The 57,671-nt window shown below is 61.9% G+C and carries 48 protein-coding genes (1 of these 48 cut by a window edge); 22 read left to right on the top strand and 26 right to left on the bottom strand.

From position 1 onward, the window contains the following. Window positions 1-473: the 5' portion of a CPBP family intramembrane glutamic endopeptidase gene (locus EC919_RS18220; protein WP_133775811.1), read on the bottom strand. The gene continues 319 nt to the left of window position 1, outside the view; 473 of the gene's 792 nt are visible here — the first part of the coding sequence; its start codon is at window positions 471-473; its stop codon lies off the left edge, out of view. A gap of 293 nt (window positions 474-766) precedes the next feature. Beyond that, on the bottom strand, window positions 767-3,508 hold the full coding sequence (gene acnA, locus EC919_RS18215) for an aconitate hydratase AcnA (RefSeq protein ID WP_133775810.1): 2,742 nt from the start codon (window positions 3,506-3,508) through the stop codon (window positions 767-769). Window positions 3,509-3,742: 234 nt separating this feature from the next. Here acnA and rlmM point away from each other — a divergent pair, with 234 nt between their 5' ends. The 3 genes from rlmM to EC919_RS18200 all read left to right on the top strand — a co-directional run bounded on the left by rlmM (window position 3,743) and on the right by EC919_RS18200 (window position 7,696). Then, window positions 3,743-4,810: a 23S rRNA (cytidine(2498)-2'-O)-methyltransferase RlmM gene (gene rlmM / locus EC919_RS18210; RefSeq protein WP_133775809.1), complete on the top strand. Its 1,068-nt coding sequence runs from the start codon at window positions 3,743-3,745 to the stop codon at window positions 4,808-4,810. An 805-nt stretch (window positions 4,811-5,615) separates the two neighbouring features. Further along, window positions 5,616-7,043, top strand: a complete 1,428-nt coding sequence (locus tag EC919_RS18205) for an FAD/NAD(P)-binding protein (RefSeq protein ID WP_133775808.1) — start codon at window positions 5,616-5,618, stop codon at window positions 7,041-7,043. 164 nt (window positions 7,044-7,207) lie between these two features. Next, window positions 7,208-7,696, top strand: a complete 489-nt coding sequence (locus EC919_RS18200) for a hypothetical protein (protein ID WP_133775807.1) — start codon at window positions 7,208-7,210, stop codon at window positions 7,694-7,696. Here EC919_RS18200 and soxR read toward each other — a convergent pair. Further along, the gene (gene soxR / locus EC919_RS18195; RefSeq protein WP_133775806.1) at window positions 7,687-8,148 is read right to left on the bottom strand and encodes a redox-sensitive transcriptional activator SoxR; all 462 of its coding nucleotides are present in this window, start codon (window positions 8,146-8,148) and stop codon (window positions 7,687-7,689) included. The genes EC919_RS18200 and soxR overlap by 10 nt on opposite strands. Before the next feature lie 179 nt (window positions 8,149-8,327). Here soxR and EC919_RS18190 point away from each other — a divergent pair, with 179 nt between their 5' ends. Then, window positions 8,328-8,669 (top strand): antibiotic biosynthesis monooxygenase, encoded by a 342-nt coding sequence (locus EC919_RS18190; RefSeq protein ID WP_166650581.1) that lies wholly within the window; start codon window positions 8,328-8,330, stop codon window positions 8,667-8,669. A gap of 31 nt (window positions 8,670-8,700) precedes the next feature. Here EC919_RS18190 and EC919_RS18185 read toward each other — a convergent pair whose 3' ends face one another. From EC919_RS18185 to EC919_RS18175, 3 genes are all read right to left on the bottom strand, one after another. Next, window positions 8,701-9,804: a sigma-54 interaction domain-containing protein gene (locus tag EC919_RS18185; protein WP_133775970.1), complete on the bottom strand. Its 1,104-nt coding sequence runs from the start codon at window positions 9,802-9,804 to the stop codon at window positions 8,701-8,703. A gap of 145 nt (window positions 9,805-9,949) precedes the next feature. Then, on the bottom strand, window positions 9,950-11,086 hold the full coding sequence (gene ssuD, locus EC919_RS18180; RefSeq protein WP_133775804.1) for an FMNH2-dependent alkanesulfonate monooxygenase: 1,137 nt from the start codon (window positions 11,084-11,086) through the stop codon (window positions 9,950-9,952). 345 nt (window positions 11,087-11,431) lie between these two features. After that, window positions 11,432-13,048: an inorganic phosphate transporter gene (locus EC919_RS18175; RefSeq protein WP_133775803.1), complete on the bottom strand. Its 1,617-nt coding sequence runs from the start codon at window positions 13,046-13,048 to the stop codon at window positions 11,432-11,434. A gap of 646 nt (window positions 13,049-13,694) precedes the next feature. Here EC919_RS18175 and EC919_RS18170 point away from each other — a divergent pair. The 3 genes from EC919_RS18170 (at window position 13,695) to EC919_RS18160 (ending at window position 15,878) form a co-directional block, all read left to right on the top strand. Then, window positions 13,695-14,042 carry a hypothetical protein gene (locus EC919_RS18170; protein WP_133775802.1) on the top strand — a complete coding sequence of 116 codons (348 nt, stop codon included), beginning with the start codon at window positions 13,695-13,697 and terminating at the stop codon, window positions 14,040-14,042. A gap of 333 nt (window positions 14,043-14,375) precedes the next feature. Continuing rightward, the gene (locus tag EC919_RS18165) at window positions 14,376-14,819 is read left to right on the top strand and encodes a hypothetical protein (protein ID WP_133775801.1); all 444 of its coding nucleotides are present in this window, start codon (window positions 14,376-14,378) and stop codon (window positions 14,817-14,819) included. Between the two features lie 660 nt (window positions 14,820-15,479). Further along, window positions 15,480-15,878, top strand: coding sequence for a hypothetical protein (locus EC919_RS18160; protein WP_133775800.1), 399 nt, complete (start codon window positions 15,480-15,482; stop codon window positions 15,876-15,878). An 80-nt stretch (window positions 15,879-15,958) separates the two neighbouring features. On the opposite strand, the gene EC919_RS18155 is transcribed toward EC919_RS18160, so the two are convergent. From EC919_RS18155 to EC919_RS18125, 7 genes are all read right to left on the bottom strand, one after another. Then, window positions 15,959-16,975, bottom strand: a complete 1,017-nt coding sequence (locus EC919_RS18155; RefSeq protein WP_133775799.1) for a transporter — start codon at window positions 16,973-16,975, stop codon at window positions 15,959-15,961. Window positions 16,976-17,230: 255 nt separating this feature from the next. After that, window positions 17,231-18,064 carry an aldo/keto reductase gene (locus EC919_RS18150; RefSeq protein WP_133775798.1) on the bottom strand — a complete coding sequence of 278 codons (834 nt, stop codon included), beginning with the start codon at window positions 18,062-18,064 and terminating at the stop codon, window positions 17,231-17,233. A 233-nt stretch (window positions 18,065-18,297) separates the two neighbouring features. Beyond that, complete coding sequence (locus tag EC919_RS18145; RefSeq protein WP_133775797.1) at window positions 18,298-19,722, bottom strand: efflux transporter outer membrane subunit; 1,425 nt, start codon at window positions 19,720-19,722, stop codon at window positions 18,298-18,300. After that, a complete protein-coding gene (locus tag EC919_RS18140) occupies window positions 19,719-20,639 on the bottom strand; it encodes an efflux RND transporter periplasmic adaptor subunit (protein ID WP_133775796.1) in 921 nt (306 codons plus the stop codon). The genes EC919_RS18145 and EC919_RS18140 overlap by 4 nt, the downstream gene beginning before the upstream one ends. Further along, on the bottom strand, window positions 20,636-20,845 hold the full coding sequence (locus tag EC919_RS18135; protein WP_065988670.1) for a DUF1656 domain-containing protein: 210 nt from the start codon (window positions 20,843-20,845) through the stop codon (window positions 20,636-20,638). Before EC919_RS18135 ends, EC919_RS18140 begins: the two co-directional genes overlap by 4 nt. Next, entirely contained in the window at window positions 20,842-22,932 is a 2,091-nt protein-coding gene (locus EC919_RS18130) for an FUSC family protein (RefSeq protein WP_133775969.1), read from the bottom strand. The genes EC919_RS18135 and EC919_RS18130 overlap by 4 nt, the downstream gene beginning before the upstream one ends. Before the next feature lie 5 nt (window positions 22,933-22,937). Beyond that, window positions 22,938-23,390: a MarR family winged helix-turn-helix transcriptional regulator gene (locus EC919_RS18125; protein ID WP_133775795.1), complete on the bottom strand. Its 453-nt coding sequence runs from the start codon at window positions 23,388-23,390 to the stop codon at window positions 22,938-22,940. Window positions 23,391-23,958: 568 nt separating this feature from the next. Here EC919_RS18125 and EC919_RS18120 point away from each other — a divergent pair. Then, the gene (locus EC919_RS18120) at window positions 23,959-24,627 is read left to right on the top strand and encodes a polysaccharide lyase family 7 protein (RefSeq protein WP_133775794.1); all 669 of its coding nucleotides are present in this window, start codon (window positions 23,959-23,961) and stop codon (window positions 24,625-24,627) included. A 193-nt stretch (window positions 24,628-24,820) separates the two neighbouring features. Here the strand turns inward: EC919_RS18120 and EC919_RS18115 are convergent, their stop codons facing one another. Then, on the bottom strand, window positions 24,821-26,230 hold the full coding sequence (locus EC919_RS18115) for a heavy metal sensor histidine kinase (RefSeq protein WP_133775793.1): 1,410 nt from the start codon (window positions 26,228-26,230) through the stop codon (window positions 24,821-24,823). Further along, entirely contained in the window at window positions 26,203-26,898 is a 696-nt protein-coding gene (locus EC919_RS18110) for a heavy metal response regulator transcription factor (protein WP_133775792.1), read from the bottom strand. Before EC919_RS18110 ends, EC919_RS18115 begins: the two co-directional genes overlap by 28 nt. Window positions 26,899-27,224: 326 nt before the next feature. On the opposite strand from EC919_RS18110, the gene EC919_RS18105 reads away from it, so the two are divergent. The 3 genes from EC919_RS18105 to EC919_RS18095 all read left to right on the top strand — a co-directional run bounded on the left by EC919_RS18105 (window position 27,225) and on the right by EC919_RS18095 (window position 29,401). After that, window positions 27,225-27,848 (top strand): hypothetical protein, encoded by a 624-nt coding sequence (locus EC919_RS18105; protein ID WP_133775968.1) that lies wholly within the window; start codon window positions 27,225-27,227, stop codon window positions 27,846-27,848. A gap of 166 nt (window positions 27,849-28,014) precedes the next feature. Further along, window positions 28,015-28,638: a cytochrome b/b6 domain-containing protein gene (locus EC919_RS18100; protein WP_133775791.1), complete on the top strand. Its 624-nt coding sequence runs from the start codon at window positions 28,015-28,017 to the stop codon at window positions 28,636-28,638. Then, window positions 28,631-29,401: a molybdopterin-dependent oxidoreductase gene (locus EC919_RS18095; RefSeq protein WP_133775790.1), complete on the top strand. Its 771-nt coding sequence runs from the start codon at window positions 28,631-28,633 to the stop codon at window positions 29,399-29,401. Before EC919_RS18100 ends, EC919_RS18095 begins: the two co-directional genes overlap by 8 nt. 590 nt (window positions 29,402-29,991) lie before the next feature. Here the strand turns inward: EC919_RS18095 and EC919_RS18090 are convergent. The 6 genes from EC919_RS18090 to EC919_RS18065 form a co-directional block, all read right to left on the bottom strand. Beyond that, window positions 29,992-30,339 (bottom strand): hypothetical protein, encoded by a 348-nt coding sequence (locus tag EC919_RS18090; RefSeq protein WP_133775789.1) that lies wholly within the window; start codon window positions 30,337-30,339, stop codon window positions 29,992-29,994. 526 nt (window positions 30,340-30,865) lie between these two features. Continuing rightward, entirely contained in the window at window positions 30,866-31,690 is an 825-nt protein-coding gene (gene efeO, locus EC919_RS18085; RefSeq protein ID WP_133775788.1) for an iron uptake system protein EfeO, read from the bottom strand. Between the two features lie 26 nt (window positions 31,691-31,716). After that, entirely contained in the window at window positions 31,717-33,033 is a 1,317-nt protein-coding gene (gene efeB, locus EC919_RS18080; RefSeq protein WP_133775787.1) for an iron uptake transporter deferrochelatase/peroxidase subunit, read from the bottom strand. 65 nt (window positions 33,034-33,098) lie between these two features. After that, window positions 33,099-34,310: an iron uptake system protein EfeO gene (gene efeO, locus EC919_RS18075; RefSeq protein WP_133775786.1), complete on the bottom strand. Its 1,212-nt coding sequence runs from the start codon at window positions 34,308-34,310 to the stop codon at window positions 33,099-33,101. Window positions 34,311-34,318: 8 nt separating this feature from the next. Continuing rightward, entirely contained in the window at window positions 34,319-35,200 is an 882-nt protein-coding gene (gene efeU / locus EC919_RS18070) for an iron uptake transporter permease EfeU (protein WP_133775785.1), read from the bottom strand. Window positions 35,201-35,461: 261 nt separating this feature from the next. After that, entirely contained in the window at window positions 35,462-36,355 is an 894-nt protein-coding gene (locus EC919_RS18065; RefSeq protein ID WP_133775784.1) for a LysR family transcriptional regulator, read from the bottom strand. 105 nt (window positions 36,356-36,460) lie between these two features. On the opposite strand from EC919_RS18065, the gene EC919_RS18060 reads away from it, so the two are divergent. From EC919_RS18060 to EC919_RS18050, 3 genes are read left to right on the top strand one after another with little or no spacing between them, the layout of a single operon-like run. Beyond that, window positions 36,461-37,825, top strand: a complete 1,365-nt coding sequence (locus EC919_RS18060; protein WP_347876987.1) for a CitMHS family transporter — start codon at window positions 36,461-36,463, stop codon at window positions 37,823-37,825. Next, window positions 37,826-39,190: an acyclic terpene utilization AtuA family protein gene (locus tag EC919_RS18055; protein ID WP_133775782.1), complete on the top strand. Its 1,365-nt coding sequence runs from the start codon at window positions 37,826-37,828 to the stop codon at window positions 39,188-39,190. Continuing rightward, window positions 39,187-39,504 (top strand): AtuA-related protein, encoded by a 318-nt coding sequence (locus EC919_RS18050; RefSeq protein ID WP_133775781.1) that lies wholly within the window; start codon window positions 39,187-39,189, stop codon window positions 39,502-39,504. Before EC919_RS18055 ends, EC919_RS18050 begins: the two co-directional genes overlap by 4 nt. A gap of 845 nt (window positions 39,505-40,349) precedes the next feature. Here EC919_RS18050 and EC919_RS18045 read toward each other — a convergent pair. Together EC919_RS18045 and EC919_RS18040 are read right to left on the bottom strand one after the other, a co-directional pair. Beyond that, a complete protein-coding gene (locus tag EC919_RS18045) occupies window positions 40,350-41,066 on the bottom strand; it encodes a DUF3142 domain-containing protein (protein WP_243842295.1) in 717 nt (238 codons plus the stop codon). Window positions 41,067-41,089: 23 nt separating this feature from the next. Continuing rightward, window positions 41,090-43,255 (bottom strand): outer membrane assembly lipoprotein YfiO, encoded by a 2,166-nt coding sequence (locus EC919_RS18040; RefSeq protein ID WP_133775779.1) that lies wholly within the window; start codon window positions 43,253-43,255, stop codon window positions 41,090-41,092. Window positions 43,256-43,521: 266 nt separating this feature from the next. Here EC919_RS18040 and EC919_RS18035 point away from each other — a divergent pair, with 266 nt between their 5' ends. After that, window positions 43,522-45,648 (top strand): TonB-dependent siderophore receptor, encoded by a 2,127-nt coding sequence (locus EC919_RS18035; RefSeq protein WP_133775967.1) that lies wholly within the window; start codon window positions 43,522-43,524, stop codon window positions 45,646-45,648. Between the two features lie 568 nt (window positions 45,649-46,216). On the opposite strand, the gene EC919_RS18030 is transcribed toward EC919_RS18035, so the two are convergent. Both EC919_RS18030 and EC919_RS18025 read right to left on the bottom strand, forming a co-directional pair. Continuing rightward, window positions 46,217-47,557: an ATP-binding protein gene (locus tag EC919_RS18030; protein WP_133775778.1), complete on the bottom strand. Its 1,341-nt coding sequence runs from the start codon at window positions 47,555-47,557 to the stop codon at window positions 46,217-46,219. Then, window positions 47,554-48,294: a response regulator gene (locus EC919_RS18025; RefSeq protein WP_133775777.1), complete on the bottom strand. Its 741-nt coding sequence runs from the start codon at window positions 48,292-48,294 to the stop codon at window positions 47,554-47,556. Before EC919_RS18025 ends, EC919_RS18030 begins: the two co-directional genes overlap by 4 nt. A gap of 304 nt (window positions 48,295-48,598) precedes the next feature. Between EC919_RS18025 and EC919_RS18020 the strand changes: the two genes are divergently transcribed. The 4 genes from EC919_RS18020 to EC919_RS18005 all read left to right on the top strand — a co-directional run bounded on the left by EC919_RS18020 (window position 48,599) and on the right by EC919_RS18005 (window position 52,166). After that, on the top strand, window positions 48,599-48,862 hold the full coding sequence (locus EC919_RS18020) for a DUF2790 domain-containing protein (RefSeq protein ID WP_133775776.1): 264 nt from the start codon (window positions 48,599-48,601) through the stop codon (window positions 48,860-48,862). 110 nt (window positions 48,863-48,972) lie between these two features. Continuing rightward, window positions 48,973-50,922: an AAA family ATPase gene (locus EC919_RS18015; protein ID WP_133775775.1), complete on the top strand. Its 1,950-nt coding sequence runs from the start codon at window positions 48,973-48,975 to the stop codon at window positions 50,920-50,922. A gap of 157 nt (window positions 50,923-51,079) precedes the next feature. Further along, window positions 51,080-51,727, top strand: coding sequence for a DUF6036 family nucleotidyltransferase (locus EC919_RS18010; protein WP_243842283.1), 648 nt, complete (start codon window positions 51,080-51,082; stop codon window positions 51,725-51,727). Next, window positions 51,711-52,166 carry a hypothetical protein gene (locus EC919_RS18005; protein WP_133775774.1) on the top strand — a complete coding sequence of 152 codons (456 nt, stop codon included), beginning with the start codon at window positions 51,711-51,713 and terminating at the stop codon, window positions 52,164-52,166. Before EC919_RS18010 ends, EC919_RS18005 begins: the two co-directional genes overlap by 17 nt. A gap of 63 nt (window positions 52,167-52,229) precedes the next feature. Here the strand turns inward: EC919_RS18005 and qhpR are convergent, their stop codons facing one another. Further along, window positions 52,230-53,306: an AraC-like transcriptional regulator QhpR gene (gene qhpR, locus EC919_RS18000; protein ID WP_133775773.1), complete on the bottom strand. Its 1,077-nt coding sequence runs from the start codon at window positions 53,304-53,306 to the stop codon at window positions 52,230-52,232. 430 nt (window positions 53,307-53,736) lie between these two features. Between qhpR and eat the strand changes: the two genes are divergently transcribed. From eat to eutC, 3 genes are read left to right on the top strand one after another with little or no spacing between them, the layout of a single operon-like run. After that, window positions 53,737-55,089, top strand: coding sequence for an ethanolamine permease (eat, locus tag EC919_RS17995; RefSeq protein WP_133775772.1), 1,353 nt, complete (start codon window positions 53,737-53,739; stop codon window positions 55,087-55,089). A gap of 27 nt (window positions 55,090-55,116) precedes the next feature. Continuing rightward, window positions 55,117-56,508: an ethanolamine ammonia-lyase subunit EutB gene (locus EC919_RS17990; protein ID WP_133775771.1), complete on the top strand. Its 1,392-nt coding sequence runs from the start codon at window positions 55,117-55,119 to the stop codon at window positions 56,506-56,508. A 34-nt stretch (window positions 56,509-56,542) separates the two neighbouring features. Continuing rightward, on the top strand, window positions 56,543-57,361 hold the full coding sequence (gene eutC / locus EC919_RS17985; protein WP_133775770.1) for an ethanolamine ammonia-lyase subunit EutC: 819 nt from the start codon (window positions 56,543-56,545) through the stop codon (window positions 57,359-57,361). Window positions 57,362-57,671 lie beyond the last annotated feature (310 nt).

Below are 57,671 nucleotides of genomic sequence, written 5' to 3'. Positions count from 1 at the left end.
GTTTGCTCGGGCCACTTGGGCGACCAGCCGACGACGCCCAGCAACATCGCTGTTGATAAACACGCCGCGGCGGTGACAGGCAGGGCGATGCTGGTGACGCCCAGCCAGCGTCGTGGACCCAACGCGATAAACACCCAGGGGCAAGCGATTGCGATCCAGAAGCCGATGAGGGGCTTGTCGAGATTCAGGTACATCGAATAGGGCGCGGCCTCGGGGCTCAAGCGCACGCCGGCAATCGCCCTTGTGCTGAGGAAACCCGGCCACCAGTGACTGGCCAGCCCCGCTGCGATGGCGATAAACAGGGCGTGGCCGAAGAGGCGGACGGCGCGGTGCTGGAAATGGCTGACGCAGATGGCGGCCATGATCAGCAGTCCGAACGTGACAACCACGGGCACGCTGAGCTGGCCGTAGCGCAGCGCCAGGCAGTAGCCGAGAGAGAGCAGAAAGAGGGTCGTCCAGCGTTGCACCGACATGAAGTCGTCCTTGGGTGTCGGAATAGGCTGGCGATTTTAACGTTGATTAAACGCGTGTGTATGTCGGATCAACGGGGGAGTCGGTCCGAATGTTTTGTTGATGAAGGGCGGAGGTTGTGTAGGGCGTTTCCGATAACGACGGATTGGGTGTGACACGGGTGATTTGCGGTGAGGCAGATGACGCCTTCCCGGCTAAAACCATTCCCACTGAATGAGCACGTGCTTTTAGTAGGACCGGCTTCAGCCGGGAAGGGGCCCAGACAAGCGCCATCGTCTTCTAGCCAGACATCGCCTCAGGACGCAATCAACTGCCGCAGCACATAGTGCAGAATCCCTCCCGCTTTGAAGTATTCCACCTCGTTCAGGGTATCGATCCGGCACAGCACGTCGATGTTTTCCTGCTGGCCATCCTCACGGGTGATCTGCACCGCCAGGCTCATGCCCGGTTTCAGGGTGGCGCCGGTGAGCCCGGTGATGTTCAGCACTTCCTTGCCGGTCAGGCCCAAGGTTTTGCGGCTTTCGCCAGCCTTGAACTGCAGGGGCAGGACGCCCATGCCAACCAGGTTGGAACGGTGGATACGCTCGAAGCTCTCGGCAATCACCGCTTTGACCCCCAACAGATTCGTGCCTTTCGCCGCCCAGTCGCGACTGGACCCCGTGCCGTATTCCTGGCCGGCAATGACCACCAGCGGCGTGCCTTCTTCCTGATAACGCATCGCTGCGTCATAGATCGGCAACTTCTCGTCAGTGGGCACGTGGAGGGTGTAGCCGCCTTCTTCGCCGCCGAGCATTTCGTTGCGGATGCGGATGTTGGCGAAGGTGCCGCGCATCATCACTTCATGATTGCCGCGCCGCGAGCCATACGAGTTGAAGTCTTTGTACTCCACGCCCTTGCTGCGCAGATAACGCCCGGCCGGGCTGTCGAGTTTGATGTTGCCGGCGGGGGAGATGTGGTCTGTGGTCACCGAGTCGCCCAGCACCGCCAGCACGCGAGCCTGCTGCACGTCGGCGATGACCGGCAATGGCCCGGCGACGTCCTCGAAGAACGGCGGGTGCTGGATGTACGTCGAATCCGGCTGCCAGACGTAGGTCGCCGCCTCGGGCACCTCAATCGCCTGCCACTGCGCGTCACCGGCGAAGACTTCGGCGTATTCCTTGTGGAACATGCCGGTGCTGACGTTCATGACCGCGTCGGCAATCTCCTGTTGGCTCGGCCAGATGTCACGCAGGTACACCGGCTGGCCGTCGCTGCCTTCACCCAGGGGTTCGCTGCTCAGGTCGGTGCGCACGGTGCCGGCCAACGCGTAAGCGACCACCAGCGGCGGTGAGGCCAGCCAGTTGGTTTTCACCAGCGGGTGCACGCGGCCTTCGAAATTGCGGTTGCCCGACAGCACCGACGCGACGGTCAGGTCCGATTGCTGAATGGCTTTTTCAATGGGGTCAGGAAGCGGTCCGGAGTTGCCGATGCAGGTGGTGCAGCCATAACCCACCAGGTCGAAGCCCAACTGATCGAGATACTGGGTGAGACCGGCCGCGTTGTAGTAATCGGTCACGACCTTTGAGCCGGGTGCGAGCGAACTCTTCACCCACGGTTTGCGCTGCAGGCCTTTCTCGACGGCCTTTTTCGCCAGCAGACCGGCCGCCATCATCACGCTCGGGTTGGACGTGTTGGTGCAGGAAGTAATGGCAGCGATGACCACCGCGCCGTTTTTCAGGCGATAGGTCTGGCCGTTGTATTCATACTCAGCCTCGCCGATCTGAGCGGCGTTGCCTACCGCGACACCGCCGCCGCCTTCGCTTTCCAGTCGGCCTTCTTCGTGCTTGCTCGGGCTGACCGCGAGCCCCAGGAAGTCGCTGAAGGCCTTGGACACATCGGGAAGGGCGACGCGGTCTTGTGGACGTTTCGGGCCGGCGAGGCTGGCGACCACCGAGCCCATGTCCAGCTCCAGCGCATCGGTGAACGCCGGCTCCTGACCGGGCAGGCGCCAGAGGCCCTGGGCCTTGCAGTAGGCCTCGACCAATTGCACCGTTTCGTCCGGACGCCCCGACAGGCGCAGGTAATCCAGGGTGACGTCGTCGACCGGGAAGAACCCGCACGTCGCGCCGTATTCCGGGGCCATGTTGGCGATGGTGGCGCGATCCGCCAGTGGCAGGTCCGCCAGGCCGTCGCCGTAGAATTCAACGAACTTACCGACCACGCCTTTCTTGCGCAGCATTTGGGTCACGGTCAGCACCAGGTCGGTGGCGGTGATGCCTTCGCGCAGTTTGCCGCTGAGCTTAAAGCCGATGACTTCCGGAATCAGCATCGACACCGGTTGGCCGAGCATGGCCGCTTCCGCTTCGATACCGCCGACGCCCCAGCCGAGTACGCCAAGGCCGTTGATCATTGTGGTGTGCGAATCGGTACCGACCAGCGTGTCGGGGAAGGCGTAGGTGCGGCCGTCCTCTTCCTTGGTCCACACGGTGCGGCCGAGGTATTCCAGGTTGACCTGATGGCAGATCCCGGTGCCCGGTGGCACCACGCTGAAATTATCGAATGCATTCTGGCCCCAGCGCAGGAACGCGTAACGCTCGCCGTTGCGCTGCATTTCGATGTCGACGTTCTCGCCGAAGGCCTTGTCGTCGCCGAAACGGTCGACCATGACCGAGTGATCGATGACCAGATCCACCGGCGACAGCGGGTTGATGCGCTGGGGATCGCCACCGGCCTTGGCCACGGCGGCGCGCATGGCGGCGAGGTCAACCACGGCCGGCACGCCGGTGAAATCCTGCATCAGCACGCGCGCGGGGCGGTACTGGATTTCCCGATCGGATTTGCGCTCGATCAGCCAGTCGGCGAGGGCCTTGAGGTCGTCGCCGGTCACCGTGTGGTTGTCTTCCCAGCGCAGCAGGTTTTCCAGGAGCACCTTGAGCGACATCGGCAGTTTGTCGAGATCGCCCAGCGTGCGCGCGGCATCCGGGAGGCTGAAGTAGTGGTAGGTCTTGTTGCTGACTTCGAGGGTTTTGAGGCTTTTCAGGCTATCGAGGGAGGGCATGACTGACTCCTTGACGGTCCGTGCAGTACGCGCGGACGGGCGATCGACGGTAAGACGGGCTTGCAGCAGCGCTCTGGTCGGCGCCTTTAAGTGATCGTTGAGTAGTACTGGACCCACCGGCTGAGCCAGTGGTTCCTGATTCGGCTATCATGCGCCGCTTTCAAGTCATTGAGGTTAATCCTCATGTACAGCTTGCGCCGCGACCCGATTCGTGGCGCGCGAGGAGACCGTCCCGTGAACACCCTTTTCATGCATTGCCGCCCCGGCTTCGAAAGCGAGGTCTGCTCGGAACTCAGCGAACACGCCGCCCGCCTTGAGGTGTCCGGCTACGCCAAGGCCAAGACCGACACCGCCTGTGCCGAATTCATCTGCACCGAGGCCGATGGCGCCGAGCGGCTGATGAACAGCCTGAAGTTCCGCGAGCTGATTTTCCCCCGGCAGTGGGCCCGTGGTGTGTTTGTCCAGCTGCCCGAAACCGACCGCATCAGCGTGATCCTCGAGCACATGGCCGGGTTTGCGCCGTGCGGCAGCCTGTGGCTGGAAGTGGTCGACACCAACGACGGCAAGGAGCTCTCGACCTTCTGCCGCAAGTTCGAGGCGCCGTTGCGCAAGGCGCTGGAGAAGGCCGGCAAACTGGTCGACAACCCGAGCCTGCCGCGCCTGCTGCTGACGTTTAAAAGCGGGCGCGAGGTGTTTCTCGGTCTGGCCGACGCGAGTAACTCGGCGATGTGGCCCATGGGGATTCCGCGTCTGAAGTTTCCCCGGGAAGCGCCCAGCCGCTCCACCCTCAAGCTCGAAGAGGCCTGGCACCACTTCATCCCCCGGGATCAGTGGGACGAGCGTCTGTCGGGCGACATGACCGGTGTCGACCTCGGTGCAGCGCCCGGTGGCTGGACATACCAACTGGTGCGGCGCGGCATGCTGGTCACCGCCATCGACAACGGACCGATGGCCGAAAGCCTTATGGACACCGGGCTGGTGCAGCACTTGATGGCGGACGGCTTCACCTTCAAGCCGCGTCAGCCGGTGGACTGGATGGTCTGCGACATCGTCGAAAAGCCCGCACGTAACGCCGCGCTGCTGGAAACCTGGCTGGGCGAAGGTCTGTGCCGCGAGGCGGTGGTCAATCTCAAGTTGCCGATGAAGCAGCGTTATGCCGAAGTGCGACGCCTGCTGGAGCGCATCGAAGACGGCTTCAAGGCGCGCGGCGTCAAGGTCGCCATCGGTTGCAAACAGCTGTACCACGACCGCGAAGAAGTGACCTGCCATCTGCGGCGGCTGGACATGAAACGCAAGGGCTGATCCGCCCATTACGCGTCCGAAACGTCGCGCCAGACGCCGATCATTGCAGGCGCGCGCTTACCCGCGAATGCGGTGTGTCAGGCGCTGCGTGAGTGACAGATTAATGGGTTCGCCAGCAAGCCGGCTCCTACGGATGGGGGGTATGGCGACGATCCCACGTGTTGCTACGGTCCCGTATACGCCTGTGGATTTCGACAGTGCGACGATCTCGCTCAGGCTGACGATTCTCGACAGTGCGCCGGTCCCCGTAGGAGCCGGCTTGCTGGCGAACGCGGTTGATGAGACGACATCTTCACACCTGACCCATCGCATTCGCGGGCAAGCGCGCTCCTACAATTGTTTGTGGGGTGTCAGGTCACTATTCGTGGTTGATCCATCGCGTTCGCCAGCAAGCCGGCTCCTACGGATGGGGGGTATGGCGACGATCCCACGTGTTGCTACGGTCCCGTAGACGCCTGCGGATTTCGAGAGTGCAACGACCTCGCTCAGGCTGACGATTCCCGACAGTGCGCCGGTCCCCGTAGGAGCCGGCTTGCTGGCGAATGAGGTTGATGAGACGACATCTTCACACCTGACCCATCGCATTCGCGGGCAAGCGCGCTCCTACAATTGTTTGTGGGGTGTCAGGTCAAAATGCGTGGTTGATCCATGGGGTTCGCCAGCAAGCCGGCTTCTGCGGATTCACATCGTTGGCGTGGCGTTTTTCGCGCCAGGCGTTATCTCGAATCGTCTCTGATCGACGCGCACGGGCACGCTGTCCATAATCAGCGTGCGCGCCCGCGGGGCGAAGAGAAGGGGAGACGCAATGAGCGCTGAACACAATGGACCTGACGCCGACATCCTCATCGTCGGCGGTGGTCTCAGCGGCACGATGCTGGCGGTGCAGCTACTGCGCCTGCCGGGACAACGGCGCATCGTCATCGTCGAGTTACGCAGCGAGTTGGGCCGGGGCGAAGCCTACAGCGCCACCGAACCGGGCCATACGTTGAATGGCAACGCCGCACGCATGAGCGTCGACCCCGACGACGGCGATGATCTCACCCGCTGGCTGACCGACTACATCGCCGCCGGCAGCTGGCCGGAATCTGATCAGCAGCACGTGCCGGTGGCCGAGCTGTTTCCGCCGCGGGGGATTTTCGGTCTGTACGTCCAGCAGCGCCTGGCCGAGGCTCGGGCGGCCGGCGAGCGTCACGGCTCGACCGTCGAACACGTGCGTGGCGAGGTAACCGACCTGCAGACTGACGTAACCGGCGTGCGCCTGACCCTCGCCAGCGGCTTTCACCTGACCGGCCGCTTCGGTGTGCTGGCAACGGGCATGTTTGCCGCCGCACGCACGCCTCAGCGCGATTCAAATGCCCTCAACGCTGCCGCTGTCGATCCGTGGGACGTAAGCGCCATGCGCCAGCTCGACCCCCAGGGCCGAGTGCTGATCATCGGCTCGGGCCTGACCATGGTCGACGCCGTGGTGTCCCTGGAGCAAGCCGGTCACCGGGGGCCTATCGACGTGTTTTCCCGTCACGGTCTGCTGCCCCACGTGCGCCGTCAGCCGCCGATGTGGCCGGACTTCCTCGCTGCTGATCCAGGCATTTGCAGTACCCGGCAACTGGTCCGGGCCTTGCGCGAGCAGTGCGCGCAAGCGATGGAGCAGGGCATCGACTGGCAGGCGCCCCTCGACACCGTGCGTGTGCATATTCCTCGGCTGTGGAGTCAGGCGTCCGACCTGCAAAGGCGCCAATTTGTACGCCACGTCCGGCCGTGGTGGGAAAGCCATCACCACCGCTCGCCGCCGCCCAGTGCGCAGTTGCTGGAGCGGCTGATCGATGAAGGGCGCTTGCATATCCACGCGGCCTCGTTGCTCAGCGTTGAGGGCTTTGAGGGCGGACAGATCTGCATCACCGTTCGCTATCGCGGGCAAGCCATGGCCACCACGGAGCGTGGCACAGCGCTCATCAACTCGACCGGCATTCAATACGACTGGCGCCGGGTTGATCGTGCCTTGCCGCGCAATCTGCTGGCGCGCGGCCTGATTCAGCCGGGGCCGCTGGCGCTGGGCATTGCTGCCGATGCCGGAGGTGCTGTCACGGACGCCGAAGGGCGACACTCCTCGCGGTTGTTCGCCATGGGCCCGCCCTTGCGCGGCCTGTGGTGGGAAAGCACCGCCGTGACCGACGTGGCGTTGCAAGCCAAAGCGCTGGCGGCACGATTGGCGGCGTTGAGCACCGTACCGTCATGAAGCCGCAGGAGATTGTGTCGACCACGACACAATTTCCGCGCCCCCTCCTAAAGCACGCTCCGAACGAGCCGAAAGCCCATTATCGACCCGGTAAGACCGCCCGCTTCTCATCGCGAGGCGACAGGGACGTCAGCGACCGGACAGGGCTATGGAGGCCATCTTTCATGTTGAGCTTGAGTTTCAGAAATCCCGCCGAAGCGGCGATGCTCATGCCGCAAACGGCTACGTCAAACCCCCTCGGCACTGACGACCCGCAGCAGACCCTCAGTGCCGCCGATCAGGTGCGTGAGGGCATCGAAGTGCTGCTGTCCCCGGATGCGCAGAAGGCGGCGAAGAAGGGTGACAAGAACGCCGACATCGACGCCACGAACCTCCCTGACCGGATCAAGGAGCAGCTCAAGCTGATCCGCTCGATTCAGGAGCGCATCGCCAAACGCATGCAGGACATGCAGGCGTTCATGAGCGACCGGTCGCTCTCGCCCCGCGCCCGGGAAGGCAAACTGCGCCAGTTGCAAATGGAAATCATGGCCATGACCCACTCGCTCATGCAGGCCACCAACCAGCTCAATCAAGCGATGCAGCAGATGCATCTGTCACTGGCCGACCAGACCCTCGCCGGCACCCTGGTCAGCCCGCAAAACCTTCAATCCTGATCCAGCAGGCGCGGCCCGGCGCCTTGCTCGCTCAGGCTGTCGCCGAAGTTGCGCAGCGGGCAGGCCTCCATCGACAGGCAGCCGCAGCCGATGCAGCCATTGAGCTGGTCGCGCAGGGCGGTGAGGCGGTTGATGCGTTCATCCAGATCGGTTTTCCAGCGCTCGGACAGGCGCGTCCAGTCGTCAAGACTGGGCGGGCGGTCCTGGGGCAGGGTTTGCAACGCCGTCTGGATCGTCCCCAACGGGATGCCCAGGCGCTGGGCGGTTTTGATCAATGCCACCCGACGCAGCACGTCCCGGGGGTAGCGACGTTGATTGCCGGCGTTGCGCTGGCTGCTGATCAGGCCCTTGGCTTCGTAAAAGCGCAGCGCAGTGATGGCCACGCCGCTGCGCGCGGACAGTTGGCCGACGGTGAGTTCGCGGGCGATGGGTGGGTTGTCCTGGGTGAGCATGCCGTCTTCCTGTGTGCCGAACGATGCTTGACCTCCAGTTAACTGGAGGTTTTATCCTGCGCAGCATCCCTTGCCGGGATCGACCTGGCAAGTGGCGCACCGGCGCAAGAAACGTATGGGGCAATGCCGGTTCGCGCCGCATCCTGTTCAGCATCAACCGTCATCCGTGGAGAACGTTCATGACACCCGCAGCCGCTAATCTTCCATTCAGTCAATTCGTTGAGTTCGCCGTCGACCCGCACCATCAGGCCGGGCTGGTCGGGGCGCTCCACGAGCGTTTCGATCAATTCACCCGCACCTACCCAGGCTTTGTCCGCGCCAGCGTGCAGGTCAGCGAAGACCGTCAGCGAGTGCTGAGCCACGTGCAATGGCGGTCGAAGACCGACTGCGAGCGCGCGTTCGAAAACGCCGAGCAGGGCGAAGGGGACCTGTGGGAGTTGATTCGTCGACACCGGGCGACGTCGATGATCTTCAACGCGTACGAAGTGGCAGGGGAAATCGTAGGACCGCGTCAGGTGTGAACGCAGTCCCACAGGTAGCATGGCTGTGGGCTCACACCGATAAGTGCAGCATCCGCTCACCTTGGGTCTGCTCACCGGGACGGCGCTTGTTGACGGCCAGTTCGCCGATCTTGATCAGCCGCGCGCGCACGACATTGCGGCTCAATCCCAGCAACTGCGCGGTGTGCACCTGGTTGTAGTGGCTGAAGCGATAGGCCGCGCGCAGCAAGGCGTCTTCGACCTTCTCGTGCAGCGCGCCGGCCTGCTCCTCGAACAGACGCTGGAACGCCCGGGCCAGCAGCGCTTCGGTTGAATCGTCGACGGCGGGAGCTGCATCTTCCTGGCGCTCAAGGCGCAGGTTGGACAGTCGCAGATCGCTGGACTGAATCACGCCATTGCGGCAGATCAGCAGGGTGTGGTGAATGACGTTTTCCAGCTCGCGAATATTCCCCGGCCAGCCGTAGGTGCGCAGCTTGTGCTCGGCGTCGGCGCTGATCTGGATCGGCCCGCAACCCAGACGCTGGCTGTAGACGTCGATGAAGTGCCGGCTCAGCGGCATGATGTCGCCGGGCCGTTCGCGCAGCGTGCTCAGCTCCAGATTGACGACGTTGAGGCGATAGAACAGGTCTTCGCGAAAGTGCCCGGCGTTGATGGCGCGTTCCAGTTGCACATTGGTCGCCGCTAGCACACGCACGTTGATCGGCGTGCTCTTGCGCGAGCCCAGCCGCACCACTTCGCGCTCCTGCAGGACGCGCAGCAGCTTGACCTGGATCGCCAGCGGCAGGTCGCCGATTTCGTCGAGAAACAGCGTGCCGCCGTTGGCTTCTTCAAACCAGCCGGCCTTGGCGGTGAGGGCGCCGGTGAACGCGCCTTTTTCCTGGCCGAACAGCTCGGCTTCCACCAGCGACTCAGAAAACGCGCCGCAGTTGACCGCCACAAACGGCTGGTGACGGCGGCTGCTCAGGTTGTGAATGTGACGCGCCACCAGCTCTTTGCCGGTGCCGGTTTCGCCGATGATCAGCACGCTGGCATCGCTGGGCGCGACTTGTTCGATGTGGGCCAGCAGCGCCTGGGATCTCGGGTCTTCGAACACCTGCGCTGTGGCGCGGATCGACGTGGCCAGGGCCGGCGAGGGCGGTAGGGTCAATAGCTGCATGGGGGTCACTTGTGGTTGGAACGGTAAGCTGGCTGTCATGGAGGACTCCTTGTCGCGGTCGCAGCTGTCGCGCTGGCAAATCAACCGCTTCCCGCGTGCTACGCGGGCGCGCAGCGCGCGGTTGTTTCCAGGGCGGCGGTGAAACTTACCTCTGCGGCGGCAAGTCGTTGGCGATCATCTCGCCGAACGGGCCGGTGAGGTTAGTGATGCCGCGGCCTGCCAGGCTGCGATACGGCTCGGGCAGTAGCGGGAACACCAGTTCGGCGAAGCGGTAGGCCTCTTCCAGATGCGGATAGCCGGAGAAGATGAAGCTTTCGATACCCAGGTCGGCGTACTCCTTGATTCGCTCGGCAACTTCCTGGGGATTACCGACCAGCGCCGTGCCCGCACCGCCCCGTACCAGGCCGACGCCGGCCCACAGGTTGGGGGCGATTTCCAGGTTGTCGCGACGCCCGTCGTGCAATGCGGCCATGCGGCGCTGGCCTTCGGAGTCGAAACGCGAAAAGGATTTTTGCGCGGCAGCGATGGTTTCGTCGCTGATGTGCTCGATCAGGGTGTCGGCGGCTTTCCAGGCTTCTTCGCTGGTTTCACGGACGATCACGTGCAGACGGATGCCGAACTTGACGGTGCGGCCGTTGCGTGCGGCTCGCTCACGCACGTCCGCCAGCTTCTCGGCCACGGCGGCAGGGGGCTCGCCCCAGGTGAGATAAACGTCGACCTGCTCGGCGGCCAGCTCGTGGGCGGCCTCGGATGAGCCACCAAAATACAGCGGCGGATAGGGCTTCTGGATCGGCGGATACAGGGCTTTGGCGTTCTGCACTCTCAGGTGCTTGCCTTCGAAGTCCACGGCTTCGCCCTGCAATACGCGGCGCCAGATCTTCAGGAATTCGTCGGTGACTTCGTAGCGTTCGCTGTGATCGAGGAAGCTGCCATCGCCACGGTTTTCATCCGGGTCGCCACCGGTCACAACGTTGATCAGCAGGCGTCCGCCGGACAGACGATCCAGCGTCGCGGCCATGCGCGCGGAGACGGTCGGAGAGATGATCCCCGGACGAATCGCCACCAGATAACGCAGGCGCTCGGTCAGCGGCACGAGGGCTGACGCGATTACCCAGGAGTCTTCGCAGGAGCGGCCGGTCGGAATCAGCACGCCGTGGTAACCCAGATCGTCGGCGGCCTGGGCGACCTGCTTCAGGTAATTGAGCGTGACCGGGCGCGCGCCCTTGGTCGTGCCCAGGTAATGGCCGTCGCCGTGTGTCGGTAGAAACCAGAAAACATCCATGAGAAATCCTTCGAGCGGAATCGGTGGGCTTGTGACAAGTGCACCCGTTATAAAGGCTCCGATTTATTCCGTAAAAGAACTGAATCCCATATTTTTATAACCGTTAGCGATATGTCCGGTTTGTACGGATCCGAGGACTGGATGCGAATGCTTGGGTGGTGAAGAACCCTGTAGGAGCGCGCTTTGTGGGACCGGCTTTAGCCGGGAAGGCGTTGGGCGTCACGCCGGAGGATTGAGGGTCTTTACACAGGCCTCTTCCCGGCTGAAGCCGGTCCCACTAAAAAGCACCGGGCAAAAAAACAGGCGCCGAAGCGCCTGAAAGAGAGTACGGGAGACTCTTCGAAATCAGAAAATCTGGGTGAACAGCCAGTACAGGCTGCCCGACAACAGGATCGCGGCAGGCAGGGTCAGCACCCATGCCATCGCCAGATTGCGCAGGGTGCGCATCTGCAGGCCGGAGCCGTTGGCGACCATGGCGCCGGCCACCCCCGAGGACAGCACGTGGGTGGTCGACACCGGCAATCCATACATGTCCGCTGCGCCAATGGTCAGCATCGCGACGACTTCGGCCGATGCGCCCTGGGCGTAGGTCAGGTGGGTCTTGCCAATTTTTTCACCGACGGTGATCACGATCCGCTTCCAGCCCACCATGGTGCCCAGGCCCAGCGCGATGGCGACTGCCACCTTGACCCACAGCGGAATGAAGCGTGTGGCGGTATCAATCTGCTGCTTGAACGTGTCGACCTTGGCCTGGGTGTCGGCGTCGAAGTTGCCGACCTTGTTCTTGTCCATCACGCGGATGGCTTCGGAGGTCAGGTACATGTCGTTCCGCACGTTGGCGGTGGCCTCGGCCGGTACCTTCGCCAGCGACCCGTAACTGGCAACCTGATCGCCGATCTTGCCGGCCATTACCGCCAGCGCCGGCACCAGCTCAGGGGTGGCCTGCTTGTCGCGGATGTAAACGGACAGTGTCTGGCGGGAATCGGCCGGCGCGGGCAGCGGCGCCGCTTTGGTCAGGGCCTGCTGGGTGACCTGGGCGACTGCGGCGAACTGCACCGACTGATCGGCCGGCATGGCGCGGTTCAACGCATAGGCCATCGGCAGCGTACCCACCAGAATCAGCATGATCAGGCCCATGCCTTTCTGGCCATCGTTCGAGCCGTGGGCGAAAGACACGCCGGTGCAGGTCAGGATCAACAGGCCGCGAATCCAGATCGGCGGTGGCTTATTGCCTTCCGGGGCTTTGTACAGCGCGCGGTTCTTCACGAACATGCGCAGCGCCATCAGCAACAACGCGGCGCAGGTGAAACCCACCAGCGGCGAGAGCAGCAGCGAATAACCGACTTTGGTCGCCTGGGACCAGTCGACACCGCTGGTGCCGTCGCGGCCGTGCATCAATGCGTTGGCGATACCGACGCCGATGATCGAGCCGATCAGCGTATGGGAAGACGACGCCGGCAGACCCAGCCACCAGGTGCCGAGGTTCCACAGGATTGCCGCGATCAGCAGGGCGAAGATCATCGCGTAGCCCGCCGACGAGCCAACCTGCAGGATCAGCTCGACCGGCAGCAGGGCAATGATGCCGAACGCCACCGCACCGCTGGAAAACAGCACACCCAGGAAGTTGAACGCTCCCGACCAGACCACGGCAAAGTTCGGCGGCAGTGAGTGGGTGTAGATAACGGTGGCGACAGCGTTGGCGGTGTCATGAAAACCGTTGACGAACTCAAAGCCCAGCGCGATGACCAGCGCCACGCCCAGCAGAATGAACGGCGTCCAGGTCAGCACGACGGTGCCCAGGTCGTCCATGTCCTGCTTCAGGCTGTAGCCGGTGTAAAACAGGCCCAGTACCAGCACGACGCAGAAGACCACCATCGTCATCACGCCAGGCTTGCGGCCGAATTGAGCACTCAGTCCGGGTCCCTGGTTCAGAGGGCGTTGAGCCAGTGTGGGGGTTGCCATGGGTCGCGATCCTGTTGAGGGGGGATGGCAGACATGATCATTTCAAAATGTGACAAAAATGCGACATGGATCACGAAATGCCCGGCGGCTGCAGCGGTCTGTCCGATTTTTGTTGGACGTGTTTGTGTGGGCTCGCGCTGCGAGTTGAGACATCGATATCAATTAAATCGCTATTGCATCAATCGCAAAAGAATATAACCGTTTGTCGACCCTGTCCCATTATCGGAGGCGGTTAATTAACGTTGCCACTGCTGTAGAAGATATGGGGTTATCTGATTTTTATCTGCAATGGACTGATGACATGGACGTTATAAACGCTACAAGGCTGGAGAGTTCTGAGTTTCATTACTTGGCTGCAATCGGTCTGGATGCTGAGTTGTCCAAGGTGTCGCCCGTGAAATGACGATAATACCGAACCACCGTTCAGTTAAAAATAAAACAGCCTGCAGCGCGACGCCTGCGCCGGTGTACTGCAATCCTTGCGCAGTTATTAATGATCATGGTCTTCGCTCTAACCGTTATCGAGAAGTGAGTTGCCGATCATCCATGGAATACAAAGGAGGTGCATATGATAACCGATACGACTGGATAAACCTAAGGCTTGACATTAACCTCTGAAGATCAATATATATTAAGGAATACAATTATGAGCGCAGATGATAAACGGCCGCGTATGAATTGGCCGCACTTAACCAGTACGGCCACTCATGGGAAGATTTCGCTGAAGCAACCGATCGAGATGATTATGTACGGGCGCTATGACGATGTTCATCACTATATCTTTTGGCTTGTCAATGAAGCTGGCGAGACCTGTTCAGACCCCGTGCTGCGAATAGCCTTTAAAGTCGAGGACAAACTTTGGCAAACCTTCCTCTCTAATAAGCAAGTATTTAACGGCAAAGCCTCTTCAGGTGACACGGTGACCGTAATGTTTAACGGTTCGGCCTCAGGGGATCAATACTCTCATGAGGGTCAGAAGTACGTAATTGAGTAAGGATCACCTCAACAAACCACCCACGTGGCTATTCGGCCTCATGTGTTGCTCAGGAACGACCTGACTTCCCGGCTCTTGCATAACTGAGCCGAGTCGTCAGTGTGATCTCGCCTCGCGCCACTCAATCATTCCAGCTCCTGGAAACGACCAGCACCGGCAGTTAGGGTGTATTCACGGAGGATCGGCTTTTCTAATTGGCTATTGAGGACATCGCGAATCGTTATAACCATTCGTCCATGATGAAGGTGAATTGCAGTCTGAGTAGGCTAACGTGTCATTGAGGCACGGTCCTCACTCAACTATCAATGATGTCACTCGCTAAGGAATGCAATCATGGCCGATACTGATAAAACCCAAATCCTTTATGATCATCCCTCCGTGAAAGGTAAAACCCCGGGGGCTACTATCAAAAAGACTGATCATTTTTTTGTTCAGGTATTTACGAAGCAGATTCAAATACACAGGTATCTTCTTTGTCTGCTTCGAGCGAATGGGGGGGCTGCCACAACCTCCCCAGCACTCATTGAGGGACCGCCCTCGCACGATCCGTTGGAACCGCTGCTGTCCGATGAAGTCCAGTTGGAAGCTGATCTCAGATCTGGCGAAGAAGTCACCGCGTATTTCCTTTATATTTTGAATGGCAAAGAGGCTATGGACGCCTCAGAGGTAAACGCGCTTCAGACTGAATTCAAGAAACATGTCCAAGAGGGTGGAAGCGTGAAGGACTTTGCAAAGGGGTCAGTGCACGAGGGGGATAAATATCGCGTAGGGGAATAATTATCCTCAGGTCTGGCCGACGTTCATACTGATTGAGGCGTCATGCTCATCACTACTCTGTATCTGGTATGCGCCGCTAACTTGACTCTGGCCTCCTAATCGTCCGGCTTGGTAGACACCTCTCTCAAGCCGGGTGATCAGGTTCTTCAACGATATCCTTTCAATAATCACGGCTCTTACGAAACGCCCAACGGTCGGCGATAAACGTAAAGGTCGCTACCCGCCGCATCGGAACGCTTGGGGGCATTGGGTAGTTGTTTTTACTCGATATCGGTCGCAAACAAGGGGAGGGCCATGGCGCTGTTCAGTCTGGGTAGAGCGTTTCGCTATAAATGCCATTGCGAGAGAGTCTAACCGTTCACGAATACTCGAATAGGTTAAGTTTAACGGGCAGTGAACTTCCAATGGGGTTGCAAGCCGACGCTCATTTGGGCTAATTCACTCAGAAAAGTTTAATTGCTCTTTGAGGGCGTCCTGAAGGGGATGAACTCATGATGGAACCTGGTGCGCTGTTCAATCCAGGGAAGCGGCCCGCTGGTGCATCTGGCTGAGCGCGCAGCTCACGGATGTTGGTCGCCTGATAGGTGTAACGAAAACGAGAATCGCTGTTTAGTTCCCACATCGCTTACTTGTTCTGATGGCTATAAAGGAATATTAATCATGATTGATCGCAAAGCAATTAAAGTCTCTAATCCTTATGTCGAGGGTTTTCAAAGTGCGACTGAGATAGGTCTGAATCAAGAGTTTACTATCGTCATTGACGGAGACGAGCTGACGGCGCGTAAGTGCTACCTCTCTGTCCTGCAGTACATCGGCTCCGGTACTTGGCAAGTCGTTAGCGAGAACGCTCATGAGCTACCGATAACCATTGAACCTGATGAAAAGGGTCGTGATGGAAAAGCACTATGGACGGTAACGCACAAGACCCGTTTCATTTCTGAGTTGAATTTGCAAGTTGGGGAGACAGTACAGGTCTATGCAGAAGTATTCCTAGCTGGTGGTATTGGCTATCGATTTTCTGGAAGAGAGTACACGCTGATTTCTGGCCCTAACCGCTAGTTTGCCTCCGGTCTGATAACTGCCCGGCTTGGCGGATACATCGTCAAGCCGGGTCAATTGGGTTCTTCAACGATATCCCCTCAATACTCCCGACTTTTCCGAAATGCCCAGCGGCCGGCGATAAAGGTAAAGGTCGCTACCAGCGCCACTAGCACCCAGAACCCATGGGGATCACTGGCCAGTGGAATGCCCCCGACATTCATCCCGAAAAAACCAGCCACGATATTAATGGGCAGCGCCAGCACCGTGACCACCGTCAGGGTGAACAGTGTGCGGCTGCTTTGTTCGTTGAGGTTGGCGGCGATTTCTTCCTGCAGCAGTTTGATCCGTTCGCCGAGGGCGGTGAGGTCGCTGATCACCAGCGCGGACTCTTCGGTGGATTGCCGCAGCTCTTGCAAGTCGTCTTCCAGCAGCCATTGCGGCGGTCGGTGCAGCAGGCGCATCAGCGAGCCGGGCTCCAGGGCCAGTAGCCGTTGCAGGCGTACCAGCACCCGACGCATGGCGCCCAGTTCCGAGCGGTTGTTGCTCAGGCGTTGCGAGAGGAGTTGGTCTTCGATTTTATCGACGCTGAGGCTGGTCTTGCGCATGAACTGGCTCAGCACGTCGCTTTGGTCGCGCAGCAGGTGGGCAAGCAATTCGAGCGGGGAGCGGAAGGTTTCGCCCTGTTTGACCGAGGAGCGCAACCGGTCCACCGAGCGCAACGGTTGATGACGCGCGGAGATCATCAGGTTACTGCGCACACAGACCCACAAGGTGGCGATGTCGGTGGAGACGCGGTTGAAGTCAAATACCACGTCGTTGACCACCGCGAGCAGGGCAGAGTCGACGTGTTCAATGCGCGTGGAGCGCGACCCTTCGTGCAGGGCTTCGAGAAACTCGTCGGGCAAGTCGAGGTTGGTCTTCAGCCAGCGTTCGCAACCGGCGTGGGCCAGGTTCAGGTGCAGCCAGACGAACTCGTCGGGCGCGGTTGGCTGGCGCAGGCATTCCAGCGCGGCCGTCGAATCCAGCTCGCGACCAGGATCGCCGGGACGAAAACGGTAGCCGTAAAGCAAGCCAAACAGATCGGAATCCAGATGATGGGCGATGCGTTGATTCATGAAGGCTCGCAGACGGAAAGTGCCCCGCAGGGCACGAGATCGAAAGCGGCATCATCGCAAGGGGTTTTGACAGTTTTGTGACGGTTTGTGAAGGAGGCGATGGCGCCGATGATGTAGGAGCGTGGCTTGTCCCGCGATCGGCGACGAAGTCGTCGTCAACCCAGAAGCCGCACTGTGTGAAGCAGGCACAGTTACAGCCATTTACGACGGGTTCCCCGCCGATCGCGGGACAAGCCACGCTCCTACAGGTGACAGCTAGACCATGGACAACCGCGTCTTGCGCAGCGGCGCCGGCCATGAGGAGTCAATCAACAATTCATCCTCGATCGACAGTTCGATATCCACCGCGGCGGCGTTCAATTCCAGGTGATGGGGCGTGACGGCCTTGGGAATGGCGATTACGCCGTCCTGCCGCAGCACCCACGCCAGGCTGATCTGCGCCGGGGTGGCGTCGTGGCGTTCGGCGACTTCAAGGATGGCAGGGTTCATCAACAGATTGCCCGCCTGGCCAATCGGGCAGTACGCCATCAACGGCATCCGCGCGGTTTGCATCCAGGGCAGCAAGTCGTACTCGATGCCCCGTTCTTCCGGGTTGTACAGGACCTGGTTGGTGGCACACCCGCCGCCAAGGCCCAGCGCGTCAAGCTCAAGCAGGTCAGACACGTCGAAATTCGACACGCCCCAGCGGCCGATCTTGCCCGCCTCACGCAGACGCTCGAAGGCTTCGACGGTTTCTTCCAGCGGGTACTGACCGGGCCAGTGGAGCAGATACAGATCGATATAGTCGGTCTTCATGCGTTTCAGACTGCGCTCGCACGCCGCCGGAATGCCCGCGCGGCTGGCGTTGTGCGGGTAGACCTTGCTCACCAGCATGACCTCGTCGCGACGCCCGGCGATTGCCTCGCCGACCACTTGCTCGGCGCCGCCCTCGCCGTACATTTCGGCGGTATCGATCAGCATCAGGCCCAGGTCGATACCCAGTTGCAACGCCGAGACTTCCGCCTCGAACTGATGGCGATCCTCACCCATGTGCCAGGTGCCCTGACCGATGACGGGGACGGTTTTGTCTGCCAGTTCAAGCGTGCGCATCGGGGGTGCCTCCGGGCGTATAGGACTCAGTGATTAAGAGTCAGGCAGTACGGGGCGGCAGGGGTTCAATCTCAAGCGAGTGCGTGGTGGGTGAGCGGGATCGCATGCCCATTGCAGGACCGGCTTCAGCCGGGAAGAGGCCAGTAGGAGCACCATCAATTTTGCAGCGTGACGACTGCGCATTCTCGGCTGAAGCCGGTCCCCACAAAGAGTGCGCGCCAATCAGCGAGAACTTACTTATGCCCGTTGTCCCAACCCCCGCCCAGCGCCAGGAACAGGTCGATCTGTCCCATCGCCACCTGGGTGTTGGCCGCCGCCAGTTGCGCGGTGATGTCGGTGTAGGTGCGGGTGGCTTGCAGGTCGGCGAGGAAGGATTCGCGGCCGGCCAGGAAGAACCGGTGGGTCTGGTCCGCCGCCTGGCGCGCGGACTCTTCGGTCTCAACCAGCGCATCGCGGCGTTCCAGCAACGCGGTGTACTGCGACAGCCCGGTCTGGGCTTCGCGGATGGCGTTGAGCACCACGCCATCGAACCGCGCCAGCGCTACTTGATTCGACGCTTCGGCGATATGAATCCGCGCCCGGGCGCCATTGGACGGGATGGTCCAATTGATCACCCCGCCAAAGCCCCAGCGATTGGTCGACGGATCGCCCAGTTCGTCCAGAATCCCCACCGTGCCCACCGTCGCGCCGATGCTGATGTCCGGATACAACTCGCCCGTCGCCACACCAATGGCCGCTGTCGACATGGCCAGGCGGCGTTCGGCCTGGCGCACATCGGGGCGACGTTTGAGCAGCGCGGCGCCATCGCCCACCGGCATGACCTGCGCGATATGGGGCAGCTCCGCGCATTCCGCCACGCCCCGAGGCAGCTGATTGAGCGGACGGGCGAGGAGCATCGACAGGCGATACAGCGCCGACTTCTGCGCCGCTTCGTAGCGCGGCAAATCGGCACGCAACGACCGGAACTGGGTTTGCGAGCGCGTCACCTGGGTTTCGTCGCCACGGCCTGCGTCGCGCAGGCGTTGGGTCAGGCTCAGGCTCTGTTTTTGCAGGTCCAGGGAGTGCAGGGCGATGTTGCGTTCTTCGTTGGCGGCACACACCTGGGTGTACGCGCGAACCACGTCGGCCACCAAGGTGATGCGCGCCGTGTCGGCCGCAGCCTGGGTCGCGTCGGCGTTGGCCTGGGCCGCTTCAATGCCGCGCTGCAGCACACCGAACAGATCGAACTGGTAGGAGGTGGTCAGGCCGACATCACCGACATTGGACACCGGCACTTTTTCCGGCAGCAAATAGGCCTGCCCGGCTTCCTGCAAGCGTTGCGCCCCGGCCTTGGCGGTGCCGCTCCAGCCACCGGCTGCGTCTGCCTCGCTCATCTGAAAGCGCGCCCGTTGCAGGTTCGCCGCAGCGACGCGCAGGTCGGTGCTCGACACCAGCGCCTGACCCACGAGTTCGTCGAGTTTCGGGTCGTGATACAGGCGCCACCAGTCAGCCGGCACGGGCGCCGACACCACATTGGTCGACGAACCCGCCAGCTCGCCTTGCAGATCGGGGCGATTGACGGCGGCTTCATCGGGCAGCTTGTAGTCCGGGCCAACCACGGTGCAAGCCGACAGCAGCAAGCCCATGCCCACGGTCAGCAGGCGTGCGCGGTGTTTCATTTCGGCGCTCCTGGCTGGACGGGCTGCTCATTTCCCTGAGCATCTGTGCGCGCGTCATCAATGATCGACACCGTCGCCGTCCGCCCGGCAATCATGCGGAAGTCCGCCGGCACATCATCAAACGCGATGCGCACCGGAATCCGCTGGGCCAGTCGCACCCAGCTGAAGGCCGGGTTCACGTTGGGCAGCAGGTTCGAGCCGCTGCTGCGATCGCGGTCTTCGATGGCTGCGACGATGCTCACCACATGGCCGCGCAGGCGGGCGTTGTCGCCGATCACGCGGATGTCGACGCCGGAGCCGATGTGAATCCCGTCCAGTTTGGTTTCTTCAAAATAGCCGTCGATGTGGAACGAGTTGCTGTCCACTACCGACAGCACCGGATGTCCGGCGCTGACGAATTCGCGGTCGCGGGGCGCGCGGTCGTTGAGGTAGCCGTCCACCGGGCTGCGGATCACCGAGCGGTCCAGGTTCAGTTGCGCCGAATCGACCGCCACTTGAGCTTCGTTCAGTGCCGACAGCGCGCGGGCTTCTTTGGACTGGCTTTCTTCCAGTTGCTCGCGCGCCACGAGGTTGCCGAGGCTGCGGTTACGGCGGTTCTCGCGCTGGGCCTGTTCCCAGGTTTCCTTGCGCTCGGCGACTGTGGCTTGGGCCTGGCGCAAGGCGAGGCGGAAACGGTCCTGGTCGATGGTGAACAGCAGCTGGCCTTTTTTGACCGGTTGGTTGTCGCTCACCGCAACCTTCTCGATCAGCCCCGAAACGTCCGGCGCGATCTGGATCACGTCGGCGCGGATGTGCCCGTCACGGGTCCACGGCGCGTACATGTAATACATCACCATGCGCCAGACGACGATCGCGGCGAGGGTGACAACCAGCAGGGTCAGGACCACGCGGCCCAGCGTCAGTAGAGGTTTTTTCATTTCATCAGGTATCGACTTAGGGTATCCACGACGCCGAGCAGCAGAGCGTATAGACCGACGTTGAACAAAGCCCGGTGCCAGACCAGGCGGTAGAAGCGGGCGCGCGTCAGCACGGCGTGCACCACCAGAAAAATCAGGTAAGCGATGCCCATCAGCACCAGAAAGGTCGGCAGGAAAATCCCGCTGATGTCCACATCACCGATCATAACGGCGCTCCATCGATGCCATAGGGCGGTTGTTCTTCCTGCTCGGCGAGCACATCGACGATCTCCACGCCCGGCAGCAGCGCGAGGCGCAAGCCACTGAGGGCGTGCAGCAGATTCATCCGCGCGTCGTCGTCGCCCACGCCGTTGAAGGTCAGGGCGCGGCGGGCGCGGTCCATGGTCATCAACAGACCTTTAGGGGCGGGCAAACGCTCCCGGGCTTTCAGGCAGTCGTGGAAATGCGCGCCAACCTCGCTCGCGACCTGGCGCACCAACTGCCGGGGCGCCGTGTCGACCCGCGGCATGTACGCCAGCAAATCCAGCATGTTCAAGGCGACGCGCACTTCGCGCAGTGCACTGGTGGAATCCTGCGCGGTGATCGCCAGGCGCGGCAGGTGCTGCATCAAGCGATCGAGCATGCGCACGGCCATGTGCCGGTGCTCGGCCAGGCTGGCTTCTTCGCTGAGGGAGACAATGTCGCGCCAGCTGAAACGGGTCAGGCGCTTGGCTGCCACCTCGGTGCCGAACGGCCTGACGATCAGCGTCCAGACGAAGGCGAATGCCAGACCCGCCGGCCCAGCCAGGTTGGAATTGACGAAGTTGACGAAGTCGGCGTCGTAGGCGCTCTGGATGCTGATGAAGGACGACGTGTTGACGATGGTCAGCAGCGTGCCGAGGTAGAACTTCGGCTGCACGGTCAGGGTGCCGACGCAGATAAACGGCACCGAAAACGCCAGCACCAGCATCGGGAAGTCGTGCAGGTTGGGCAGCACCACGAACAGATAGAGGCTGGCGAAGATCACCGACATCATGGTCCAGAAAAAGAAGCGGTAGATCTGCGGCGCCGGGTCGTCCATCGCCGCAAAGAAGCTGCACGACACCGCCGCCAGCGCTACCGCACTGGCGCCGTCCTGCCAGCCCAGCAAGATCCACAGCACCGAGGCGACGATGATGGCGCTGACCGAGGTCGCCACGGAATACAGCATCATGCCCCGATCGAGGAAGGGCGACAGTCGCCCCAGCCGCCAGTGGCGATATACCGCGCGCCATGACGAGTGATCGTCGGTTTCGATGGCGTGTTGCAGGCTGCGGCAGTCCTGCCACAGGTCGATCCATTCGCGCAGCCGATAGAGCGCGTTCGACAGCAACAGTTGCCGGCGATCGTCGATCTGCGCAGGCGTAGGTTGCAGGCGGTCGAGCTCGGCGTGCAGCGCCTTCCAGTACTTGATCGGCGCGCCTTCGGCGGTCTGCTCGACCCAGTCGCGGCACTCGATCAACAGCGGGGCGAGGTCGGCGACGTGCTCGGGCGAACGTCGCTCCAGCGCCCAAAGCGCGTCGTCCAGGGCATCGATGACCGGCAACAGATGAATCATCCGCCCGCGCAGTTCCTTGGCGTTGCGCACGGTCTGGCGATGGGCGCCTTCGTGGGGCAACTGGCCGATCATCAGCTCCAGGCTGTTAAAGGTGCCGACCATGGCCGTGCGCAGGCCGCCGACCGCGTCCGGCGTGGCGCTGCGGGAGAGGAACAGGTCGCTGTAGGCCGAGGCGTCCTTGAACCACTTGCCCATGGCATCGACCAGCACCGGCGCCAGCCGACGTGGCCAGAACATTGCGCCGACCACGGCGGCGCAGACGATGCCGAGGAAAATCTCTTCGGTACGCGAGACGGCGATGTCGAACACCGCCTGGGGGTTGTCGACCACGGGGAAGGAAATCAGCGGCATGGTGTAACCCGCCAGCATCAGCGCGTAGCTGTTGGCGGTGCGCAGGTGCAGGGACAGGAAGAGCAGGGTGCCGGTCCACAGCGCGATGACCACCGCCAGCAAAAACGGCGTCTGCACGAACATCGGCACCAGCACCACCGAGGCGGCGGCGCCGAGCAAGGTGCCGGCCGCGCGGTACAGCGCCTTTGAGCTGGTCGGCGCCACGAACGGGCTGGAGACGATGTAGACCGTCGCCATCGCCCAGTAGGGGCGTGGCAGTTCCATCATCAGCGCGATGTACAGCGCCAGCATTGAGGCCGCGAACGTGCGCACGCCGTAGAACCAGTCGCGTCCCGGCGGTACACCGTCGAAAAAGCCTTTGAACAGGCCGCTCAAGAGGACGACTCCGGCGCCATCGGCGTGGCCTGGGCAATGGCGTTGAACACTCGCAGGGTCGCTTCCAGATCTGCCGGGTCGACGTGACTGAAAATGTCGCGGCGCAGGCGGATCAGCTCCTCCTCGATGGAATTGGCCAACGCCCGACCCTCGTCGGTCAGGCTCAAGGCCTTGGCGCGGCGGTCGGTGGGGTCTTCGGTGCGCTGCACCAGCCCGGCTTTGCACAGCTGATCGAGCAGGCGCACCAGTGACGGGCTTTCCAGCCCGCAGGCCTGGGCCACCGTTACCTGACGCACGCCTTCACCCAGGCGCGCGATCATCAGCAACGGGCCGGCGCAGGCTTCGCTTACGCCGACGTTGATCAGCGTGGTCTGGCAGACGCGACGCCACTGCCGGGAGGCCGCGACGACGCCGCCTGTAACGCGCATTTGCAGGGTGTCAGGGTTCATGAAAAGGCCATTGAAACGGTACGTGGGTTTGGTTAGGAGCTGAATGATTAGGCGCTGCATTATTAGGTTGCTAACTAATAATATCTTGTAACACTGTGGTGCCGTCAAATGGAATCTGATTTGGCAGGTCCGGCAGATTGTCGCAGGCGGGCTTGTCTGAATCCGGCCTGAAGGCGAGGGGCGTGCCAAACGCGTCAGCCCCCCAATTAGGACGTTAAACAGTATCGTGCAGGAATTTTCCCATACCGTTTGTCGGGTGCTGCCTCGCTGGCTGAACTAATTTTTTCAGTGCCGTCTAAGCGGTCTCCAAAAAAATGGCGCCAAATTATTAGCCCCCACTCCCCGGTTTACGCTGGCTGGGCAAATCGTGAGGGCAATGGGCCACTTTTATTCGGTAGTGGCATTGTAATGGCGTTGCGCGCGTCTTCCGGCGCCTCGGCGGTTTCTTGACTCCCGGGACGACTAAAGATCAAAGGGTTCAGCCGATAGCAAAGATGACGGGAACGGCAGTGACAGGCCTGTTCCAGACACCTTCTTTGCTGTGCGCATCGCGCACCATGAGTGCACCATGATTGATCTCGCCATCTGGAATCTTTCTGTACCGGTCGGTATCCCCGCCGCCACCATCGATACGCCAAAACTGGTGGCCGGCTACAAGGATGGTTACTTCCGTTCAGGGGACACTCTGTTCTTCTGGGCACCGGTCACCGGGTCAAGGACTGACAACGCGATCTATCCCCGTACCGAATTGCGCGAAACCTACGCCAACGGTGCGGTGCACAACTGGGTCTATTCCCAGGCGGACAATTTCCTGCGCGCGGCGCTGACCGTGGATCAGGTGCCGTCGACGGGCAAGATCGTCATCGGCCAGATCCACTGCTATGGCAGCACCGAGCCACTGATCAAGCTTGAATATCAGTACAAGGAAAAACTCAAGAGCGGCAACATCGTCGTCAAGTTTCGCCTGACGCCGACCTCCGAGCCTGAAGTGATTCAGGTCGCGACCGGCGTGCTGATGAAGGAGCGCTTCACCTACACCATCCACCTCACCGCCGCCGGCAACCTCACGGTCAACGCCCACGAAATGCAATGGGGCACCAAGCTCGACCCGTCGTGGAGCGGCAAACCGCTGTACTTCAAGGCCGGTGTGTACACCCAGGACAACACCGGGTATGCCACCGAAGGCGGGGCGGCGACGTTTTACAAACTGGTGGCGACCCACGACAAGAAGGCGTGAGGTTTTGGGACGTAGCTCTGTAGGAATGTCGGATTGGATCGCTCAGCGTGGCGTGCGCACTCTGTAGGCGCCGGCTTGCTGGCGAACGCGATGTTTCATCAGAAATGTGCGTGACTGATCCACTGCATTCGCTGCCGTCGTAACCTCCGACGTCTCCTACAGGTTATGCGGAGTTCTTGAGAGCCGCTGCCGCTCAACTTATCGGAAACACCAGCCCGAAACAGATCCGCCCCGGCGCAGGCTGGTTGACCGCCACTTCGCCGCCATGCAGCTGCATGATCGCGGCGACGATCGCCAGGCCCAGTCCGTTGGAGTCGGAGCTCTGGTGACGTGAGGCGTCGCCGCGATAGAAGCGGTCGAACAGTTTGCCCAGGGTGGCGTCGTCCAGCGTCGGGCCCTGGTTCTCCACTTCGATGCGGCAGTGCCTGCTGCCCACAACCACTCGAATGTCGATCGCGCTGCCTTCATCGGCGTAGCGAATCGCGTTCGCCACCAGATTGCTCAGCGCCCTGCGCAGCAACAGGGGATCGGCCTCGATCCGCGCGTCGCCTTTGGTGTGCAGGGCGATGTCACGCTCTTCCGCCAGCCCTTCGAAATAGCCCGCGACCCGCTGCAACTCGTCCGCCAGATTCAGGGTCTGGCGGTTCAGGGCGGATTGCGCCTCGTCGGCCCGCGCCAGGAACAGAATGCTTTCGACCATTCGCGAGATGCGCTCCAGCTCCTCCAGATTCGACGCCAGCAACGCCTGGTATTCATCCTCGGTACGCGGTTGCCGCAATGCCACCTGACAATGCCCCATCAACGAACCCACCGGCGTGCGGATTTCATGGGCCAGGTCGGCGGAGAACTGCGTGAGTCGCTGATAGCCATCGGCGAGACGGTCGAGCATCGCGTTGTAGGCCTCACCCAGCTGTTGAAGCTCCACCGGTGTGTCGCGGTTGTCCATGCGGCTGTCCAGCTGCGCCGGGGTGATGGCCGCAGCATGGCTGGCCATCCTGCGCAACGGCCGCAGCCCCCGGCCCAGCAACACATAGCCGAGCAGCGCAGTGACCACAAATGCCAGTGAAACGGCGAGCAGGATGCGATTACGGAAGCCCGCCAGGGTGGCCATCTCCTTGACCGCAATGTGCGCCGCCGTCAGGTGCACAACCTTGCCGCCAGACACCGCCTCGACCGTCGCCGCGCGCATCGGCACTTCGGAATCAAACACCCCTGAATCCAGCATGCCGCTGCGCATGTCGGCCACGCTCAGTGGCATGTTGGCCGGTACCACCGGCATCGACGGCAGCGGCGCGTGCAGCGGGTTGACCATGATCACCGCCGGCTTGCCCGGCTCGGCAATGATGAAAATGTCGTCCTCGCTGTCGAGCATGTTCTCGAACAGCTGCGGGCTGCTTTGCAGCGTGGTCAGGGTCAGGTCGTATTGCAGCAGTTTGCGAAAGTGATCCAGCCGCGCCAGCACCGCATGGTCGCTGCGGGTCATCACCGCGCCCTTCATGGTCTCGTAGAGGTACATGCCGGCACTGGCGACGGCGAGCATGGCCACCACCGAAAACGCCAGGGTCGCGCGCAGGGTCAGGGATGGCTGGCGTCGGGCTCGCATGGCCGCACCTCGCAGACGTAACCGATGCCGCGCACGGTGTGGATGAGTTTGATCGGGTAGGGCGTGTCGACCTTGCTGCGCAGGCGCTTGATGGCCACGTCGACAACGTTGGTGTCGCTGTCGAAATTCATGTCCCAGACCTCCGAAGCGATCTGCGCCCTCGACAACACGTCGCCCTCGCGACGCAGAAACAGATGCAGCAGCGCGAATTCCTTGTTGGTCAGGGTGATGACCTGTTGCTGGCGCGTGACCCGACGGCGCAGCAGGTCCAGGTCCAGATCGGCCAGATGGAAATGATCGGCCTCGCGCACCACCCCGCGACGCAGGATGGTGCGGATGCGCAGGAGCAATTCGGTGAAGGAAAACGGCTTGACCAGGTAATCGTCCGCGCCCAGTTCGAGGCCCCGAATGCGGTCTTGCAACTGATCGCGGGCGGTGAGAAACAGCACCGGCACATCCTGTTTCGCCCGCAGGATTTCGATGATCTGCCAGCCGTCGATGCCCGGCAGCATGACGTCGAGCACCAGCAAATCGTAGCTGTGCTCAAGGGCCATGTGCAGGCCGTCGGTGCCGTGCTGGGTCCAGTCGACTTTGTAACCGGACTCGGTGAGGCCCTTCTTCAGGTACTCGCCGGTCTTGGTGTCGTCTTCGATAAGCAGAATGTGCATCGTCTGTCAGGCTCGCTTCACGTCGTTGGCAGCGTCGCCGGCGTGGGGTGTCGGATGATTCATCAGTGTGGGTCAGTACAGGCGCGCAGGGCTGCAGGCCACGCCGGATGTGGAGTGTAACCAACGGATGGCGCGGGGTCGGTTACATTTTTGTCATTGATTGCCGCCTTGGCCGACACGGTCAGCGACGATGTGCTTGAATGACAAAAATGTAATCGGGCGGTCATTGTCGGGTGCCGGTGGCGGGTACAGGATGGCCGTCATGCAACACACATGACCCTCAGCTTCAACTTTCCCTAACTGCCTGAAGGAATTCACCGATGAAGATGAAGACAGCCCTGACCACCACGTTCGGCATGCTGATGCTCAGCGCCGCCGTCATGGCTTCCGCCGCCGGCATGGCCGCCGGTGACATGCCGGTCGTCAAACCACTGCGCGGGACGGTCGACAGCGTCGACAGCAACACCCTGAATTTCACCACCCGCTCCGGCGCCCATCAAAGCATCGGGCTGACCGACAAGACCGGCATCCGCCTGGTCTCCAAGACTGACATCGCGTCGATCAAGGCGGACAGCTTCATCGGTTCTGCCGCGACTCCACAGGCCGACGGCACGCTGAAAGCCCTGGAAGTGACCGTGTTTGAACCGAGCCTGAAAGGCAGCGGTGAAGGCCATTACGGTTGGGAAAATGCTGACGGCAGCACCGGCACCATGACCAACGGCACCGTCGGCAAGCTGAGCGGCAAGGCCAACGGCCGTACCCTGAGCGTCGGCTACAAAGGCGGCGAGAAGCAGCTGGTCGTGCCGGAAGACGTGCCGATTGCCTACGTGCAGCCGGGCAAGGTCGATGAGCTGGTCAAGGGCGCGAAAATCGTCGTGTTCCCGGGCGAAGACGGCAAGACCGCACGCGGTGTCGCGGTCGGCAAAGACGGCTTCCAGCCGCCGATGTAAGCGGGTTGCGGCGTCTCACGGCGCCGCAGCGCAGTACGTAGGAGCGCGCTTGCCCGCGATGACGGTGGGTCAGGCAATTGATCGGGTGCTGGCAGACCGACTTCGCGAGCAATCGCGCTCCTACAGTTGCTGATGTACCGAATTCATCCGTGATGAGTCTCGCCCCATGAAAAAAACCAGAATTCATCCATGGCCCATCCGCCTGACGCACTGGATCAATGCCTTCGGCATGGTCTGCATGTTCATGAGCGGGTGGGGCATTTACAACGCGTCGCCGCTGTTCAGCTTCTCCTTCCCCCGGGATTTCACCCTGGGCGGCTGGCTGGGCGGCGCGCTGGCGTGGCACTTCGCAGTAATGTGGCTGTTGGTGATCAACGGCCTGATCTACGTGCTGTATGGCCTGCTCAGTCGGCATTTCAAGCGCGACTTTCTGCCGGTCACCCCCACAGCGGTCAAGCGCGACATGCTCGACGCCCTGCGCTTCCGCCTCAAGCACGAGAAGGGCGTCTACAACGCCGTGCAGCGGTTGATGTACTGGCTGGTGCTGGCCGCCGGCGTGTTGATCGTGCTGACGGGGCTGGCGATCTGGAAGCCCATTCAGTTGCAGGAATTGACCGCCGTGTTTGGCGGCTACGACTTCGCCCGGTACGTGCATTTTGCGGCGATGGCGTTCATTGGCGCGTTCGTGGTGGTGCATCTGGTGCTGGTGCTGATGGTGCCGAAAACCTTGATGCCGATGATCACCGGCGGTACGCGTGGCATTGAAAGCGGGAAGGTTGAGCATGATTGAGCCTAAAAAACGCGCCATTGCGCGCATCAAACTGGAGCCGGCCCAGCAGATCCAGCTGGAGAGCCTGCAGCGTCGGCATTTCCTGAAAGGCGGGCTGACCGTGGGCGCGATGGCGATGCTCACCGGTTGCAACCTGCAGGACGGCGATCAGGTGGACAAGGTGCTGTGGAGCATGTCGCGCTGGAACGACCGGGTTCAGGCCTGGCTGTTCAGCGGGCAGAAGCTGGCGCCGACGTTCAGCAAGGATCAGGTCCGTAACCCGTTTCCGTTCAACGCGTTTTACAGCGAGGATGATATTCCGGAGCTGGACACGGCGGACTGGAAGCTGGGCGTTTCGGGGCTGGTGCGGGACAAGGCGCCGTGGACGCTGGAAGGGCTGCGCAAGCTGCCGCAGCGCAGCGATATCACGCGGTTGGTCTGTGTGGAGGGCTGGAGCGCGATCGGGCAGTGGGGCGGTGTGCCGTTGCGGACGTTCCTGGAGCATGTGGGCGCGGACACGACGGCGAAGTTTGTCGGCTTCAAGTGCGCGGATCGGTATTACTCCAGTCTGGACATGCCGACGGCGTTGCATCCGCAGACGTTGCTGGCGCTGGACTTTGCCGAGGTGGCGCTGCCGCCGGAGTATGGTTATCCGTTGCGGGTGAGGGTGCCGACGAAGCTGGGGTTCAAGAATCCGAAGCATATCGTTGAGATTGTGGTGAGCAATGATAATCCCGGGGGGTATTGGGAGGATCAGGGGTACAACTGGTTCAGCGGGATTTGATTCTTTCAAGATCAAGATCTAAAGCGTCGGCCTAACGGCCTCGGGTTTCGCCTTCGGCGAGTTACTTGGAAAAGCACCCCAAGTAACCAAGGGTGCTTGCTCCTGGTTGGGTTCCTCCTTCGTCGGAATACCCTCACTTCGACGACGCTCCGTGGGCCCGCGCCGAACGGACATCCATGTCCTGACGGCGCTCTCGCGGCATCCATGCCGCTCGGCCCACTCCGCGTCGTCTGCGTTCGGCCTGCACCCAAGTCGCGTTCTGCGGTGTCTGGGCTTTTTGCGTATGAAGATCAAGATCAAGATCAAGATCAAGAGCTTCCAGGCTGAAGCCGGTCCTACGTGGGGCGGGTTGTCGCAACGATCGTTGAGCGGTCATCGTCGTACCTGACAGAACGCATTTTTTTCTGTAGGAGCCGGCTTGCTGGCGAACGCGGTGGGTCAGATATCAAGACGCAGCCTGACAACCTGCATTCGCCAGCAAGCCGGCTCCTACGGTGAAATCGCGTTCACTCACTGGGACCGGCTTTAGCCGGGAAGGCGTCGATGGTTACACCGCAAAAGCGATGGTTTCCAGCTACCTTGAAGTCTTATTAGCTGTTTTCGATTATTTGCGACTCACCTGGCCCACGCCACACTATTCTGCGGTACGGCCCGCTCAGCATCTTATTCTCTCTCAGGAATTCAAATACGTCGGCAGGACACCAACCTGGACCCGCGGAAAAGCAAACTCCCGCATCTCGCAACTTTTCAAAAACAGTTATTTTTGAGCTTTGATTAGGTGCGACCAAAGACATCAATTTCTTTGCTTTATCTGGCGCCGGTACGAAACCTAACGCTACGAGTAGGTCAATCACACCATCATCTATGACTTTCACTGCTATTTCTGATGGAGAGGCTTCCACAACATAGGCCGTCGTAGTGTTCTTTATAGTCTTCATTTCACAACCACCGTTGTAATAGTCGGATCGTCACGCCGCAAAACTGATATCGAACAATCCGGCCTCTTCCCGGCTGAAGCCGGTCCCACTGAATGCACGCGGTGTCCTGTAGGACCGGCTTCAGCCGGGAAGCTTTTGATCTGCTTCAGATCTGCTTCAGATCTGCTTTTGATCTTAATACGCAAAAAGCTCAAACACCGCCAAACGCGACTTGGGTGCAGGCTGAACGCAGGTTTCGCGCAGTGGGCCGAGCCGCATGGATGCGGCGAGAGCGCTGTCAGGACATGGATGTCCGTTCGGCGCGGGCCCACGGAGCGAGACCGGAGTGAAGGAACCCGACGAAGTCGGGCCCAACCAGGAGCACGGCCTTTTTGGTTACTTTTTCGGCTGTTGGAAAAAGTGACCCGCCGTAAGGGCGGAACCATAACTTCAGCAAACACAAATAACGGATATACCCCCAATCCTCAACAACAAAAAAGCCCGCCTGCCGATCTCTCGGCAAGCGGGCTCTTGAGTACCTGACGAATCAGTTCAGACCCAATTTCCCGCGCATCTGCGACAGATCTTCAGCCAATGTATTCACCGGACCCGCCAACGCCTTGCGATCCTGCTCCTTCACCTTATCGTAGGTCTCATAGCCACCGTCCTTGGTCTTGTACTTCGCCAGGATCTTGTCCACGGTCGCAAAGTTCTTCTCCACCTTCGCCACGAACGCCTTGTCCGACTGCTCCAACTGCGGCTTGAACAGATCGACGATCTTCTTCGAACCGTCAACGTTGCCCTGGAAATCATACAGATCGGTATGGCTGTAACGATCCTCCTCGCCCGACAGCTTCGTCGCCGCCACTTCTTCCATCAGCGCAGCAGCACCGCCCACGACTTTCTCCGGCGGGAAGGTGATGCCGGCGATGCGCGACTGCAGCTCTTTCACGTCAGCCAACAGCTTGTCCGCGAACACACCCTGATCCTTGGTGGAGTTCTGCGAGAACAACGCATATTCCAGACGGTGGAAGCCGGTGAAATCGTCGGCCTTCACGCCGTTCTCGTGATCGTCCTCACGGGAGTCGATCGACGCGTCCAGGTCGCTGAACAGCTCGGCAATCGGCTCGATCGACTCATAAGACAGACGCGTGGTCGGGAACAGTTTTTTCGCCGTCGCCAGGTCGCCTTTCTTGATCGCGTCGGTGAACTTCTGTGTGTCGGCCGCCAGGGTGTCGACGTTTTCGGTCACGTAGATCTTGTAATCCGAAACCGGCGTGACCAAGTCCAGCGGCGCGGTGGCGGCGAACGCGGACATCGATGTCTGCAACACGCCAAAGGTCAGCAACAAAGCGAGGGGCGACTTTTTCATAGAGCTCTTCCTGTGAGGTAAGGGTGTCAGGCAGTTTTTGTTGTCTGGGCAGAGGCGGCCAGCAGCGACCGGCCAATGAAATCGTTGTTGTCGACCACGCCCGGCAGGGTGAAGAAATACCCGCCACCGATGGGCTTGAGGTACTCCTCCAGCGGCTCGCCGTTGAGGCGTGTCTGCACGGTAATGAAGCCTTTCTCAAGGTCTGCCTGATAGCAGATGAACAGCAGGCCCATGTCCAGCTGACCGTTTTTGTTCACGCCGTTCGAGTAGTTGAACGGGCGACGCAGGATCAGGTTGCGCTGGGTTTCGGCCGTACGCGGGTTGGCCAGGCGGATGTGTGAATCCAGCTTGGTGATCTTGCCTGCCGGGTCATTGTGGTAATTCGGGACGTCGGCTTCGGTCTTGCCGTCCATCGGTGCGCCGGTGGTTTTGACCCGGCCGAAGATGGCTTCCTGTTCCTGCAGCGGGGTGCGGTCCCAGCGCTCGACGAAGTTGCGGATGATGCGCACTGCCTGATAGCTGCCATTGGCGGCCCAGGCCGGTTCGTCGCTACCGGGTTGCACCCAGACCAGCTCGTTCATGGTCTTCTGGTTGTTCGAATCGGGGTTGGCCGAGCCGTCGCGGAAACCCAGGAAGTTGCGCGCGCTTTCCGGCGGCTGACCGGGTTTCAACGGGGCTTGGGCCGGCACGGTGCCTTCCTGTTTCCAGCGCACCAGCAGCAGGTCGGGCAGGTTCTTCACGATGTCGCGCAGGGCGTGAATGTTGCTGTCCGGGGCGTTCGAACAGAACTGAATGCTCAAGTCGCCGTGGCAGCAATCGGCTTCCAGGGCGTCGTTGGGAAAACCGACCATGCGCTGCAGACGCTTGGGCTTGACGTGTTCCAGACCGAAGCGTTCGTCGAACAGCGAGTCACCCACTGACACGGTAATGGTCAGGTTGTCCGGCGTGACCACCGGGCCAAGGATGCCGGAATCCAGCGGTGGCAGTTTCGGATCGACCTGGGGCACGGGGCCGCCGGTCATCAGAAACGCAATGCGCTCGTTCAATGTGCGGAACATGCGCTCGAGGTCTTCGCGGTCCTGGGCCAGCACGTCGAAGGAGACCATCATCCCGGCGGTTGGGCGCGGGGTGACGATGCCGCTCTGATGCGGGCCGTGGAATGCGTTGTGGTCCTGGGTCTTTTCGCTTTTCGGTGCTTCGGTGACCTGTGCCGGCGCGGTCGCGGCGAACGCATTGCCGGTCAGGCTGGCACCGGCCACTGCCGCACCTGCAGCGCCAAGGCCCAGCAGGACGCGGCGACGGTCAGTGGAGATCGGCGCGTTTTTTGAATCGGAGTCTTTCATGTGAATGCTGTCTTCGCTCTGGTTTCAAGGCCAGGCGGGCGCATGGGGCGCCCGCCCGGGCACGCTCACAGGCCTGAGAGGCCGAGGGCCGGATCGATTCCATCGAGTGCGTCGGCCAGTGCCTTGGCCTTGTCTGCTATTTGTTTTCGTTGTTCGGTGCTGACCTGGTCGTACGGCTTGAAGCCGTCGGCGGTCTTGAGCATCAGCAACTGGTCGTCCAGTGCGGTGCTCGCGGTGTCGATCTTTTTCAGCACGTCGCCTGAGGACTTGGCCAGCAGCGGACGCAGCAGCTCGATGACCTTGCGCGTGCCTTCCAGGTTGGCGGCAAAACCGTTCACGTCGAGGTGGCTGTAGCGTTCTTCTTCGCCGTTGTTGCGGACCTCGGCGATGCTGCGCATGTTGCGCACGACCATGCTCGCCAGCTGTTCCGGGGCGATGCTCTGGGCCAGCAATTGCTGTTTCAGGCTGGCGATGTCGGTTTGCAGCTTCTGCACGACCGGCGCCAGGCCGTCGACGGATTTCTGCGAGAACAGGCCGAACTCGATGCGGTGGAAGCCGCCGAAGCCCGGGTCCTGCTCGCGTTTTTCGTAGTAATCGGCGCGGGCGTTAATCGCGTTGTCCAGCTCGGACAGGCGCTGGGCCGCTGGAGCAATGCGCTGATAAGCAGCACGGGCCGGGCCGTAGGTTGTTTGTGCCTGGGCCAGGTCGCCGCTGTCGATGGCTTGCTGCAAATCGTTTGTGGCACGGATCAGCGCGCTGCTCTGGGTGCTCAGGTAGACGCGATATTCGGACAGCGGACCGATGAAAGCGACCATCGACGGACGCGCCTTGGCGGCGGCGTCGGATTCTGCGGTCCGCGTCACGTGCAGGGTGCCGCGCGGGTTGCTCAGCAGGCCGCAGGTGATGGCGTAATCGCCCGGCTGCAGGTTGGCGTTGATGACCTGGCTCAGGCCCGGAACGATGTTTTCGCGTTCTTCCACCACGAGCACGCCGTCGAGGATTTCCCATTCCACGGCGCGATCGGAGGCGTTGACGATACGGAAGGCGTTCTTGCCGGCCGGCACAGTGATCGAATTCGGCTCGCAGCTTTTCGCGTTGATGGTCACGACGGTTTCATTGCCGCTGTTGGCGATGCGCTTCTTCTGCGCAGCCTGGGAGGCGAAATAGAACATGGCGCCGGCGGCGATCATCAGAATCACCGAGCCCGCAACGGCGAACTGCAAGGCGCGAGATGGCTTGGCTTTCTTGGGAGGAAGGCCGTTGGCAGTGGAGTTCATGAGAGCCCTTATTTGTTCGTAACTGAATTCGTAACGGAAGCAGTGTGACCGTGTTCATGGGCCGGGCGGGTGGGCAGACTCACCACCCGCGCCTGGGGCTTGAAGAACAGGAACAGCGCAAAGACCAGGTAAGCGAGGTACGCCACCAGCACGCTGACGGTCGGCGCATCCTGATAACCGAACATGCCGGCCAGCACCGAACCGGTCGGGCCATCCATCGGCAGGCTTGCGCTGATGTCGAAGACCACGTCCTGGAAGTGGTTCCAGACCCCGGCTTCGTGCAGCGAACGGACCGAGTTGGCGAGAATGCCCGCCGCGACGACGAGGATGAACAGGCCGGTGTAGCGGAAGAACTTGCTCAGGTTCAGGCGCATGCTGCCTTTGTAGATGGCGACACCGATGCACACCGCAATGATCAGGCCGAACAGCGCACCCAGCGGGCCGGACATGCCTTCGCTCTGCTGGAACACGGCGAGCAGGAAGAACACGGTTTCGAGGCTTTCACGGGCGACGGCGAAGAACACCATGCCTATCAGCGCGTAAGTCTGGTTTCTCGACCCGGCCAATGCGGCGTCCAGGGACTGGTGCAGGTCATGTTTGACCGAGCGGGCGACCTTGCGCATCCACACGACCATGGAACTCAGGATCACCACGGCGACGAGGCCGACGATGCCTTCAAACAGTTCCTGCTGCTTTTGCGGGAACTCAGCACTGACCATTTCCAGGCCACCACCGACGAACAGCGCCAGGGCGACAGCCAGAAACACGCCGATCCATACCGCGGGCATCCACTCGCCACGGCCGGTCTGTCTCAGGTAACTGGCAATGATGCCAACGATAAGCGCGGCTTCAATCCCTTCGCGCAGCATGATCAAAAAAGGAACGAGCATTTATCACCGGTGCAGATCTGATAGGGTGTGCGGCGTGAATGCGTCAGGTAGCCATTCGCATTCAGCCATTGTGTAACATAATGATACTCATTATTGAATGGGCGTACTGGTTTTTTTGCGAAATCCTGCTTGCTGTGCAGGTGTTCAGCCGGGGTTCAGGCTCGGGTCATCGCGGACTTTAGGAGCCGGCTTGCTGGCGAACCCGGCACGTCGGAAGAGGGCGATGGCTGAGCACGGCCGCTTTCGCCAGCAAGCCGGCTCCTACGGGAGTGGCGGTGACAGGGCGCCCTTCATGGTCTCGACGAATCTCTGGGCGGCAGGGCTCAGGCTCACACCCGTCCGGGTAATCAGGCCAATCTCCCGACACACCCCAGGGTGCTCGACCCTTACCTGCGTCAAATCGCCGCGACCTTCGTCGGCAGATTCCGGCAGCAATGTCATCCCCAGTCCCTGCCGCACCAGCGCCATGACCGTCGACATGTAGTTCGCTTCCAGCCCCGGCGTCAGCACAAGCCCTTCTTCGGCAAACAATTGCTCCACCCGCTCGCGCACGCTGCTGTCGCGACCGGTGAGGATGATTGGCTGTCCGGCCAGCGCCTGCAGGGTGACCGAGCGTTCCTGTGCCAGCGGATGATCAGCAGGGACGAACAGGCTCAGCCGGTCCACCATCACCACCTCGAACGCCAGCCCGTGACCCATGCGCGCCCGCACCCCCAGCCCGAAATCCACTTCGCCCTCGCGCACCAGCGCGTCGATCCGCTGCGCCACGACGTCACGCAAACGCACTTCGACGCCGGGAAATTGTACGCGGAAGGCTTTCAGCAGCGGCGGCAGCGTGCCGGAACACATTGAGGGCAGGGCAGCGATGGTCACTACGCCCCGGCGAAGCGCCGCGAGATCCCGCGAGCCGCTGACGATGTTGTCCAGGTCCAGCAGCAGTTTCTCCATGGGCCCGCGATTGTTCTGGCCCGCGGCGGTCAGGCTGACCTGACGCGGAATGCGCTCCAGCAGCGCGACGCCGAGCCACTCTTCCAGCTGCTGGATCTGCACCGTCAGGGCGGACGGCGACAGGTTCAGTTCGAGCGCGGCCTTGGCAAAGCTGCCGGTGTTGGCGACCGTGAGAAAGGCGCGGATGTGCTGAATCGAGTTCTTCATGGCTGAGTTTTCCGAAGAAGTTGCCGCACGCTTGTCATTCGGTTTTTCAGAACGCAGAGCGCCGAACATTTCAATTTACAAAGCTTACCCCCGTTTCGATACTCGTTGAAAACAACAACAGCTCGTCCCACCGCCTGCCGGTCAGGGATGACGAAGGATCAAACCATGCTCGCCACCCTCGGTGTCATTACCATCCTCTGCCTGCTCGCCGCCGTCATGAGCAAGCGCCTCTCGCCACTGGTCGCCCTGATCGCCTTGCCCATCATCGCCGCGCTGATCGGCGGATTCGGCCTGCAAACCAGCGCCTTCATCATCACCGGCATCAAGAACGTCGCCCCGGTGGTCGGCATGTTTGTGTTTGCCATCCTGTTCTTCGGGGTGATGACCGACGCCGGCATGCTCGACCCGATCATCGACCGCATCCTGCGAACGGTAGGTACGCGTCCTACACGGATTGTCGTCGGCACCGCGCTGCTGGCGTTGCTGGTGCACCTCGACGGTTCCGGCGCGGTGACCTTCCTGGTGACAATCCCGGCGATGCTGCCGCTGTACACGCGGCTGGGCATCGACCGGCGGATTCTGGCCTGCGTCGCGGCGATGGCGGCGGGGGTGAATTTCCTGCCGTGGACCGGCCCGGTGCTGCGCTCGTCGGCGGCGCTGCATGTGCCGGTGTCCGAGCTGTTCCAGCCGCTGATTCCGGTGCAGATCGTCGGCCTGGCGTTTGTCTTCTTCTGCGCCTGGATGCTTGGGCGGCGTGAGGAAAAGCGCCTGGGGCTGGGCCGCTTTCAAACCACGGCCGAGCACATCGATGTCGTGCCGCAGCGGGTGTTGACCGAGCAGGAACCGGTGCTGCGCCGACCGCGTCTGTTCTGGCTCAACCTGCTGCTGACCCTCGCGGTCATGGGGATCATGATCTCCGGCTGGGTCGACCCGGTGGTGATGTTCATGGTCGGCACGGTGCTGGCGCTGTGCATCAACTACCCCAACGTCGACGCCCAGCGCGCGCGCATCGACGCCCACGCCAAGACCGCCCTGACCATGGCCAGCATTCTTCTGGCCGCCGGGGTGTTCACCGGCATCATGCAGGGCACCGGCATGCTCAAGGCCATGGCCGAAGTGGCGGTGGCGCAGATTCCGGCCGGTCACGGCAAGTTGATTCCGATGGTGGTGGGCTTCCTGTCCATGCCGCTGAGTTTGCTGTTCGATCCCGATTCCTTCTATTTCGGCGTGATGCCGGTGATCGCCGAAGTTGGCCGCTCCCTGGGCGTTGATCCTCTTCAAGTCGCCCAGGCCTCGCTGCTGGGTGTGCACACCACCGGCTTCCCGGTCAGCCCGCTGACGCCGGCGACCTTCCTGCTGGTCGGGCTGTGCAAGGTCGAGCTGGCCGACCACCAACGCTTCACCATTCCGTTTCTGTTTGCCGCATCGGTGCTGATGACCCTCACCGCACTGTTGCTGGGAGTGTTTTAAATGAAGACATTACGTATCGGCTCTGGCGCCGGTTATTCCGGGGATCGTATCGAGCCTGCGGTCGAACTGGCCGAAAAGGGCGAACTGGATTACCTGGTTTTCGAGTGTCTGGCCGAGCGCACCATTGCCTTGGCGCAACAGGCGCGGCTCAGCGATCCCGAAGCCGGTTTTGACCCGCTGCTGAGCGAGCGCATGCGTCGCGTGCTGCCGTTTGTGGGGCGTGGACTTGAAGCAGGCCAGCGGCGGCTGCGACTGATCAGCAACATGGGCGCGGCCAATCCGTTGGCGGCGGCGCGGGAAGTGCGGCGCATCGCGGTCGAGTTGGGGCTGCACGGCCTGAAGGTCGCAGCGGTGACCGGGGATGACGTGCTGGCTGTTCTCAAGGCAAGTCCTGAGCAGATGCTGGATAACGGCGCGACGATTGCTTCCTTGGGTGATCGGTTGATCTCGGCGAATGCGTACCTGGGCGCCGAGGGGATTGTCGAGGCGCTGAAGGCCGATGTCGATGTGGTGATCACCGGCCGGGTTGCCGATCCGTCGTTGTTTCTCGCGCCGCAGCTCTTTGAGTTCGGCTGGGCAGCAGATGACTGGACGCGACTGGGACGCGGCACCTTGATCGGCCACTTGCTGGAATGCGCCGGGCAGATCACCGGCGGCTACTTTGCTGATCCGGGTGTGAAAGAGGTGCCGACTCTGGCGCGCCTCGGGTTTCCCCTGGCGGAAGTCGACGCCGAGGGCAGGGCGGTGATCAGCAAGGTCGCCGGCTCCGGCGGGCGCATCGACACCGCCACCTGCACCGAGCAGATGATTTATGAAGTGCACGATCCTGCGGCGTACCTGACCCCGGACGTGACGGCGGATTTTTCCGGCGTCTCGTTCCATCCAGTCGCCGCCAACGAAGTGCGGGCCGAGGGCGCGAATGGCCGCGCTCGACCCGAGACGCTCAAGGTTTCGGTGGGTTATCTCGACGGCTGGATTGGTGAAGGGCAGATTTCCTACGGTGGCCCCGGCGCGCTGGCCCGGGCGCAACTGGCCCGGGACGTGGTGCTGGAACGTTTGCAGCTGACCGGCGTGGTGTTCGATGACGTGCGCGCCGAGCTGATCGGCGTGGACGCGTTGCACGGAGCGGCGCTGGGTTCACGGACGGCGGCCGAGCCCTGGGAAGTGCGCCTGCGGGTCGCCGCGCGCTGTGCAGACAAGGCCGAAGCCGTACGCATCGGCAATGAAGTGGAAACCCTCTACACCAACGGGCCTTATGGCGGCGGCGGCGCGACCAAGGGCGTGCGTCAGGTGGTGGCGGTGGCGTCGCTGCTGATGCCGCGGGATGCCGTCAAGGCGCAGGTTCATCTGGAGGACGCATCGTGAGGACGGTGAAATTGCGCGAACTGGCGCATTCCCGGACCGGCGACAAGGGCGATACCTCGAATATTTCGGTGATCGCCTTCAAGCCCGAAGACTACCCGCGATTGCTGGAGGCGCTGACGGTCGAGCGGGTGGCCGAGCATTTTGCCGAGCTGCTGGGGGACGATGCTTTGCGGGTGCGCCGGTACGAACTGCCGAACGTACACGCGCTGAATTTTGTACTGCCGGGCATTCTGAAGGGCGGCGTCACACGATCATTGGCGCTGGACGCCCACGGCAAAGCGCTGGGGGCGGCGTTGCTGGATCTTGAGGTTTGAAGTGTTGTTTTGCGGTATGGCACCCGACGCCTTCCCGGCTAAAGCCGGTCCTACGGGGCGCGCGGTGTGCCCATGGTGCCGGCGCGAACCGCAATTGTTGTAGGACCGGCTTTAGCCGGGAAGAGGCCATTGATCACAGCGCATTGGCCGCATCGCCCCACCGTCAATGAATGGCGGTCGACGCAATATCCCGTTTGAATGAAATCAAACCGTAGGAGCGCGCTTGCCCGCGAAGGCGGTGTGTCAGGCAATCGATTCGTCACAGGCAGTACGCGTTCGCGGGCAAGCGCGCTCCTACAGTGGAGCTTGGCAACGCACACCATCGTCGGCGTACACAAAGCCCGCACAAGCCGGCTTGCTGGCGAAAGCGTTGGATCTGAAACCACGATGTCTATTGACACACCGCTGTCGCGAGCAAGCTTCACGAGGTACTGCGTCCAACGCAAATTTTCGGTGTACCCCGATCAACTGTAGGAGCGCGCTTGCCCGCGAAGGCGGTGTGTCAGGCAATTGATTCGTCACAGGCAGTACGCGTTCGCGGGCAAGCGCGCTCCTACAGTGGAGCTTGGCAACGCACACAATCGTCGGCGTACACAAAACCCGCAGAAGCCGGCTTGCTGGCGAAAGCGTTGGATCTGAAATCACGATTTCTACCGACACACCGCTTTCGCGAGCAAGCTCCACGCGGTACTGCGTCCAACGCAAATTTTCGGTGTACCCCGATCAACTGTAGGAGCGCGCTTGCCCGCGAAGGCGGTGTGTCAGGCAATTGATTCGTCACGGGCAGAACGCGTTCGCGGGCAAGCGCGCTCCTACAGGGTGTTGCGTCTTGACGCGGACTTTAGTTACTGCTGATTCAGCAAAAACACCACATACCCGCGAAACCACGGGCTGTCTTGCAGATACCCGGGCGCTTGCCATTCCCCGCCCTGCACCAGGCCAATTTTGAACGGCAGCCCCATCCGGCTGATGCGCGGCAGGTAGGCGGCATAGTCGGGGATGCTGTGGCGGCCCTGGTACGTCTGCACCACGACTTCATCGACCACGCCTTTGAGTTCGCCGATCGCCTGGGAATCCCCGTTGCTGCTCCAGTCCATCAACCCGGTAATGCTCAGCTTCAGCTCAGGTGGCAGGCGCTGGCGCAGGTCCTTGAGAAATGCCACGTAGTACTGCAGATAACGGGTGCGCGCATCAAAGTCGATTTGCACGCCGGCGACCGCCGTGCCCGCGTCCCGCCAGCGTTGCACCTGGCCCAAGAGCTGTTTGTAAACCGGCTCCGGCCAGCGCAGGGTGTGGGCGCGGTACACGATCCACACCGCCCGCTGGGGCAGACGCGTCACGCTCATCCCCTGGGCGATCAGCGCCGGCGTTTGCCGGTCACGACGGGTTGCGCTGATCTGGCCCTGCAGCACATACAGCGTCTGCGCGCGATCGAGCACCGGCTGCGTCGCCACGCCGCTCCACAACCAGAAGGCATCGTGCTCGCGGGCGTCTACCGCCGCCCACGTCATGGCGCTGCTCAAGCCCGCCATCAACAAACCGATCAATCCGCCGGCGATCATCCGCCAGCGAAACCGCGTGCTCATCACCAGTAATACTGCAGCGATTTGCCCCAACCGGTGGCGCCGTAGGTGGTTTTCAGCTGCTTGAACCAGCCTTTGCGCACGGCGGGCGCAACGTCCTTGCCGCCGCAACTGTTATAGCCAGACGGCGCGTAGCAATTGATCGCCCGGAACAGCGCGTAGGCCTTTTCGTCACGGGCCGCCGTGCTGTCGGCGATCACCGTCTGGTAGCCGTTCAGGCGCGAGAACACTTCTCCCTTGAAGCCGGATTCGCTGCTGCCCAACTCACCCGCGCCGGGCTTCTGATCCAGCGGCATGCCGTCCAGGCCGTTGCGCAGGATGAACTCACCCAGGCAATTCAGCCCTTTAGCGTCCTTGGCATTGACCTGCAACGCGGCGGCGATCTCGCCGATGCTCGGGCAGGCGTAACCCGATTCGGCCTTGGCGCCGTTCCAGCGGAACAGCTGCAGCGTCTGCCCGGCGTCATAGACATAACCCAGGCTGGTGCCCAGTTTGGTGCCGGGAGGCTGATCCGGCAGGGTTTTCAGATCCTCGGCGAACGCGGCGTACTGGCTGTGCAGCAGCTCCTTGTAGAGCAGGACGAACTGCGCAGTGGCCTTCTCGACGTCGCTGATGCCCTGACCGATCTGCTGGCGCAGCAGCGGCGCGTCGGCCACCTTGCCCAGCAGAATCAGTCGCACCTGAGCGGACGTGATCGGCGAATCGCTGGCGAACACCTTCATCAATTGCCCGCTGCGCTCATAGTTCATTGCCAGCGCCAGTTCCAGCTGTTCGCGCTGCAAGGGTTGCTGTGCCAGGGGCAGCAGTTTCAGCCACAGCACCTGGGCGGCAGGCCTATCGTTGCTCGCTTCCAGGGCCAGGCCGCGCAGAATCTGTTGGCTGAAGGTCAGGTAGTCCAGTTGTTCCGGGACGTCTTTGGGCAAACGCTTTAGCGCTTCGGCCGGATTCTTGTCGACGTAGAACGCAAAAGCCGCCTGCAAGTAATCGAACATCGCCGGTTGCTCCGCGAACACGGCTTTTTGTGCATCGAGCTGTTCGCGGGTCAGCCGGTTTGGCAGGTCCGGGCGCATGATCATCAGGTCATGGGTCGCGGTCATCAACGGCGATGGCGTGGTGCCGGTGAGGGCGGTCAGCAGCTTGTTGTCGGCTTCTTGAATCAGCGCTTCCGGCGAGCCGGAGGCACGGGCGTCGCCGGCTTCCGTCAGTTGCCAGGTGTAATCGGCGGCCAGTTTGTCGGTGTCTCCTGCCAGCCAGTGGACCCGTCGCAGCAATCCGGTGGCGGAGCGGCTATAGCGGCCCTCGGGGTAAGCGCTGAGGTAATGCTCGATGGCTTGAGCGACGCCTGAGTAAGCGGCGCGATCGTGGTCTTCCTTCAGGCTGCCGTATTCGTCGAACGCGTCCTGTTGCGCGGCGTTGAGCCGGGTCCGGGCGACCATGTACAGCGCCGTTTCCTTGAGCCATGGCTGCGCGCTGTCGGCGAGGCCGTTGAACCCGTTTTCAGCGTCGCTGAAGCGCCCGCTGTAGAAGTCCGATGCGGCGCGAAGGTACGCGACAAAGGCCTTGGCTTCAGGCGACTGAACGTCGGTCGGCAACAGGCCGACCTGTTTGTCGGCCTCCCAAGTACATGCGTCCAGCAGTTGCAGGCGGGCGCGGGCCAGGGATTGGCGCTCGGTGGCGGACAGCCCTTGGGTGTCGAGTAACTGGCCGATGAAATCAGCGGCGCTCTCGTCGCGGTTACTGCGGCAGCGGCTGCCTTCCCCCTGCAGGAACGCCTGGCCCGCGGTGTCGTTGCTGTCGCGGCTGAGACTGAGTTTGCCCAGCAGGTCGGCCATGGCGGCGGCACCTGACTCCTCGCTTTCGTCGCCCTCGATGTCTTCATTCGCCAACCTGAATGCAGCAAACGGCACCGGGCCATAACCCTCGGCCAGCTCCTGCTCGGTCAGCGCGTTGGGCTTGAGGGTCAGCGCCTTGCGATCGGCCAGCAGTAGACGCAGGTTGACCCGGCTGTCGTTGCCGGGGGTGAGGAAGGCCAGGTTATTGCAGACGTCCAGCGAATCGCGCAACAGCGACCAGGTGGGGTAGCAGGAGTCGTCACTGCTGGCCTGGGCCTGGCCGCCCATCGTCGCGCCAATGATCAAAGCAAGAGGAGTCAGGGAGCGGATACGCATGAACAGTCCTTGATTTCGCTACGTAAGAAGAGGGGAGCGCGGCGAATGATACAGGGTGTTTCGCCTGATCCACTGAGGGCCACTGGCGCCTGACTAAAAAATTATTTTCAGATTCATGTGAGGTAAACCCCGTCGGTATCCGTGTAGTGAGAATCAGATGCGTTTCGTAAAGGGCGCATCGCTTCTCGACGCCTCAGGTTCTTCCTTTCATGACAGCTCAATCCGGTTTTCGTGTGTCCGCTTTCCCCGTGCTTCGTCCTGCATCGTTGTTGGGCCTGTGCTCAGCCACGGCGCTGTTCTGCTCGCTGGGCATAAGCCCTGTTGCCGGGGCTGAAGAAATGCAACTGGACGCGGTCAACATCGACGCCACCGCTCAGCCCGAGGTCAGCGAAACCGAGCACAGCCGCGACAGCTATCAGGCGCGCAAGGCGAGCGTGGCCACGCGTACCGAAGCGCCGTTGGTGGAAGTGCCCCAGAGCGTCAACGTGGTGACCAATCGGGTCATCGAAGACCGACAGCCGTCCAGTCTGGACGAAGCGATCAACGCGGTCAGCGGGGTCAAGCAGGGCAACACGTTGGGCGGCACCCAGGACGCGATTCAAAAGCGCGGCTTCGGCACCAACCGCGACAACTCGATCATGCGTGACGGCATGCAATCGGTGCGCGCGCGTAACTTCACCCCGACCACCGAGCGCATCGAAGTGCTCAAGGGCCCGGCGTCGATGCTCTACGGCGTGCAGGATCCGGGTGGCGTGATCAACGTGGTGACAAAAAAACCGGAGTTGGTCGAGGCCCGTTCCATCTCGGCGTTCGGCAGCAGTTTTGGCGGCGGCGGCGAGCAGATCGACCTGACCGGCCCGATCGGCACCAACGGCCTGGCTTATCGGGTCATCGCCGACAAGCAGAACTACGATTACTGGCGCAACTTCGGCAGCATCGATCAGTCCGTCATCGCGCCGTCGCTGGCCTGGTATGGCGATGACACCACGGTGTCCGTGGCCTACGAGCACATGGAATATTCGGTGCCGTTCGACCGTGGCACGCAGATCAACACCAAAACCGGCAAGGTGCTGGACATCCCGCGCAGCCGGCGTCTGGACGAGCCGTTCAACGTCACCACCGGGCGCTCCGATTCCCTCGACGTGCGCATGGACCATCGCCTGAACGACACCTGGACCCTGCGCACCGGCTACGCCTACAGCCGCAATTACTACAACGATTACCAGTCGCGCTTCATCTCGGCCAACTACAACACCGGCGCCGTGACCCGGCGCGGCGATGCCACCCGCGATGCCGTGCAGTTCGCCCACACCGCCACCGTCAGCGCCCTCGGCAACCTCTATTGGGGCGATGTGCGTCACGAGGTGCTGATCGGCGCCGATTACATGAAGAACGACCGCGACCTCGGCGACCTGTACCGCAGCGCCAACAAGGTTGACTTCAATTACAACACGCCGGTGTACGGCGTCACTCAGCAACCGAGTACGGTTAGCGCCGCCCAGAGTGACCAGACCGATCACTTGCGCACCCACGCGTTCTTCGTTCAGGACGCCATGCACCTGGGCGAGAAATGGATTCTGCAGACCGGCCTGCGTTACGACGCATTCGACGAGCTGACCGGCAAGGGCCGGCCGTTCGTGGTCGGCGCCGACGTGAAGGACAGCAAAGTGGTGCCCCGCGTCGGGCTGGTGTACCTGATCCAGCCGGAATGGTCGGTGTACGGCAGCTACACCGAGTCATTCCGCCCGAATACCTCGATTGCCTCACCGATCGGCGACCTGCCGCCGGAGGAGGGCAAGGCCTACGAAATCGGCACCAAGTTCCAGAATGACGCGATCACCGCGACGGTGGCGCTGTTCAACATCAACAAGCAGAACGTGCAGACCAGCGAAGCGTGCGGTACCGAGACCTGCACGCGGGTGTCCGGCGAGGTGCGCTCGCGCGGGCTGGAAGCGGACATCACCGGGCAATTGAGCGAGTTCTGGAGTGTGACCGGCAGCTACGCCTACACCGACACGAAAGTGCTGGAGGACCCGATTCTTAAGGGCGAGCCGCTTGACGGTGTGTCGAAGCACACCGGCGCGGTGTACCTGACCCGGGACTTCGGCCACGTTGGCGTGGGTGATCTGCGCGCGGGTGCCGGTGCGCGGTTTGCCAGCCGTTGGGGTGTCAACGATGGTGCGGGGAAGGAGTATTACCTGCCGTCGTCGAAGGTCGCCGATGCGTTTGTGGCTTACAAGGTGAAGCTGGATGAGCGGGATGTGACGTTGCAGTTGAATCTGAAGAATGTGTTCGACGAGAAGTACTACACGTCGGCGAGTGGGTTGGGGTCGCCGGCGATTTCCATCGGCGAGCCGCGACAGTTGGTGGCGCGGGTGAAGCTGGATTTTTGATTTTTGATTTTTGATTTTTCAGGTTTAAGGTCAAGATCAAGGGCGTCTGCCTGGGGGCAGACTGTTTCGCCTTCGGCGAGTTACTTGATAAAGCCCCAAGTAACCAAGGGCTTATGCTCTCGGTTGGGCTCCTCCTGCGTCGGAGTACCTTCACTCCGGTCCCGCTCCGTGGGCCCGCGCCGAACGGACATCCATGTCCTGACGGCGCTCTCGCCGCATCCATGCGGCTCGGCCCACTGCGCGAGACCTGCGTTCAGCCTGCACCCAAGTCGCGATTGGCGGTGTCTGGGATGGTTGTGTACGAAGATCAAAAGCGTGGAGCAGATCAAAGGCTTCCCGGCTGAAGCCGGTCCCACTGACGGAACGCGGTGTTTTGTAGGACCGGCTTTAGCCGGGAAGGGGCCCGTTCAGACGCTGACATTCGATCGTTCCCACGCCCCGCGTGGTAACGCCGCCGAAGATCCTGATCGCTGCCGAGATCCACTGTAGGAGCCGGCTTGCTGGCGAACGCGGTAGGTCAGAACCGAAGGCGTCGACTGACGAAACCGGTTCGCCAGCAAGCCGGCTCCTACAGATCCGTGATCTGCACCGCCCCCGTCGTTATCCGCGCAGGCAGTTTCAGCTCAGCACACAGCCCGCCCCCTTCGCGGTTGGTCAGGGTCAATGTGCCGCCCAGTGCAATCGTCAATTGCTGCGCGATCGCCAGGCCCAGCCCGGTACCGCCGGTGTCGCGGTTGCGCGAGCTCTCTACGCGGTAGAACGGTTTCAGCACTTCCGACAATTCCCCTTCGGCAATCCCCGGCCCGCGGTCCAGCACTTGTAGCGAGAGGCTCTGGTCGGGGTGGGCAATGACCTGAATCTCCGCCGCGCCACCGAACTTCAACGCGTTGTCAGTCAGGTTGACCAGCACCCGGCGCAGGGCGTGGGGGCGGGTGTCGATGACTGCGCCGGTCTTGCCGTTCAACTGCACGTCGCGGCTGACGTCCTGGTAGTCGAACACCAGGCTGTCGAGGAATGAATCCATGTCCACGCGCCGCGCTGTCTCGGTCGAGGTGTCCATGCTGCGCGCGTACGCCACGCCTTCCTGCACCAGGTGCTGCATCTCGCTCAGGTCGCTCCACAGCTTGTCTTTCTCGACGCCATCGTCCATGAACTCGGCGCGCAGTTTCATGCGGGTGATCGGGGTTTGCAGGTCGTGGGAGATCGCCGCCAGCAGTTGCATGCGCTCCTTCACGTAGGTCGAAATCCGTTGCTGCATGGTGTTGAACGCCACGGCGGCGAAGGCCACTTCGGTCGGGCCGCTTTCATCCAGGCGAATGCCTTCGCCGTTCGGGTCGAGATTGTCGACGGCGTGGGAAAGGCGCGTCAGCGGACGAATCGCCGTGCGCACGGCCAGCCAGGTGCAGGCGAACAGCAGCACCAGTTGGCCGATCAACAGCAGCGGCAGCCAGGGTGACAGCGGCGTGACCCGCGGGTGCATGTCGATCGTCAACGGACTCCCGTCCCGTAGCGTCAGGTGCGCTTGATAATGCAGTCGGGTATCGGGAATGTCCGTGAAGGTCAGCGCGTAATCACGGCCAAGGCTGCGCTGCATGGAATGCACGGACATCGGCGCGTTGCTCATGTTCATCGGCGCGCCGTTCTCTCCGGCACCCAGAATGTAGCGACAATTGGCGCTTTCGAAACGCGGCAGCCAGGATTCGCGCTCGTCGGCCGGCAAGCGTTCGAGCACGGCGACGGCGTTGCTCAGGTCCCGTTCCAGATTGCCCAGCATCAGCGTCATTGCGCTCTGGTAGCGCTCATAAAATTGCAGCCCGAACGACAGCCCGTGGGCCAGCACCAGGCTGATCAGGAAAATCAGCGAAAGCCGTGACGCCAGGGTGCGCGGCCATCCCAAGCTCAGCTTCACGGGCTTTCCCCGAGGATTTCAACGGCGTAAGTGAAGACATAGCCTTCGTTGCGCACCGTCTTGATGTAGGCCGGGTCGCGGGCGTCGTCGGCCAGGCGCTGACGCAGGCGGCTGACCAGCAGGTCGATGGAACGGTCGAACAGATCGGCGTCGCGGCCCTGGGTCAGGTTCAGCAGTTGATCGCGGCTCAAGACCCGCTGCGGGTGATCGAGGAAGGTGCGCAGCAGGCGGTACTCCGCGCCGCTGAGGGTGACCACCGTGCCCTGGGCGTCGAGCAAATGGCGGGCGGTGGTGTCCAGCTTCCATTTGCCGAAGGCCAGCAAACGACCGGCTTCGGTGACGATCAGGTTCGGCGGCAGCATGCGGGTGCGGCGCAGCACGGCGTTGATCCGCGCCAGCAGTTCGCGGGCGGCGAAGGGTTTCACCAGATAATCGTCGGCGCCCATTTCCAGGCCAATGATGCGATCGGTTTCGTCGCTGCGGGCGGTGAGCATCAGCACGGGCGTGGCCTTGTGCTTGCCGGTGCGCAACTCGCGGCACAGCAGCAGGCCGTCGTCGCCGGGCATCATGATGTCGAGCACGATCAGGTCGACGGGGGTCGACTCCAGAAACGACCGCATCTGCCTGCCGTCCGCCACCACGGTGGTGCGCAGCCCGTTCTTTTTCAGGTAGTTGCCGACCAGCTCTCGAATCTCGCGATCGTCATCGACAATCAGAATGTGATCGACGTGCTCCATTGCAGCAGCTCCCGTATTCATGTGTGTGGCGCATCTTAACCAGTCGAGCGTGACTTGCCTGCGGGCGTTTGTATTCCACTGTATCTGGCGCTGCCGGGCATACATGCGCATGCAAAAGACGGGTTTTTCGGCGCGAATGTATTGCTGTGTATCTGCAGCGGGTTCTGACACGTAAGGATGATTTTCCGGCCGTTCGCGACACAAGCGAGATACCTGCGGGGCGTTCAATGGGACCCATCGAGACGACAGACACACACCGCCTCGAACCCATGACCGAATGACCCATTGAATACCGGAGAACACCATGAACTGGAAGAACCTCAGCATCGCCACCCTGTTTGCCGCCATGAGCCTCGGCGCGCTGACCGCCCAGGCCCAACCCGTTGCTCAAGGGCACACTTACATGTACGGCGATCACCTGGACATCGCCAAGGCCCTGTCCACCGAAGTCGACTCAACCCCGACCTGCGGCGTGGTCAATGCCCACCTTCGCTACCTCGATTCTCAAGGCCAGCAACAGACCCTGAACTACAAAACCGTCGCCCAGAACTGCCCGCAGGACAACTGAAGCTGGCAGGTACGGTGACACGCCAGTGGGCGGTGGTCGGGCGGCAGGAGTAAGCTGTGCTCCTTTTTCAACGCCTGCGCCCCCGCGCCGACCAGGACCCAGCCCCCGCAATGAGATCCCCCGCTGCCTTCGCGCCACCGCCGTCGCTGTTTCTCCCCCTGACCGAAGAGGTGTGCAAAGGCCTGGCCGCTGGCGAACCGCTGGACGATTTCCTGAATCAGGCGGGCCGACCGCAACTCGCTGCGCTGATGCTGCTGCTTAATCTCAGCGCGCTGGTCGCGCAAAACACGGCCGTCGAACAGCTCGAACGCATGCTCGATGATGTCCTGCGGGCGGCCGCTTCCGTCGAAGAAGCGGGCGGGCGTTTTGCCGATCTGGTGCGCGGCAGGTTCACCGCCGACCATCTGGCCGCCGGGTTCTCGGTGCTTGAAGTTGCCGGCGTCAGTCTGCTCGAAGACGCTGACATCGAGCAGCAGGATTACCTCGACGGGGAAGGGCAGTGGGACTTCGGCTTTGGCCTGCGCCATCGTGAAAAGCTGGAACCATTGACCCGTGAGGTCGTGATGCCGTCGGGCGACGTCCTGCGTCTGAGTGATCAGCAGAGCCGGATCTTCGACGAGTTCAAGGTCTGCAACGAAGAGTCGTTCCATCTGCAGGCCTATGCCGGGGTGGGCAAGACGTACCTGCTGGCGAAATTCTTCGAGGTTCTTGTGCCGGAAAAGACCTTGCTCATGGCAACGTTTCCGGGGCAAGTGGCTGCGCTTCAGGCTCGGGTGCGTCAGGCCAATCCCGACGCGCGGATCAATGCGTGCACCTTCGGTCACATGGCCAACCTGCTGCTCAACCGCGATCTCACGGCGCGCGGCTGGCGCAACACCGACATACAGCGCACCGGCGCCAGCTCGCTGGTTGATGACCGCCAAGTGGCGCAGTGGCTGAACCTGCAAGCGGTGGGCAAGTTGCAGCCGCGGGATGTGGCGAGGGTCTGCCGCAGCACCGTGCACAGTTTCAGCCTGTCGCCGCTGGCCAATATCGAGGCGCGGCACTTGCCGTCGCTGGGCCATGCGGCGAGTCAGGCGGACATTGTCCTGCTGCTGGAGTACAGCCGCCTGCTCTGGCGCGAAACCGTCAGGCCGTCGGCGCCGCACATTCGTCTGCCGATCCGCAACAGCCACCGCATCAAGTTTCTGGCGCTGACCAGCGAAGTGATCCCCGAGAATTACAGCCACATCATCATCGACGAAAGCCATGAATTGACGGCGCCGATGGTGCAGATCCTCGACCGCAGTCCTCAAGCGGTCATTACCTTGGGCGACGAATTCCAGCAGCTCAGCGGCAAGACCCCGCGCCATGGCGGCTTCATCCGCCAGCGCTTCATGACCCAGTCGATTCGCGCCGGCAAGCAAATGGCCGACGTGCTCAATCCGATGATTCAGTTGCACCCCAGCGATATCAAAGAAGGTTTCGTCGGCCGCGCGCCTCACCCGACGCGGATCATCGGCCACGGCGTCATGCCGATTCCGGAAAAACCCACGACGATTCTGGTGGCCAACGAATGGGGTTTGTTTGCCTGGTTCAAGCGCCTGACCGAAGCAGGCGCGCGCTTTCAAATGCCGCTGCGCACCCTTGAAAACCTCACGCTGTTCGTCAAAGGCCTGGACCTGCTCTACCGCGAAGACCTGCGCCCGCAACACCGGCTGATCTTCCGCTTCGCTTACTGGGACGCCCTGGCCTCGGCCATGGGCGGCAGTCACGAATTCAAGGCGATGCACGAGTGGCTCGGCCAGGGCAACCGCCTGCAGGACTTCATCGACACCACCCAGCGATTCTGCAACGACCCGGCCGCCATCCTCAAACTCGCGAAAGTCGAAGACGTGAAGAACCAGGAATTCGACTCCGTGCTGCTCTCCCGCGACCTCATGCGCCCACCGCGCGCGGGCTCGACCCATTCACTGGCCAGCGTGTGCTCGCTGCTCTACACCGCCAGCTCCCGCGCCCGGCACGAACTGCTATTGCCGGGGAACATGAATGACTGGTTGCAGGATTTGGGGCGTAAGTAGAGGGCGGACAACTCTCTCGGTAACGATCCGGGTTAAACGGGATTACCTTCGCGTATTTCCGGCGGTTCCTACATACAGGGACGATCCACGCTGACTTCATAACCGCTCATTCATCGGTAAATTTCTGATCGACCTTTTAGCGATCCAGGGACGAACCGTGAACAAGAGCGCCGCCTATGATGTACGGCCTGCCATCCTTAATTCCGAGACCGCGCTGGGAAGAGCATTGGTCGCGATGTTCAAGTCGGTCGAGAGCGAACTAACGTGTGAAAATGCCCCGCCTGCGGCGCTCACCGTCGTTATCTTTGGTGGATGCGCAGTGCACTTGTACACAAGTCACCGGGTATCCAGCGATGTCGACGCAGAGTTCTTTGCATCGGAGTTGCCTTCGAGCCTGGATTTGCAGGCCATGCTGGCGGCTGTTCCCCAGACATTTTTGGATGAGCGAAGCGGTCGTGTCGTTGAATTGTCTTATGACCTCAACTTCACCTCGGGGCTGGGCCCCCTGCATGAGGACTATCTGGAACGGGCAGTGCCGCTTGATGCATTCGGGCCGCTGTCGCCATTGAGCGTTCTGATAGCGTCGCCGGTCGATCTCGCAATTTCCAAGCTCGGACGCGGGACTGAGCAAGACATCAGCGATATCTTCGCCTTGCTGCGTACCGGTTTCATCCTTGCTGCCGAGTTTGAAAGTTTGGCCTTGCAGGCCATTGATTGCTATGTTGGCAATCACGAACCTCCCACATCCATCCTGACCAATATTTTGCAGGACTACCTGGAGACCGCCGATGGACAGCCCGGTTGAGCGCTACTTACTTTCCGAAGCGATGGCCAGACTCGCTGAACAACCGCTAAGTCAGGCCGATGATGGCACTTTGGTGAGTCTTGCCCAGGAAGTCTGGTACGAGCACTCAAGCATGGAGTCAGAACTGCGCAGATTTCTCGCCAGCAATCCTGGCGAGCTGGCGGCGCGTCGGGTGGGGTACCTTCTGGAAAAGCTGACCCGGTTCCCCTGTGCGACTGACGAACGGGTGCGCGAGACCTTGCACGCGCTGAGTGTGCTGATGCAGCGTTTCCCGCGTCAGGGCGACGGCCCGCAAATTGCGGAGACTCGTCTGCGTGACCGTCGGGACGAGCTTGCGGTGTCATGGGGACTTAGCGAGGGTTTAGGGTTGAAAGTGCAGACCCTGCTCCCCTATCAGACGCGGCATTACGCGGCCGGACGCAACTCGGCTTTCGAATAGCCTGCATCCCGTTCATCGACGCTGAGTCCAATTCTTGGTGGGGAAGTCCAAGAAATCGGACCATCAAACGCGACAGTCACCCCCACGCCACTGCTTCGGACTCACCCCAAACCATCGCTTGAACGCCCGCGAGAACGCGCTGGTTTCCGAGTAGCCGAGCAGCGAGGCGAGCTGGGTGATGCTGAGGTTCTGCTGTTTGAGGTGGCTCAGGGCCGAGTCCTGGCGAATCTGGTCGACCAGTTGCGTGAAGCTGATGCCGTGTTCGCGCAGTTTGCGCTGCAGGGTCCATTCGGACAGGCCGAGGGTGTGGGCGATGTCGTCCAGCGCCGGTTCGCCCAGGTGCAGCGTGGCGAGGATGGTCTCGCGGGCGCGGTCGAGGAGGGTGGCCTCGTGGCCGTTGCCCGTACCGCTGCCGTTATCGCCCAGCTGGCGGATCGCGTCCTTGATCAGCATCAGCAGGACCGGGTCGCTGCCGGGCATGGCTTTACCGACGACATCGCACTTGGGAATCAGCAGCGAATTGCAGCCCTGCCCGAAACACACGTCCGCGCGGAACACGTCGCGGTGTTCGTGCCAGCCTTGGGGTTGGGCGTGTTCGAAAGCCACCTGCCGAGGCGCCCAGTCCGGGCCGAGCACGTGGCGCACCAGATTCAGCGCCATGCCCATGGTCAATTCGGCATCCTGGCGGCGTTCGTTGATCGCGCCGTGGCGAACCTGATAGTCGAAGCGGTAGCACTCGCCTTGATCCACCAGTTCGATCAGCGTGCTGTGCTGGTGGAACGGGAACGCGGCGGAAAAGTTGATCAGCGCGTCTTCCAGCGTCGCCGAGCACAGGCCTATGTAGCCCAGCAGGCCCAGCGCCTGGGGCCGGAATTGCTGGCCGTAACGCAGGCCGAAATTGTCGCAGCCGGTCTGGCTTGCGGCTTCTTCCAGCACCTTGCAGTAGTTGGTCAGCGGCAGGCTCAGGGTCGGGTGCAGCAGCTGATCGGGGTCGATGCCGGAGCGGCCGAACACCCGGTCCAGATCACCGCCGTGCTGCACGATGAAGCCATCGAGCCCGTTGGCTGCAGCCGACAGCACGCCGCGATTGCTGGCGGCGGGCGTATTCGATGCGGCGGCGGGGACGAGGGTCTGGAGCATTGGGGATGAGGGCTCTGACGGTGTGTAGGCAAGTGTGCAAGCAAATGTCATACCTTGTGCCCACAGTCAGCATCTTGCAGGCGCGCGCTTGCCCGCGATTTCCGGGTCATCTGGCAAAAATGTGTTGAACGTACCGAGGTCTTCGCGGGCAAGCGCGCGCTTACAGGGGGGGTGTTGCTACCCCGCGACTCATCTGCCGCCGCGGAATCTGGGAACTCCGGTGCCACGTCGGCCAACAGGGGCATTGCGTGACCCTCAATAAAGCACCGGGCCGTTTTCACGCGCCACGGTGGCGCACCCCCGGCAGATACCCGGAAAACTTGACCGCAGACGACAGACCGCGCGCCGTACGGTCAAGCCTTGGCCTGTCAGCTGTGACTATGCTCGACGTCAGACAAATACCGTCGCCTGGCTACCGGGGTACACGCTCATGACTGCTTCACAACTCAAACCAACGTTGGGAACCCTGCATTTGTGGGGACTGGCCGTGGGCCTGGTGATTTCCGGCGAATACTTCGGCTGGAGCTACGGCTGGGGCACTGCCGGGACGCTGGGTTTTCTGGTGACCACGCTGATGGTCGCGGTGATGTACACCTGTTTCATCTTCAGTTTCACCGAGCTGACCACCGCGATTCCCAACGCGGGCGGACCGTTTGCCTACAGCTTGCGCGCCTTCGGCGTGACCGGCGGGATGATCGCGGGGCTGGCGACGCTGATCGAATTCGTCTTCGCCCCGCCGGCCATCGCCATGGCCATTGGTGCTTACCTCAACGTGCAGTTCCCGTCCCTTGATCCAAGGGTGGCGGCCATTGGCGCGTATTTCGTGTTCATGACCCTCAACATCCTGGGTGTGAGCATTGCTGCGACCTTCGAACTGGTGGTCACCATTCTGGCGGTCGCCGAACTGCTGGTGTTCATGGGCGTTGTCGCGCCGGGCTTCAGCTTCAGCAACTTCGTGCTGGGCGGCTGGGCCGGTTCCGACACCTTCAGCCTGCCGGCCATCAGCGGCATGTTCGCGGCGATCCCGTTCGCCATCTGGTTCTTCCTGGCCATCGAAGGCGCGGCCATGGCGGCAGAAGAAGCCAAGGACCCGAAACGCACCATTCCGCGCGCTTATGTGGGCGGCATTCTGACGTTGGTGGTGCTGGCGATCGGCGTGATGATCTTCGCCGGCGGCGTGGGCGACTGGCGCACACTGGCAAACATCAATGACCCGCTGCCACAGGCGATGAAGGCCGTGGTCGGCGGCAACTCCAACTGGATGCACATGCTGGTGTGGATCGGCCTGTTCGGTCTGGTGGCGAGCTTCCACGGCATCATTCTCGGTTACTCGCGGCAGTTCTTCGCTCTGGCGCGGGCGGGCTTTTTGCCTCCGAGCCTGGCGAAACTGTCGCGCTTCCAGACGCCGCACCGTGCGATCCTCGCGGGGGGTGTGATCGGCATCATCGCGATCCTCAGCGACGGCGTGATCAACCTGCAGGGCATGACGCTGACCGCCGCGATGATCACCATGTCGGTGTTTGGCGCTATCGTGATGTACATCATCAGCATGCTCAGCCTGTTCAAGTTGCGCCGCAGCGAACCGAACCTCGAGCGCAGCTTCCGCGCGCCGGGCTATCCGATCGTGCCGGGCATCGCCCTGGTGCTGGCGGTGGTATGCCTCGTCGCCATGGTGTGGTTCAACCTGCTGATCTGCGCCATATTCATCTGCCTGATGGCCGTGGGTGCACTGTTCTGCAAAATGGTCCGCGGGCGCCATCCGGCGGTTGTTGTGGCCAGTTAATCACGCGGTTCGAAAAAAGAGGTGTGCATGAGCTTTTCCCACAGCATCGGTGGCATGGTCTGGCGCTTCGACAGCCTGCGGGAACTCATGGCCAAGGCCAGCCCCGCACGCTCGGGCGACTTCCTCGCAGAAGTTGCCGCCAGCAGCGATGCCGAACGTGCGGCGGCGCAAATGGCCCTGGCCGACGTGCCGCTCAAGCAGTTCCTCACCGAAGCGTTGATTCCCTACGAAGAGGATGAAGTGACCCGCCTGATCGTCGACAGCCATGACCGCGCGGCCTTTACCGTGGTCAGCCACCTGACGGTCGGCGGCTTTCGCGACTGGCTGCTGGGGGACGACGCCACCGAGGCCAGCCTCAAAGCCCTGGCGCCGGGGCTGACGCCGGAAATGGCGGCGGCGGTGTCGAAGATCATGCGCGTGCAGGATCTGGTGCTTGTGTCGCAGAAGATCCGTGTCGTCACCCGCTTTCGTAATACCGTCGGCCTGCGCGGGCGCATGTCCACCCGGCTGCAGCCCAATCATCCCACCGATGACCCGGCCGGCATCGCCGCCAGCGTGCTCGACGGTCTGCTGTACGGCAACGGCGACGCCATGATCGGCATCAACCCGGCCACCGACAGCGTCAGCGCCATCAGCGAACTGCTGAAGATGCTCGACGGCGTCATCCGTCATTACGAGATCCCCACCCAGTCCTGCGTGCTGACCCACGTCACCTCCTCGGTGGCGGCCATTGAAAAGGGTGTGCCGCTGGACTTGGTCTTTCAATCCATCGCCGGCACCGAAGCGGCCAACAGCGGGTTCGGCATCAGTCTGGAAATCCTCCGCGAAGGCTATGAAGCGGGGCTGAGCCTGAAGCGCGGTCCGCTGGGCGACAACCTGATGTATTTCGAAACCGGGCAGGGCAGCGCCTTGTCGGCCAACGCTCACCACGGCGTCGATCAACAGACCTGCGAGGCCCGCGCCTACGCGGTCGCGCGGCACTTCAATCCGTTTCTGGTCAACACTGTGGTGGGCTTCATCGGCCCGGAATACCTGTACAACGGCAAGCAGATCATTCGCGCGGGGCTCGAAGATCACTTCTGCGGCAAACTGCTCGGCGTGCCCATGGGCTGCGACATCTGCTACACCAACCATGCCGAAGCCGATCAGGACGACATGGACGTGCTGCTGACGTTGCTCGGCGTCGCGGGCATCAATTTCATCATGGGCATTCCGGGGTCCGACGACGTGATGCTCAACTACCAGACCACCTCGTTTCACGACGCTTTGTATGCCCGCAAGACCCTCGGTCTGCGCCCGGCGCCGGAGTTCGAGGAATGGCTGACGCGCATGGACATCCTGCGTCAGGATGACGGCGGCGTGCGGCTGGGACAGGGCGTGCCGCCGTTGTTTCGCAAGGCGCTGGCGCAACTTGATTAGCCGCTGATCAGCAGTTCAGACAAGGGCTTGAGCCATGAGCGATGACAAGAAATCACCCGCACACGCCGATGCCTGGCAGCAGTTGCGCTCGCTGACCTCGGCGCGGATCGCCCTCGGGCACGCGGGCACCAGCCTGCCGACGGCGGCGCAGCTGGATTTCCAGTTTGCCCACGCCCAAGCCCGCGACGCGGTGCATCTGGCGTTCGATCACGCGGCGCTGGCCGAGCAACTGGCGGGCCGGTCCCGCGAAACGCTGACCCTGCAAAGTTCGGCAACCGATCGCCATATGTACCTGCAACGGCCTGATCTGGGGCGGCGCTTGTCCGAGGCGTCGGCTGCGCAGTTGAAGGATTACGCGGCTGCGTATCCTGACGGATTTGATCTGGCGCTGGTGGTCGCAGACGGGTTGTCTGCGCTGGCGGTGCAGCGCCACAGCCCGGCGATGCTGCAACGCATTGATGAAATGGCGGCGGCGGAAGGCTGGAGCCTGGCGCCAGTGGTGCTGGTGGAGCAGGGCCGCGTTGCCGTCGCCGATGAAATCGGTGCACTGCTCAAGGCGCGCATGGTGGTGATCCTGATCGGCGAACGGCCGGGGCTCAGCTCGCCGGACAGCCTGGGCCTGTACTTCACCTACGCACCGCGCGTGGGCCTGAACGACGCTGCGCGCAACTGCATTTCCAACGTGCGCCTTGAAGGCATGAGCTACGCCATGGCGGCGCACAAGTTGCTGTACCTGATGCGCGAAGCCTGGCGCCGGCAATTGTCCGGCGTGAGCCTGAAGGACGACGCGCAAGTGCCGGTGCTGGAAGCGGGCGGGGGCAGTCGGCCGGGGAATTTTTTGCTGGGTGGGTGAATGTCTCAGACACAACGGGGTTTTGTGGGACCGGCTTCAGCCGGGAAGAGGCTGGTCCATGCGCTGAATCTCCAGCGCCAGACACACCGCTTTCGCGGGCAAGCGCGCTCCTACAGTGGATCTCGGTAACGCACGCCATGTTCGGCGTACCTAGAATCCGTAGGAGCCGGCTTGCTGGCGAAGGCGGCGTGTCAGGCGATTGATGGGTCACAGAGACACCGCTTTCGCGGGCAAGCGCGCTCCTACAGTGGATCTCGGTAACGCACGCCATGTTCGGCGTACCTAGAATCCGTAGGAGCCGGCTTGCTGG

This window comes from Pseudomonas graminis (assembly GCF_004364335.1).
Taxonomy (GTDB): Bacteria; Pseudomonadota; Gammaproteobacteria; order Pseudomonadales; family Pseudomonadaceae; genus Aquipseudomonas; species Aquipseudomonas graminis_D.
Note: the sequence above shows the minus strand (reverse complement) of the source record. Positions and strands in the feature narration are given on the sequence as shown.

Bases quoted from the DNA above. Each gene is read 5' to 3' on its own strand.
- acnA (WP_133775810.1), bottom strand. From the start codon at position 3,508: ATGCCCTCCCTCGATAGCCTGAAAAGCCTCAAAACCCTCGAAGTCAGC.
- EC919_RS18205 (WP_133775808.1), top strand. From the start codon at position 5,616: ATGAGCGCTGAACACAATGGACCTGACGCCGACATCCTCATCGTCGGC.
- EC919_RS18200 (WP_133775807.1), top strand. From the start codon at position 7,208: ATGTTGAGCTTGAGTTTCAGAAATCCCGCCGAAGCGGCGATGCTCATG.
- soxR (WP_133775806.1), bottom strand. From the start codon at position 8,148: ATGCTCACCCAGGACAACCCACCCATCGCCCGCGAACTCACCGTCGGC.
- EC919_RS18190 (WP_166650581.1), top strand. From the start codon at position 8,328: ATGACACCCGCAGCCGCTAATCTTCCATTCAGTCAATTCGTTGAGTTC.
- EC919_RS18185 (WP_133775970.1), bottom strand. From the start codon at position 9,804: ATGCAGCTATTGACCCTACCGCCCTCGCCGGCCCTGGCCACGTCGATC.
- ssuD (WP_133775804.1), bottom strand. From the start codon at position 11,086: ATGGATGTTTTCTGGTTTCTACCGACACACGGCGACGGCCATTACCTG.
- EC919_RS18175 (WP_133775803.1), bottom strand. From the start codon at position 13,048: ATGGCAACCCCCACACTGGCTCAACGCCCTCTGAACCAGGGACCCGGA.
- EC919_RS18170 (WP_133775802.1), top strand. From the start codon at position 13,695: ATGAGCGCAGATGATAAACGGCCGCGTATGAATTGGCCGCACTTAACC.
- EC919_RS18165 (WP_133775801.1), top strand. From the start codon at position 14,376: ATGGCCGATACTGATAAAACCCAAATCCTTTATGATCATCCCTCCGTG.
- EC919_RS18160 (WP_133775800.1), top strand. From the start codon at position 15,480: ATGATTGATCGCAAAGCAATTAAAGTCTCTAATCCTTATGTCGAGGGT.
- EC919_RS18155 (WP_133775799.1), bottom strand. From the start codon at position 16,975: ATGAATCAACGCATCGCCCATCATCTGGATTCCGATCTGTTTGGCTTG.
- EC919_RS18150 (WP_133775798.1), bottom strand. From the start codon at position 18,064: ATGCGCACGCTTGAACTGGCAGACAAAACCGTCCCCGTCATCGGTCAG.
- EC919_RS18145 (WP_133775797.1), bottom strand. From the start codon at position 19,722: ATGAAACACCGCGCACGCCTGCTGACCGTGGGCATGGGCTTGCTGCTG.
- EC919_RS18140 (WP_133775796.1), bottom strand. From the start codon at position 20,639: ATGAAAAAACCTCTACTGACGCTGGGCCGCGTGGTCCTGACCCTGCTG.
- EC919_RS18135 (WP_065988670.1), bottom strand. From the start codon at position 20,845: ATGATCGGTGATGTGGACATCAGCGGGATTTTCCTGCCGACCTTTCTG.
- EC919_RS18125 (WP_133775795.1), bottom strand. From the start codon at position 23,390: ATGAACCCTGACACCCTGCAAATGCGCGTTACAGGCGGCGTCGTCGCG.
- EC919_RS18120 (WP_133775794.1), top strand. From the start codon at position 23,959: ATGATTGATCTCGCCATCTGGAATCTTTCTGTACCGGTCGGTATCCCC.
- EC919_RS18115 (WP_133775793.1), bottom strand. From the start codon at position 26,230: ATGCGAGCCCGACGCCAGCCATCCCTGACCCTGCGCGCGACCCTGGCG.
- EC919_RS18110 (WP_133775792.1), bottom strand. From the start codon at position 26,898: ATGCACATTCTGCTTATCGAAGACGACACCAAGACCGGCGAGTACCTG.
- EC919_RS18105 (WP_133775968.1), top strand. From the start codon at position 27,225: ATGAAGACAGCCCTGACCACCACGTTCGGCATGCTGATGCTCAGCGCC.
- EC919_RS18100 (WP_133775791.1), top strand. From the start codon at position 28,015: ATGAAAAAAACCAGAATTCATCCATGGCCCATCCGCCTGACGCACTGG.
- EC919_RS18095 (WP_133775790.1), top strand. From the start codon at position 28,631: ATGATTGAGCCTAAAAAACGCGCCATTGCGCGCATCAAACTGGAGCCG.
- EC919_RS18090 (WP_133775789.1), bottom strand. From the start codon at position 30,339: ATGAAGACTATAAAGAACACTACGACGGCCTATGTTGTGGAAGCCTCT.
- efeO (WP_133775788.1), bottom strand. From the start codon at position 31,690: ATGAAAAAGTCGCCCCTCGCTTTGTTGCTGACCTTTGGCGTGTTGCAG.
- efeB (WP_133775787.1), bottom strand. From the start codon at position 33,033: ATGAAAGACTCCGATTCAAAAAACGCGCCGATCTCCACTGACCGTCGC.
- efeO (WP_133775786.1), bottom strand. From the start codon at position 34,310: ATGAACTCCACTGCCAACGGCCTTCCTCCCAAGAAAGCCAAGCCATCT.
- efeU (WP_133775785.1), bottom strand. From the start codon at position 35,200: ATGCTCGTTCCTTTTTTGATCATGCTGCGCGAAGGGATTGAAGCCGCG.
- EC919_RS18065 (WP_133775784.1), bottom strand. From the start codon at position 36,355: ATGAAGAACTCGATTCAGCACATCCGCGCCTTTCTCACGGTCGCCAAC.
- EC919_RS18055 (WP_133775782.1), top strand. From the start codon at position 37,826: ATGAAGACATTACGTATCGGCTCTGGCGCCGGTTATTCCGGGGATCGT.
- EC919_RS18045 (WP_243842295.1), bottom strand. From the start codon at position 41,066: ATGATCGCCGGCGGATTGATCGGTTTGTTGATGGCGGGCTTGAGCAGC.
- EC919_RS18040 (WP_133775779.1), bottom strand. From the start codon at position 43,255: ATGCGTATCCGCTCCCTGACTCCTCTTGCTTTGATCATTGGCGCGACG.
- EC919_RS18025 (WP_133775777.1), bottom strand. From the start codon at position 48,294: ATGGAGCACGTCGATCACATTCTGATTGTCGATGACGATCGCGAGATT.
- EC919_RS18020 (WP_133775776.1), top strand. From the start codon at position 48,599: ATGAACTGGAAGAACCTCAGCATCGCCACCCTGTTTGCCGCCATGAGC.
- EC919_RS18015 (WP_133775775.1), top strand. From the start codon at position 48,973: ATGAGATCCCCCGCTGCCTTCGCGCCACCGCCGTCGCTGTTTCTCCCC.
- EC919_RS18005 (WP_133775774.1), top strand. From the start codon at position 51,711: ATGGACAGCCCGGTTGAGCGCTACTTACTTTCCGAAGCGATGGCCAGA.
- qhpR (WP_133775773.1), bottom strand. From the start codon at position 53,306: ATGCTCCAGACCCTCGTCCCCGCCGCCGCATCGAATACGCCCGCCGCC.
- eat (WP_133775772.1), top strand. From the start codon at position 53,737: ATGACTGCTTCACAACTCAAACCAACGTTGGGAACCCTGCATTTGTGG.
- EC919_RS17990 (WP_133775771.1), top strand. From the start codon at position 55,117: ATGAGCTTTTCCCACAGCATCGGTGGCATGGTCTGGCGCTTCGACAGC.
- eutC (WP_133775770.1), top strand. From the start codon at position 56,543: ATGAGCGATGACAAGAAATCACCCGCACACGCCGATGCCTGGCAGCAG.